The sequence below is a fragment of the Campylobacter taeniopygiae genome (genome assembly GCF_005406225.1).
Classification (GTDB): domain Bacteria; phylum Campylobacterota; class Campylobacteria; order Campylobacterales; family Campylobacteraceae; genus Campylobacter_D; species Campylobacter_D taeniopygiae.
In genome coordinates this window covers 57672-102484 of sequence record NZ_NXLY01000006.1, presented here as the reverse complement: position 1 = coordinate 102484, position 44813 = coordinate 57672, and the positions used below count along the sequence as shown (strand labels likewise).

General features: G+C 27.6%; 45 protein-coding genes (1 of these 45 only partly in view). 39 read left to right on the top strand and 6 right to left on the bottom strand.

Annotation, left to right across the window (positions count from 1 at the left end; genetic code table 11):
- A partial coding sequence (locus tag CQA75_RS09150; RefSeq protein WP_171000079.1) for a glycosyl transferase occupies positions 1–1377 on the bottom strand: 1377 nt, incomplete at its 3' end.
- Positions 1378–1470: 93 nt separating this feature from the next.
- Here CQA75_RS09150 and rimO point away from each other — a divergent pair.
- Both rimO and tilS read left to right on the top strand, forming a co-directional pair.
- Positions 1471–2790 carry a 30S ribosomal protein S12 methylthiotransferase RimO gene (rimO, locus tag CQA75_RS04285; RefSeq protein ID WP_137623817.1) on the top strand — a complete coding sequence of 440 codons (1320 nt, stop codon included), beginning with the start codon at positions 1471–1473 and terminating at the stop codon, positions 2788–2790.
- Positions 2780–3745, top strand: a complete 966-nt coding sequence (gene tilS / locus CQA75_RS04280; RefSeq protein ID WP_137623816.1) for a tRNA lysidine(34) synthetase TilS — start codon at positions 2780–2782, stop codon at positions 3743–3745. The genes rimO and tilS overlap by 11 nt, the downstream gene beginning before the upstream one ends.
- Here the strand turns inward: tilS and CQA75_RS04275 are convergent.
- From CQA75_RS04275 to ciaI, 3 genes are read right to left on the bottom strand one after another with little or no spacing between them, the layout of a single operon-like run.
- On the bottom strand, positions 3728–4435 hold the full coding sequence (locus CQA75_RS04275) for an EI24 domain-containing protein (protein ID WP_137623815.1): 708 nt from the start codon (positions 4433–4435) through the stop codon (positions 3728–3730). The two genes, tilS and CQA75_RS04275, sit on opposite strands and share 18 nt — an antisense overlap.
- On the bottom strand, positions 4423–5121 hold the full coding sequence (dut, locus tag CQA75_RS04270; RefSeq protein WP_137623814.1) for a dUTPase: 699 nt from the start codon (positions 5119–5121) through the stop codon (positions 4423–4425). The genes CQA75_RS04275 and dut overlap by 13 nt, the downstream gene beginning before the upstream one ends.
- Positions 5122–5132: 11 nt before the next feature.
- The gene (ciaI, locus tag CQA75_RS04265) at positions 5133–5690 is read right to left on the bottom strand and encodes an intracellular survival protein CiaI (protein ID WP_137623813.1); all 558 of its coding nucleotides are present in this window, start codon (positions 5688–5690) and stop codon (positions 5133–5135) included.
- Positions 5691–5766: 76 nt separating this feature from the next.
- On the opposite strand from ciaI, the gene CQA75_RS04260 reads away from it, so the two are divergent.
- From CQA75_RS04260 to CQA75_RS04095, 36 genes are all read left to right on the top strand, one after another.
- Positions 5767–6186 carry a hypothetical protein gene (locus CQA75_RS04260; RefSeq protein ID WP_137623820.1) on the top strand — a complete coding sequence of 140 codons (420 nt, stop codon included), beginning with the start codon at positions 5767–5769 and terminating at the stop codon, positions 6184–6186.
- Between the two features lie 53 nt (positions 6187–6239).
- Complete coding sequence (gene kpsM / locus CQA75_RS04255; RefSeq protein ID WP_137623812.1) at positions 6240–7022, top strand: capsule polysaccharide transporter KpsM; 783 nt, start codon at positions 6240–6242, stop codon at positions 7020–7022.
- On the top strand, positions 7019–7681 hold the full coding sequence (locus CQA75_RS04250) for an ABC transporter ATP-binding protein (protein WP_137623811.1): 663 nt from the start codon (positions 7019–7021) through the stop codon (positions 7679–7681). The genes kpsM and CQA75_RS04250 overlap by 4 nt, the downstream gene beginning before the upstream one ends.
- A complete protein-coding gene (locus CQA75_RS04245; RefSeq protein ID WP_137623810.1) occupies positions 7681–8799 on the top strand; it encodes a capsule biosynthesis protein in 1119 nt (372 codons plus the stop codon). Before CQA75_RS04250 ends, CQA75_RS04245 begins: the two co-directional genes overlap by 1 nt.
- On the top strand, positions 8800–10458 hold the full coding sequence (locus tag CQA75_RS04240) for a polysaccharide biosynthesis/export family protein (protein WP_137623809.1): 1659 nt from the start codon (positions 8800–8802) through the stop codon (positions 10456–10458).
- An 11-nt stretch (positions 10459–10469) separates the two neighbouring features.
- A complete protein-coding gene (locus tag CQA75_RS04235) occupies positions 10470–11417 on the top strand; it encodes a KpsF/GutQ family sugar-phosphate isomerase (RefSeq protein WP_137623808.1) in 948 nt (315 codons plus the stop codon).
- A 4-nt stretch (positions 11418–11421) separates the two neighbouring features.
- Entirely contained in the window at positions 11422–12498 is a 1077-nt protein-coding gene (locus tag CQA75_RS04230; RefSeq protein ID WP_137623807.1) for a glycosyltransferase, read from the top strand.
- Positions 12488–13519, top strand: a complete 1032-nt coding sequence (locus tag CQA75_RS04225) for a glycosyltransferase family 2 protein (protein ID WP_137623806.1) — start codon at positions 12488–12490, stop codon at positions 13517–13519. Before CQA75_RS04230 ends, CQA75_RS04225 begins: the two co-directional genes overlap by 11 nt.
- Positions 13495–14859 carry a glycosyltransferase family 2 protein gene (locus CQA75_RS04220; protein ID WP_137623805.1) on the top strand — a complete coding sequence of 455 codons (1365 nt, stop codon included), beginning with the start codon at positions 13495–13497 and terminating at the stop codon, positions 14857–14859. The genes CQA75_RS04225 and CQA75_RS04220 overlap by 25 nt, the downstream gene beginning before the upstream one ends.
- Positions 14856–15812 carry a UDP-glucuronic acid decarboxylase family protein gene (locus tag CQA75_RS04215; RefSeq protein ID WP_137623819.1) on the top strand — a complete coding sequence of 319 codons (957 nt, stop codon included), beginning with the start codon at positions 14856–14858 and terminating at the stop codon, positions 15810–15812. Before CQA75_RS04220 ends, CQA75_RS04215 begins: the two co-directional genes overlap by 4 nt.
- A gap of 3 nt (positions 15813–15815) precedes the next feature.
- A complete protein-coding gene (locus CQA75_RS04210) occupies positions 15816–17114 on the top strand; it encodes a UDP-glucose dehydrogenase family protein (RefSeq protein WP_137623804.1) in 1299 nt (432 codons plus the stop codon).
- Entirely contained in the window at positions 17111–18079 is a 969-nt protein-coding gene (gene galE, locus CQA75_RS04205; RefSeq protein WP_137623803.1) for a UDP-glucose 4-epimerase GalE, read from the top strand. Before CQA75_RS04210 ends, galE begins: the two co-directional genes overlap by 4 nt.
- Positions 18079–19203 (top strand): UDP-galactopyranose mutase, encoded by a 1125-nt coding sequence (glf, locus tag CQA75_RS04200; RefSeq protein ID WP_137623802.1) that lies wholly within the window; start codon positions 18079–18081, stop codon positions 19201–19203. The genes galE and glf overlap by 1 nt, the downstream gene beginning before the upstream one ends.
- A complete protein-coding gene (locus tag CQA75_RS04195) occupies positions 19200–21320 on the top strand; it encodes a glycosyltransferase family 2 protein (protein ID WP_137623801.1) in 2121 nt (706 codons plus the stop codon). The genes glf and CQA75_RS04195 overlap by 4 nt, the downstream gene beginning before the upstream one ends.
- Positions 21317–22522 (top strand): glycosyltransferase family 8 protein, encoded by a 1206-nt coding sequence (locus CQA75_RS04190; protein WP_137623800.1) that lies wholly within the window; start codon positions 21317–21319, stop codon positions 22520–22522. The genes CQA75_RS04195 and CQA75_RS04190 overlap by 4 nt, the downstream gene beginning before the upstream one ends.
- Entirely contained in the window at positions 22495–24234 is a 1740-nt protein-coding gene (locus CQA75_RS04185; protein ID WP_246023747.1) for a hypothetical protein, read from the top strand. The genes CQA75_RS04190 and CQA75_RS04185 overlap by 28 nt, the downstream gene beginning before the upstream one ends.
- Positions 24235–24278: 44 nt before the next feature.
- Complete coding sequence (neuB, locus tag CQA75_RS04180) at positions 24279–25310, top strand: N-acetylneuraminate synthase (RefSeq protein WP_137623799.1); 1032 nt, start codon at positions 24279–24281, stop codon at positions 25308–25310.
- On the top strand, positions 25307–26422 hold the full coding sequence (gene neuC, locus CQA75_RS04175; RefSeq protein ID WP_137623798.1) for a UDP-N-acetylglucosamine 2-epimerase: 1116 nt from the start codon (positions 25307–25309) through the stop codon (positions 26420–26422). Before neuB ends, neuC begins: the two co-directional genes overlap by 4 nt.
- Positions 26419–27087: an acylneuraminate cytidylyltransferase family protein gene (locus tag CQA75_RS04170; protein WP_137623797.1), complete on the top strand. Its 669-nt coding sequence runs from the start codon at positions 26419–26421 to the stop codon at positions 27085–27087. Before neuC ends, CQA75_RS04170 begins: the two co-directional genes overlap by 4 nt.
- Positions 27088–27108: 21 nt before the next feature.
- Entirely contained in the window at positions 27109–28116 is a 1008-nt protein-coding gene (locus CQA75_RS04165) for a hypothetical protein (RefSeq protein ID WP_137623796.1), read from the top strand.
- A gap of 18 nt (positions 28117–28134) precedes the next feature.
- Positions 28135–28425, top strand: coding sequence for a hypothetical protein (locus tag CQA75_RS04160; protein ID WP_137623795.1), 291 nt, complete (start codon positions 28135–28137; stop codon positions 28423–28425).
- Positions 28426–28428: 3 nt separating this feature from the next.
- Positions 28429–29151, top strand: coding sequence for an SDR family NAD(P)-dependent oxidoreductase (locus CQA75_RS04155; protein WP_137623794.1), 723 nt, complete (start codon positions 28429–28431; stop codon positions 29149–29151).
- Positions 29144–30469 carry an ANL family adenylate-forming protein gene (locus tag CQA75_RS04150; protein ID WP_137623793.1) on the top strand — a complete coding sequence of 442 codons (1326 nt, stop codon included), beginning with the start codon at positions 29144–29146 and terminating at the stop codon, positions 30467–30469. Before CQA75_RS04155 ends, CQA75_RS04150 begins: the two co-directional genes overlap by 8 nt.
- The gene (locus tag CQA75_RS04145) at positions 30466–31473 is read left to right on the top strand and encodes a 3-oxoacyl-[acyl-carrier-protein] synthase III C-terminal domain-containing protein (RefSeq protein ID WP_137623792.1); all 1008 of its coding nucleotides are present in this window, start codon (positions 30466–30468) and stop codon (positions 31471–31473) included. Before CQA75_RS04150 ends, CQA75_RS04145 begins: the two co-directional genes overlap by 4 nt.
- Positions 31474–31558: 85 nt before the next feature.
- Positions 31559–31726, top strand: a complete 168-nt coding sequence (locus tag CQA75_RS09145) for a hypothetical protein (RefSeq protein ID WP_171000078.1) — start codon at positions 31559–31561, stop codon at positions 31724–31726.
- Positions 31719–32480 carry an SDR family NAD(P)-dependent oxidoreductase gene (locus tag CQA75_RS04140; RefSeq protein ID WP_137623791.1) on the top strand — a complete coding sequence of 254 codons (762 nt, stop codon included), beginning with the start codon at positions 31719–31721 and terminating at the stop codon, positions 32478–32480. The genes CQA75_RS09145 and CQA75_RS04140 overlap by 8 nt, the downstream gene beginning before the upstream one ends.
- Positions 32477–32842: a hypothetical protein gene (locus CQA75_RS09390; RefSeq protein ID WP_246023745.1), complete on the top strand. Its 366-nt coding sequence runs from the start codon at positions 32477–32479 to the stop codon at positions 32840–32842. Before CQA75_RS04140 ends, CQA75_RS09390 begins: the two co-directional genes overlap by 4 nt.
- Positions 32836–33417 (top strand): polysaccharide deacetylase family protein, encoded by a 582-nt coding sequence (locus CQA75_RS09385; RefSeq protein WP_246023743.1) that lies wholly within the window; start codon positions 32836–32838, stop codon positions 33415–33417. Before CQA75_RS09390 ends, CQA75_RS09385 begins: the two co-directional genes overlap by 7 nt.
- 83 nt (positions 33418–33500) lie before the next feature.
- A complete protein-coding gene (locus CQA75_RS04130; RefSeq protein ID WP_137623790.1) occupies positions 33501–34559 on the top strand; it encodes a sulfate adenylyltransferase in 1059 nt (352 codons plus the stop codon).
- Position 34560: 1 nt separating this feature from the next.
- Entirely contained in the window at positions 34561–35523 is a 963-nt protein-coding gene (locus tag CQA75_RS04125; RefSeq protein WP_137623789.1) for a pyruvate kinase, read from the top strand.
- A 9-nt stretch (positions 35524–35532) separates the two neighbouring features.
- Positions 35533–36786, top strand: a complete 1254-nt coding sequence (locus CQA75_RS04120) for a cation:proton antiporter (protein ID WP_137623788.1) — start codon at positions 35533–35535, stop codon at positions 36784–36786.
- 77 nt (positions 36787–36863) lie between these two features.
- Positions 36864–38951: a capsular polysaccharide biosynthesis protein gene (locus CQA75_RS04115; RefSeq protein WP_137623787.1), complete on the top strand. Its 2088-nt coding sequence runs from the start codon at positions 36864–36866 to the stop codon at positions 38949–38951.
- Complete coding sequence (gene kpsS, locus CQA75_RS04110) at positions 38930–40132, top strand: capsule polysaccharide modification protein KpsS (protein WP_137623786.1); 1203 nt, start codon at positions 38930–38932, stop codon at positions 40130–40132. Before CQA75_RS04115 ends, kpsS begins: the two co-directional genes overlap by 22 nt.
- 61 nt (positions 40133–40193) lie before the next feature.
- A complete protein-coding gene (locus tag CQA75_RS04105) occupies positions 40194–41315 on the top strand; it encodes a DUF829 domain-containing protein (RefSeq protein ID WP_137623785.1) in 1122 nt (373 codons plus the stop codon).
- On the top strand, positions 41312–42694 hold the full coding sequence (locus tag CQA75_RS04100; protein ID WP_137623784.1) for a cytochrome P450: 1383 nt from the start codon (positions 41312–41314) through the stop codon (positions 42692–42694). Before CQA75_RS04105 ends, CQA75_RS04100 begins: the two co-directional genes overlap by 4 nt.
- On the top strand, positions 42675–43091 hold the full coding sequence (locus CQA75_RS04095; protein ID WP_137623783.1) for a hypothetical protein: 417 nt from the start codon (positions 42675–42677) through the stop codon (positions 43089–43091). Before CQA75_RS04100 ends, CQA75_RS04095 begins: the two co-directional genes overlap by 20 nt.
- On the opposite strand, the gene acpS is transcribed toward CQA75_RS04095, so the two are convergent.
- Positions 43088–43435 carry a holo-ACP synthase gene (gene acpS / locus CQA75_RS04090; protein WP_137623782.1) on the bottom strand — a complete coding sequence of 116 codons (348 nt, stop codon included), beginning with the start codon at positions 43433–43435 and terminating at the stop codon, positions 43088–43090. The genes CQA75_RS04095 and acpS overlap by 4 nt on opposite strands.
- Positions 43435–43971 (bottom strand): flagellar basal body-associated protein FliL, encoded by a 537-nt coding sequence (fliL, locus tag CQA75_RS04085; RefSeq protein WP_137623781.1) that lies wholly within the window; start codon positions 43969–43971, stop codon positions 43435–43437. The genes acpS and fliL overlap by 1 nt, the downstream gene beginning before the upstream one ends.
- Positions 43972–44084: 113 nt before the next feature.
- On the opposite strand from fliL, the gene CQA75_RS04080 reads away from it, so the two are divergent.
- Positions 44085–44813: the 5' portion of a phosphomannomutase/phosphoglucomutase gene (locus CQA75_RS04080; RefSeq protein WP_137623780.1), read on the top strand. 642 nt of this gene lie beyond the right edge of the window; the window shows 729 of its 1371 coding nt (coding positions 1–729); it begins with the start codon at positions 44085–44087; the stop codon falls past the right edge of the window.

Genomic DNA, 44813 nt, shown 5'->3' with positions numbered 1-44813 from the left:
AAAAGTTACTTTAGGATTAATAATATCCATTTTAATTCCTAAAGATTTAGCTAACTTTTTACTTTCTAGTTTTTTAATTATTAGGTCTTGTTCTAAATTTAAAATTTCTAAATTATATTTTTTATCTATTAAACCTTTCATTTGGATATTTTCATCGGTTAAATTAGATATTTGAGTATTTAAAGTATTGATTTGATTTTGCAAAGGCGTTAGTTTTATAGGATCTATTCTCTGATTATATTCTTCGATGATAGATTTATAATCTTCCACAGCAGGAATTAAATGTGTAAAATTATATTTTTTTGAAACATTTATTTTTTTGTCAGTAGAAGTTATTTTTTTATCTAGTTTTTCAAAATTAGCTAATAAAAAATAAGATAAACCGCAATGATGAATACTGTTAATATATGTATCTTTGTAAATCCACACACTTGGTTTTGTTAGAGCTTCGTTGTTTTGATTAAAAAAGATAAAACTATTTTCATCGATGATAAATTCTTTTTCTAAGGTATGAAAAAGATAATAGTGAGATTTAATACCTTTGACAATTTTTGTTGTTTTATTTTCTAAAGTAAAACTTGAAAAGCAATTGTAAGCTGACTCAAAGAAATTGCATGTGGCAATTCCTATAATGCAATAATTTTTAAATTCTGGTTTAAATTGAAGTTTTGTTTGATCATCAAGTTTATAAATAATTTCATTAAATAAAGAATTTTCTAATTTCTTACTTTCTAAGGGTGTATTTAGTTGAAATAATTCCGTAGGAGACTTTATGATAAAATTTGGTATTACATATTTTTGTTTTAATTGATTATTTTGAAAATGATTGATATTTTCTATAATATTTTTTCCTAAAATTCTCATTATAGTGGGTAATTGATGATACGGATCATTTGTTTTAAAGAATTCGTTGACATTTTTTTTATTATAATATTGTTGCATATCTATATAGTTAAAATTATAATGATAGATTTTATTTTTTATTATTTTGTTAATTATATCTAATTTATCTTCATTAGATTGTGTTGATAGGGGTTGGATTATAAAAATAATTTTTGAGTTTAAATTTGCTAAAATTTTACATAAAATTTCTAGATTTTTTTTCAATGTTTTTATAGAAAAATTATAAACTCCAAACATATCATATTCATTTGTATTGATACTTACTATAACCATGAAAGCTTTATTTATAATATTATTATTTTTATAGATTGAAAAAATTCTTTGGCTAGAATCAGAGGCCCCTAGAGAAAAATTATAAAATTTTAGTTTTACGTGATTATTCTGATTGATTTTTTCTATACCTTCTTCCAATCCTTTTTGCAAACCATTAATCATAGAGCATGTACTTCCGCCAAGCAAAACCACATTTTCCATAAGAAATTCCTTGAAGTTTTTTGTTATAATTTTAAAAAACTTATTTTATCAAAAAAAAAAAAAATGAAAATTCAAATTTAAAAAGTGAGAAATATGTCAAAACTTTATCTAATGTCTTTAGGTTGTAATAAAAATTTAGTCGATAGCGAGATCATGCTAGGACGTCTTAGTGCTTATGAATTGTGTGATGATCCAAGTATGGCAGATGTTTTGATTGTCAATACTTGTGGTTTTATAGAAAGTGCTAAAAAAGAAAGTATTAATGCGATTTTAAATTTGCATGAGCAAAGAAAAAAAGATTCACTTTTAGTGGTTACGGGCTGTTTGATGCAGCGTTATCAAGAAGAATTGATGAAAGAATTGCCCGAAGTTGATCTTTTTACCGGTGTGGCTGATTATGAAAGAATCGATGAAATGATACTTAAAAAAACGAATTTATTTTCTTCTTCGACGTATTTGCAAAATGAAAACACAAAAAGAGTAATCACGGGTTCTAACTTCCACGCTTTCATAAAAATAGCAGAAGGATGCAATCAAAAATGTTCATTTTGCGCTATACCAAGCTTTAAAGGCAAGTTAAAATCAAGAGAAATTTCAAGCATTGTTGCTGAAGTTAGGGATTTGGTGCAAAAAGGCTATAAGGATTTTTCATTTATCGCGCAAGATACGAGTTCTTATTTATTTGACAAAGGCGAAAAAGATGGACTTATACGCTTAATCGATGAGATAGAAAAAATAAAGGGTGTAAGAGCAGCTAGAATTTTATATCTTTATCCAACGAGTGCGAGTGAGGCTTTAATCAAACGCATTATAGCTTCTAAAATTTTTGTGAATTATTTTGATATGCCTTTGCAGCATATTAGCGATTCTATGCTTAAAATTATGAAGCGTGGGGCTGGGCAAAAAAAACTTAAAGAAATGCTCACTTTAATGAAAAATGCACCTGATAGTTTTTTGCGCACGGGTTTTATTGTGGGACATCCTGGAGAAAGTGATGCGGATTTTGAAGAGCTTTGTGATTTTGTCCAAAATTTTGGCTTTGATAGAGTGAGTGTTTTTGCTTATTCTAAAGAAGAAGATACGGCAGCTTTTGATATGGAGCAAATTCCTTTTAAAACAATCAATGCTCGTCTTAAAAAAATCGAAAAAATTATCGATAAGGTTTTAGAGAAAAGTTTTGAAAAAGAAGTGGGTAAAAAGCGTTTGGTGGTTTGTACTGGGGAAAGTAGTGAGGGAGCTTTTTTCATCGCAGGAAAAGATTTAAGATGGGATAGAGAAATTGATGGAGAAATTCTTATCAATGAAAGTGAGTGCGGTGATTTGGAAATGGGACAAATTTATGAGTGTGAGATCACTCAAAGCTTGGATAAAAAATTAATCGCTAAGGCTTTAAGAAAAATCGATGCAGATTAAGCATGAAATTTTAGAATTATTAAAAAAGGGTAAAAATTTACTCGCTTTTTCTTACGGGAGTGATTCAAGTGCGCTTTTTTATTTTTTAATACAAAATGATATTTCATTTGATCTAGCTTTGATTAATTATAAAACTAGGATAAATAGCGATAAAGAAGAAAATGAAGCTAAAAAACTTGCTTTAAAATTTCAAAAACAAATTTTTATAAAAACTGCCCCCAAATTTAAAGGCAATTTTGAAAAAGAAGCTAGGGATTTTCGCTATGATTTTTTTCATCAAATTTGCCTTGAAAATTCTTATAATCATCTTATTTTAGCTCATCATCTTAACGATCAATTTGAATGGTTTTTAATGCAGCTTTCTCGAGGAGCAGGTTTGGCAGAGATTTTAGGAATGAATGAAATTGAAAAGCATGAAAAATATTGCATTGTAAGGCCTTTGCTTTGCGTAAGCAAGAATGAAATTTTAAATTTTTTAAAAGAGAATAAAATTTTTTATTTTAATGATGAAAGCAATGACGATGTAAAATACTTTAGAAACTATATAAGAAAAGAATTTTCTAATTCTTTTGTTGAAAAATTTTCTAAAGGTTTGAAAAGAAGTTTTGATTATCTAAGTAAAGATCAGCAAAAAATTTATGATTTTGAAAAAATACAAAATTTTAAAGGGATTTTAGTTTGCCCCAAAGAAGAAAGCATGATCGCAAAAGCATTGAAAATTCAAAAGGTTGTTCCAAGTGCTAAACAAAGAGTGCAAATGCTAAAAAGCGATTGTGTTATCAGTGGAAAAATCGCTATAGCTTATAAGGATGATAAAGCTTTCGTTTTTAATTACGAGCTTTGTGAAAAACTTCCAAAAAATTTTAAAGAGGAGTGTAGAAAAGCTAAAATTCCAAGATTATTAAGAGCTTATCTTTATAATCATAATATTGAAATTTCAAGCTTTAAGTTTTAAAATTTTTTGATAGCTTAAATGGGTTAAGAAAATCACAAAAAATACTTGAAAAAAAAGTCCTAAAAATGGCACAGAAGAAAGGACATAAAAACATAAGGTGCTAAATTTAAACTCAAAAGGAGAAAATTTGGCATTAAAACTTTTAAAATTTTGCTGATCTAAAACCGAACTTGTTACATCTAAAATCAATAGTTTATGAAAAAGATAGTAAAAAACAAAATAATAAATAAAAAGATTGACAAAAGGCAAAAATAAAGCTAAGGTACAAAGTATAAAAAAGAAGCCAAATTTTATAAATATTTTAAAAATTTCAAAAAATACTCTAAGGGAGCCAACTTCTTCTTCAAGGCTATAATGATAATATTTTCTATTGATTTCTTTAACAATAAAAGGGGTTAGAAAAGAGGTGATAAAAAGAGCAAGAAAAACAGAAGCAAAAACAACAATAAAGCCTGAAAATAAAAAGCTTATCACAGTAAGCAATACTTGAACTACATGAAAAGCATAAAACCAAGCCCAAAAAGAATCCTCGCTAACGCTAAATAAAGAGTGAAAATAATTGGTTAAAAATGAAAAACCAAAGATCCCTAAAATACTCATAAATAAAAGACTACAAGCAAGAGGGATGAGGGAAAATTTTAAAAATTTAAGCGAAAAAAAATCTTGTAAAGAAAGTTTTAAAATTTGCATGGAGAGACTTTTTTGTATTCTTCTTCAAGATGATTATAAATTTTTTCATAATCGATTTCTGTTTTTAAAATTTCATTTAAAACTTCATTATCTTCTTTACCATTCCAATTTTTTATATAAGTGCCATTTTTATAACCATGATCTTGTCTAAAGGCGTTAAGGACATTTTTTCCTATGTAAATTTGATAAAGACTATTTAAATTAAGACCGCATTTGATTGCTAGAGTAAAATAAACAGATAATAACTCACCCAAATCAAAGTCAAAGCCACTGCATTTATGGATAATAAGCTCTATATCGTTTAAAATACCATAAATTTCACTTTGATTTTCGCTCGGTTTATTTTCTTCTTTGCAAAAATCTTGAAATACACTTACAGAAGCAATTTCTGTAGCAAAAAGGTGAAAATCTTGTTTTTTATTTTCAAGAAGCAAACTTAAAATAAAATGCCAAATATCTACGATTTCTATACGTACATTTTCCCAATTTGTCGGTTCTGAAATATTTTTCCAATGTTTCCAAGCAAAAGAATCGATGAGTTCAGCGCATTCCATATAAATACAACGTCTCCAACTGATCAATTTTCCTTCTTTAGTATAGCCTTCCTCCCAACCAATACCGTTGGTTTCATCATTTAATTTTTGCTGGAGTTTAAGCATATTTTCTACAATTTGCACATTTTGCATGATCAACCTTTTTAAGCGTAAAGATTTAAACCATCTTTTTCTTTATTTTCTTTATTGTTTTGTTCTTGTTGTTTTTCAAGCTGTTTTTTCATTTGCTCTAAAACTTCATCTAAGAGCTTTTTGCTATCTTCTAGCATGGATGCATTTGTATCTTTATTGTTGGTTTGATTTTGTTTTAATAAGCTATCTAGTCTATTAGTTAAATTGCTTGCGATAGCATTTTTATGATTTTCATCTTTTGGAGCTGGTAAAACATCGGCAATTTGCATTGCGGTTTGAATAAGTTCTTTAGGTTTTAATTCTCCTACTTTTGAATTAGCTAAGAAGTTATTTAACATAGGTTCTACATCTTTCATGGCATTTTTGATTTCATTCATATCATTTTGGGTTAATTTAGAACCTTCAAAAGTAAAGCTAAATCCATATTGATGCTTTAAGCTTAATTGTTTGCCGTCTTTATCATTATAATTTAAACTTTGATTATCATACATTGAAAGACTTAAATGCTTACCACTTTTAGTGGTATAGTCCATAGAAAAACTTTGATTTTTACTCGCATCAATTTGCATAACCAACTCCTTATTATTTTTTTGATTATTATATTATATCGGCTGATTTTAAATTTTGTTGAGTATAATTTTAATTATGGATGAAAAAATTTTAAATTTTATAAAAAATGAAAAACTTTTATCATGGTCTATAATCGATGATATAGGAGTTTATACCGCTAGTGCTTTTTATGCTTTTGATGAAAAAAATCTTGCTTTCATAATCGCTTCTCATGAAAATACAAAACATATTCAATTAGCTTTTAAAAATTCTAGCGTTGCTGTAAATATTGCCAAAGAAAATAAAATCGCTTTTTTAAAAGGGATTCAAGCCAAAGCTGAATTTAAAAGAGCAAGTAAAGAACAAGAGAAAATATATTTTTCTAAATTTTCTTTTGCTAGGCTTGATAAAAAAGCTAAAATTTATATCCTTGAAATCATTTGGGTTAAATTAACAGACAATACTTTAGGTCTTGCTAAAAAAATAGAATTTTCTAAAAAATCTTTCATTATTTAACAAAATGAGTTAATATTATAATTTTTAAGTAAAAATTGGTGGTATAAAATCAAATGTTAAATGTAATTTATGCACTTTTTTTTAGAGAGCTAAAAACCAGATTTGGCACTAATAGGCATTTGGGTTATCTTTGGGTTGTGGGTGAACCTATGAGTGTGGTTTTGGTTATTACTACAATTGTTACTCTAATTAGAGAATATCACCATCAGGTTATGCCTGAAGGGATTTCTATTTTTATGTTTGTTATTTCTGGAATTGTTCCGTATTTTATGTTTAGAAGTATAGTGAATCAGCTTATGAACGGTATAGGGGCAAATTTAGCTTTGTTTGCTTACAAGCCTGTTAAGCCTATACATGTTTTTATTGCGAGGGCTTTGCTTGAGTTTTGTATATATTTTGTGATTTTTATTGTTGTTTTATTTTTTGCAGGTTGGTTTTTTCATCTAGAAGTGATACCAAAAAATTTTTTGGACGTTTCTTTTTGTATATTTTTACTTTTTTGTTCAGGTTTTTCTTTAGGGATTTGTTTTGCTATTATTTGGCATTTTGTTGAGCCCTTAAGAACATTACTAGCTTATTATAGTATTATTTTTTATTGGACTTCAGGTGTTATTTTTCCAACTTGGCTTATGCCCAGATCTTTATTGAATTTATTTTCTTATAATCCTTTGCTTCATATTATGGAACTTTTAAGATATAATTTTTTTGAAAATTATCCTTTAAATGATGAATATAACTATTTTTATCCTATGTTTTGTATCGGTATAATACTTTTTATTGGTTTATTTTTTTATTATCATAATAGACAAGCTTTAACAGCGGTAAAAAAACAATGATAAAAATTCTAAATTTAACAAAATCTTACCCTTTATTTAGTGGTGGAAGGCATTATGTTTTTAAAGATTTTACCTTTGAATTTCCTGAAAATTGTAGCATAGGTTTAATGGGCAGAAATGGAGCTGGTAAATCAACCTTAATGAGGCTTTTAAGCGGATCTGAGCTTCCAGATAGCGGCAAGATAATCACCAATAAAAAACTATCTTGGCCTTTAGGTTTAAGTGGAGCCTTTCAAGGTTCGCTTACTGCAAGAGATAATGCTAAATTTGTAGCAAGAGTTTATGGCTATAGAGGAAAAAAATTACAAGAAAAAGTGCAATTTGTAGAAGATTTTGCTGAGCTTGGAAAATTTTTTGATGAGCCGATGAAAACTTATTCTTCTGGAATGAGTGCTAGAATTGCTTTTGGGCTTAGCATGGCTTTTGATTTTGATTATTACTTAATCGATGAAGCAGGTGCGGTGGGTGATCCTTCCTTTAGAGAAAAAAGTGTAAAACTTTATAAAGAAAGACTTAGCCAATCAAAAGTGATTATGGTTTCACATAACGTAGCTGAAATTAAAGAATGGTGTGATAAAATTATTTTTATGGAAAATGGAAAAGCGACTGTTTATGATGATGTTGATGAAGGAATAGCGGTTTATCAAGGAAGAGCTTAATGAAAGAAAAAAAAGCATTTATGGGAAAAATTAAAGATTTGAGTATTTTTGATTCTTTTAAAATTGTTTGGTTTTTGATGATTTTTGTAGTGATTTATTATGTATTTATCGCTGCACCTCGTTATGTAACCACTATGATTTTAGATGTTAGAGCTACAAGTGGAGCAAGCGCTCAAGCTAATGGCATTTTATCCTTGCTTTCTTCAAATTCTACTGCTAGTGAAGATATAAAATATCTTAAAGGCTATATTCATTCTTCTGATATGTTAAAAATTCTAGATCAAAAAATTCAGCTTAAAAAACTTTATAATGAACAACATTTGGATTTATTTTATAAATTATGGCAATCAAGTTCCAATGAGGCTTTTTTAAAATATTACCAAAGTCGTATTAAAATTCATACCGATAATGAAACTGGATTATTAAGCGTTGAAGTAGAGGGTTTTACTCCAGAATCTTCTTATTTGATCGCTAAAACTATTATGGAAGAAAGTGAAAAATTTGTTAATGAAATTTCTCATAAATCAGCAAGAGATCAAATGGCTTTTGCTGAAAGTGAAGTTTTAAAATTTAAAGACAAATTTCAAAAAGCGCAAAATGATTTAATCGCTTTTCAAAATAAATACGGAGTTTTTGATCCTTTAAAACAAGCTGAAAGCAAAGCAAAATTGATTTCAGAAATTGAGGCTAATTTAGCTCAAAAAGAAGCTAAGCTTTTAAGCTTACAAAGTTATATGAATGATGCAGCACCCGAGATTGTAACCTTAAAGGCTGAAATTGTAGCTTTAAAAAAACAATTATTAAAAGAAAAGTCTAAAATTTCAGCTAATAATCCTTCACAAAAATTAAATAATCTTGCTGCCAAATTTCAAGATTTGACCATAGAGGCAAATTTTACTCAAAAAGCTTATGAATCAGCTTTAAAGGCTTATGAAAGTGCAAGAATTGAGGCGGCAAGAAAGATTAAGCAACTTGTTGTAATCCAAAGTCCTACTAAGCCTCAAATTGCAAAATATCCTGAAAGAATTTATGATATCTTAACAGCCTTTATGGTTTTATCTTTATTATATGGCATTATTAAATTTGCTAAAATGATTATGGAGGAGCATAAGTATTAGATGAAAAAGATTGTTTTATTTTTATTTTCTTTTGTTTTTGCTTTTGGTTCAGTGGATGTTTCTCAAATCACTGCAGTTGAAAATGAAAATGCTAATTTCATATCAGATAAAAATATAAGCACAAGTAATTCCAAATTTCAACAAGAAAATACAGTAAAAACGGATGATGATACAATTCCTGTTTTTGGTGCACATCTTTTTAATGGGAATTTTAAAAATTATACTCAAAGAGTTTATAATCCTGATTATAAAATTGCAGTAGGCGATCAAATCAGTTTAAAAATTTGGGGTGCTGTTGAATTTGAGCGTGTACTTGTTGTGGATTCTCAAGGTAATATTTTTATCCCAAAAGTGGGTGCTGTTAATTTATTGGGTGTAAAAAATAGTGCTTTAGTGAGTGTGATTAAAGCTCATGTTAATAGGATTTATAAAAGCAATGTTTTTGTTTATGCCGATATGAACGCCTATCAAAATGTTTCTGTTTTTGTAACAGGAAGTGTAAATTCTCCAGGACTTTATCAAGGATTAAGTTCAGATTCTGTGATACAATATCTTGATAAAGCAGGTGGGATTAATTTAGAATATGGAAGTTTTAGAGATATTGAAATTTTAAGAAACAATCAAGTGATTAAAAATATAGATTTATATAATTTCTTGCTTAAGGGTCAAATGGATCTTTTTCCTTTTAGAAGCGGGGATGTTATTTTAGTGGGTAATGTGCAAAATTATGCCTTTGTAAGTGGGGATGTGCAAAGACCTTTTCGCTTTGAACTTTCAAATGATATTAAGACTTTAAGTGATTTGGCGCGTGTAGCAGGAGCAAAACCTATAGTAACCAATGCTGTAGTTAAAAGCTATGGAGAGGATCATAAACTCAATGTCAGCGCTTATAATAAAATGCAATTTTCTAAAGTTTTATTGCAAACCGGCGATGAGGTGCAATTTAATCCAGAATATATCTCTAAAAATATCACGATCACTGTAAGCGGTGAACATAGTGGGCTTAAAAATTTGGTGGTTAAAAAAGGAACAACTTTAGAGGATGTTTCAAGGCTTATTATGTTTAATGATCAATCCAATGTTAATGCTTTACAGGTTTTTAGAAAATCTGTTGCCAAAACTCAAAAAGAACTCATCAATGCTCAACTTAAAGAACTAGAAACCTTAGCCTTAACAAGCACTTCGGTTACCTCTCAAGGTGCTGCTATTAGAGCTGAACAGGCAAAATTGATTCTTGAATTTATCCAAAGGGCTAAGCAGGTTGAGCCTAAAGGACAAATCGTTATTGATAATCCAAAATCTTACAAATCCGTGATTTTAGAAGATGGGGATGTGATCAATGTTCCAAGTAAAAACAATCTTGTAATCGTTCAAGGTGAAGTCTCTTTGCCAGGTGCTTTTGTTTTTGACAAGGGTAAAGATTTGAAATATTATATCAATCTTGCTGGAGGTTATGGAGAAAGAGCTGATACTTCTAAGGTTTTAGTTATACGTAGCAATGGTAAGGCTGAAAAATTTAATGGAAATATTACAATGCATCCAGGGGATTCCATCTTAGTTTTACCTAAAGTTGAAAGCGAGAATTTGCAAATCTTTAGTATGCTAACTCAAATTCTTTATCAAATTGCCGTTGCAACAAATGTTGTCTTAAATCTCTAAAGGTTGTTTTTATGGAAGCGATTGAAATTGCAAAAGAAGTTTTTAAAATAGAAGCCGAGTCTATATTTGATTTGGCTTCTCATTTGAATGAAGATTTTAATCAAGCGATTAAATTCATTTTTCAAGCTAAGGGAAGATGTATAGTTAGCGGTATGGGAAAATCAGGCCATATAGGTGCTAAAATCGCAGCGACTTTAGCTAGTACGGGAACCCCTAGTTTTTTTATCCATCCTGGAGAAGCTTTGCATGGCGATCTTGGTATGATGACTCCAGAAGATGTTTTAATCGCTATTTCAAATTCAGGTGAAACCGAAGAGCTTTTAAAAATAATCCCTGTTATTAAAAGAAGAAAAATCACTCTTATAGCAATGACGGGTAATTTAAATTCCACTCTAGCAAGGCAAGCTGATGTTTGTTTGGATATTTCGGTTAAAAAAGAGGCTTGTCCTCTTAAACTTGCCCCTATGTCTTCAACAACGGCAACATTAGTAATGGGTGATGCTTTAGCGGCTGTTTTGATGAAAATGAAAAATTTTAAACCCGATGATTTTGCCCTTTTTCACCCAGGTGGAAGCTTGGGACGTAAGCTTTTGACAAAGGTAAAAGATCTTATGGTTTCAAAAAATCTTCCTATTGTACATCCAGATACTGAATTTAATGATCTTGTCAATGTGATGACAAGCGGAAAACTTGGACTTTGTGTTGTTATAGAAAATGAGAAGCTGGTTGGAATCATTACCGATGGGGATTTACGTCGAGCTTTAAAAATGAGTGATAAGCCAAGATTTGATTTTAAAGCAAAAGAGATTATGAGTGACAATCCAAAAGTTATCGATGCGGATGCTATGGCAAGTGAGGCTGAAGAATTGATGTTAAAACATAAGATTAAAGAAATTGTTGTAGGAAAAGAGGGTAAAGTAGTAGGAATCATCCAGCTTTATGCCATAGGAAATGTGTAATTTAATGTCCCCCATTTTATCTATAATCATCCCTTTTGGCTTAAGTAAGGAAAGAGCTTATATACAAGATAGAGTTATAAACAAAGCTACTCGCTTAAAGAGTGATGAAAAAATAGAATATATTTTTGTTGAGGGTTATTCTTCATTAGAAAATAATCTAAAGCAAATTATAGAAGAAAATGGTCATATTTATTTAAAAGATGAATCTCAAAAAGATTTTTTTTCTCAAGGAAAATGTAGAAATTTAGGTGCTTGTTTTGCAAATGCTCAAGTGATTATGTTTTTAGATGTTGATTGTTATGTTAGTCCCTTTTCTTTAGAAAAGATTTTAAATCTTATTAAGATTAAAAATATTGCACAATGCATTAATGAATTTTTAGTCTTACCTGTGGTGTATTTAACCAAAGAGGGAAGTGATAAAATTTATAAAGAAGAGGAAAAATTATGGGATGATATTGTTAAGCAAGATTTAATTAGCGGGAGAAGGAGCTTGGTTCATTTTTATTCCTTTGTTTCAAGTGCTACTATTGTTAATAAATATAACTTTTTAAATCTGGGCGGTTATAGTGAAGAATTTATAGGGCATAGTTACGAAGATTTTGATTTTTTAGCAAGATTAATTTTTTATTCAGCAACGTGTGAAAAAACTCCAAAAGCTCTTTGTTATGATGAAGGAAATTGGAATATAAGTAGTTTTAGAGGTTTTAGAGCATGGTTTTCTTTGTTTGGTTATGAGATGAGCTTTCATGGAATTTATATGTTTCATTTTTATCATGAAGAGCCAAATCAAAATAATTACATGTCAAATAGACACAAAAATCATAAAAAATTTTATACAAATTTAGCAAATTTAAAAAAAAGTCAAATAAAATCTTTTTATGATAATATACCTAATGACATTAAAATAAATTTTGATAAAAAAAATATACCTTTAACTTCTTTAGTTTATAGTCAGTACTTATATGAAATTCGAACTAAAAATAATTTTTTCAATTTTTTCAATTTTTTTCTGGTGAAATTTTCACACACCAAACTTTATAGAAAAATTAAAATTTTTTTAAAGAAAATAAATGAAACCTAAAATTAGTATTATTGTTCCAGTATATAATAATATCAAATATATTAAAGAGTGCATAGATTCAATTTTAAATCAAACTTTTTTAGAATTAGAGATAATATGTGTTGATGCTAATTCTAACGATGGAACTTTAGAATTTTTGAGAAATATTTCAAAAAAATACAATCATGTAAAGTTAATTATTTCGAAAAAAAAAAGCCTTGGATATCAGTTAAATTTAGGGATAGAACATGCACAAGGAGATTATTTTTGCATAGTTGAAAGTGATGATTATATTGCAAATAATATGTGTGAAAAATTATACACTTTGATAACGCAATATAAGGTAGATATCGTTAAAGCTGATATTTTAAGTTTTAAAAGATCTTTTTTTGGAAGGAAATATACTTATAAATATATCTCTAATGATAAAAATTTATATAATAAAATTTTAAATGAAAATGATCGTGATATTATTATTAAAAAAACATGGAATATGAATCAAAGTTCTATTTTTAATATAGACTTTGTTAGAAAAAATAACATTAAAGCTAATGAAACTTTTGGAGCATCTTATCAAGATTTTGGTTTGTGGTTTTGGTTGTGTTGTTTTTATAAAAAAATATATTTTCATAATGAAGCTTTTTATTATTATAGAGAAGATAATATAAATTCATCTTCAAATAATAAAGAAAAAGTTTATTGTGTTTGTGATGAATGTGATTTTATAGAGCAAAATATTATTAGTGATAACGATCAGCTTAGAAACATTTTTTATTATGCTAAATTTAAAATTTATATTTGGAATTTATATAGAATTGAAAAAAAATATAGATTAGATTTTTTAAAAAAAATGGCCAATGATTTTTTTCAGGTATCAAAAGAAAATTTATCTTTGTTTGGTCAAAATGATTTAAAAATTTTAAAACAAATTACTTATGATCCAAATTTATATTGTAAAAAAATAAATAGTGTTTTTGACAAATTTAAAAAAATCTTTTTAAGATATAAAAGGAAAATATGCAAAGCAAAACAGTTGGCGTAGTTATACCAATATATAATGTACAAGATTATTTGAAAGAATGTTTAGACAGCGTTATTAATCAAACTTATAAAAACTTACAAGTTGTTTTAGTCAATGATGGAAGTACTGATGAAAATTCATTAAACATTGCTAAAGAATATACCTTAAAAGATGAAAGATTTATTTTATTTGATAAAAAAAATGGCGGACATAGTAGCGCAAAAAATGTAGGCATAGAATATTTCAATAAAGAATATGAACTTAAAAATATCACTAATGATATTAAAGAAAATTTTTTAATAGAATTTGGCATAGAAGGAAATAATGAAATATATAAAGTCTATAAAAGTTCTAAATTCTTTAAAAATGAAAATGAACTTTTAAATTTTAAAACCCCTGATATAGATTATATTATCTTTTTAGATAGTGATGATTATTGGGAATTAAACTGTATAGAAGAATGTGTCCCTAGAATGGAAGGGGCTAATGTAGTTTGGTTTGATTTTCAACCAGAAATAGAGAGTAATTTTAAAAAACAATTTAAAACAGAAATGGAGGTTTTAGATTGTAAAAATGAAGAAATTATTTCTACAAAAGATTGGCTTGAAATTTGCGAGAAAAAAAAATATTTATTTTGGTTTGCATGGCAAGGAATGATCGAATTTAAATCACTTTTGCGATCTAAATTAAAATTTATCGATAAAATCATACATGAAGATCATCATTTTGGAATTTGTTTATTTTCATCCATTGAAAAAATTTATATATATCCTCAAAAAAAGTATCACTATAGAGTAAGAAAAAATAGTGTAAGCCATCAAAATAAATTTCATATAGATAAAACATCTTATTTATACGATTTATTTCAGGAATTTCGAGATGATATTTATGAATTTAAAAATTATCAATTAGCTATGAATTGGGCTTTTACTTTATCACATATGGTTGATTTTTTATCTTTAAACAACTATGAAAAGGTTGAAAAAGTGTTTTTAAGTCAGGTGTTAAGCAAGGCTTTAAGGGTATTATTTCTAACAAAAGATCCTTATAATTTGATTGAAATTTTAAAGATTTATAAAAATTATTTTTTAAAATATCAAATCAGCAAAGAAGAATTTATCAGAAATTCTTTAGAATATCAAATAGGCTATTTAATATTAAAAAATAATATTTTCAACGTAAATGAAGTTATAAAAAGATATAATTCGCAAGTTAAAAAAAATCAAAATTATATAAGAGAATTTTCTATTCAATTTCTAGAGAATAAACACGATTTTGATGTCCAAAAGATAAAAAAACATCTTTCTTATAGATTAGGGAAATTTTTATGCAAAATAGTACTTTTTTGGAGGAAAAAATGAAAACGATATTGGTAACTGGCGGAAGTGGTTTTGTCGGATCTAATTTATGCCAAAGACTCATTGAAAATGGTGATAAGGTTATATGTGTTGATAATAACTATACAGGAAGAATGAGTAATATAAAAAAATTATTAGAAAATCCAAATTTTACATTTATCAAACATGATATTTGTGACATTTTAGAAATTGGTGAAAAAATAGATCAAATTTACAATCTCGCCTGTCCAGCTTCTCCGCCAGCTTATCAAGGTAAATATGCCATAAAAACAACTAAAACTTGCGTACTTGGAATTTTAAATATGCTTGAGCTTGCAAAAAAACATAATTCAACTATTTTACAAGGTTCAACTTCTGAAGTATATGGCGATCCGATTATGCATCCCCAAAGCGAAAGTTATAGAGGAAATGTAAATCCTATAGGCATTAGAGCTTGCTATGATGAGGGAAAAAGGTGTGCAGAAAGTTTGATGTTTGATTATCATAGACATGAAAATGTTGACATAAAAGTGATTAGAATTTTTAACACCTATGGGCCAAATATGGATCCTAATGATGGTAGGGTTGTGAGTAATTTTATTTGTCAAGCTTTAAGTGGCAAAGATATCACTGTTTATGGGGATGGCACTCAAACAAGATCGTTTTGTTATATTGATGATCTTATCGATATTATGATAAAAGTTATGAATAGCGATAAAGAATTTACCGGTCCGATCAATACAGGAAACCCAGGTGAATTTACCATCAAAGAACTTGCTCAAAAAGTTATAGAAAAAATAGATTCAAAATCACAAATTATTTATAAAGATCTACCTTTAGATGATCCAACGCAAAGGCGTCCTGATATTACTCTAGCAAAAGATAAATTCCAATGGGAACCAAAAATAAAATTAGATGAGGGTTTGGATAAAACTATAGAATATTTTAAAACTTGCATTCATGAATTTAGGGGTTAATCGATGAATATATGTATTATTGGAACGGGTTATGTAGGACTTCCAAGTGGTGCTTGTTTTGCAGAGCTTGGAAATAATGTGATTTGTGTTGATATAGATGGGAAAAAAATCAATGAATTAAATAATGGAAAAATCACTCTTTATGAAGAAGGATTAGAAGAGATTTTTTTAAGAAATTTAGAAAACAAGAAATTAAAATTTACTACTTCTATTAAAGAGGGTTTGAAAAATGCTGATTTGATTCTTATTGCCGTTGGAACTCCTCCGCATCCATTAACAAAAGAAGCTGATTTAAAGTATATCTATGCTGCTGTAAGAGATATCGCAAAAAATTTAGATCATTATGCTGTAATAGCAACAAAATCAACAGTTCCAGTGGGTACAGGCGATGAGATAGAAAAAATTCTTTTGCAAGAAAATCCAAAAGCTCAATTTGATGTTATTTCTTTACCGGAATTTTTAAGAGAAGGTTTTGCGGTGTATGATTTTTTCAATCCTGATCGTATTGTAGTGGGATTAAATTCTCAAAAACCTAAAAAAGTTATAGAAGAATTATACGCCCCATTTAAAAATAAGAGTCAAATTTTATTTGTTAATAGAAGATCTTCTGAAACAATCAAATATGCTTCTAATGCTTTTTTAGCGATAAAAATTCATTATATCAATGAGATGGCAGATTTTTGTGAAAAAACAGGAGCTGATATCTTAGAGGTCGCAAAAGGTATGGGACTTGATAATAGAATAGGAAATAGATTTTTAAATCCAGGCCCAGGATACGGTGGTTCTTGTTTTCCTAAAGATACTCAAGCCATGGCTTTTATGGGTAAGAAAAATGATGTTAATTTGAGTTTAATTGATTCTGCGATTAAAGGCAATGAAGAAAGAAAAGACAAAATCGCTCAAAAAATCTTATCTTACATCGATGATTTAAAAAACGATCAAGTTGCCATTTTAGGACTTGCTTTTAAAGATGGTACAGATGATTGTAGGGAATCTCCAGCTGTAGAAATTGTTTCTAAACTTTTAAAAGAGGGTGTTAAAATTCATGCTTATGATCCAAAGGCTATGGAATTAGCTAAAAGTATTTTAAAAGATCAAATAAAATATGCAAAAGATGCTTATGAAGCTATAAAAGATAGTAGCTTGCTTGTTATTTTAACAGAATGGAAAGAATTTAGGGAACTTGACTTAAATCAAATTTCTAGCTTGATGAAACATAAAAAAATTTTAGATTTTAGAAATTTATTGGATAAAGAAAAAGCTTTAGAAGCGGGATTTGTGTATAGCGGAGTTGGAAGATGAAAAACCTTTTAATTGTCGGCGGAGCTGGTTATATAGGATCTTGCACTGTTAAGCATTGTTTAGATCATGGTTATAATTGTATTGTTATTGATAATTTAATTTATGGTCATAAAGAAGCGGTCGATCAAAGAGCTAAATTTATCCATGCTGATTTATTGGATTTGTATTCTTTAAAACAAGTTTTTAAAAATGAAAAAATAGATGCCGTAATTCATTTTGCAGCTTTTGCTTATGTGGGCGAAAGTGTTGTTGATCCTCAAAAATATTATAAAAATAATATTATTGGGACTTTAAATTTATTAAATGTTATGTTAGAGCATAATGTTAAAAATATAGTTTTTTCAAGCACTTGTGCAACCTATGGAGAGCCGCAATACACCCCTATAGATGAAAATCATCCACAAAATCCTATCAATGCTTATGGTAGAACTAAACTTATGGTGGAACAGATTTTTAAAGATTATGAAATAGCTTATGGTTTAAGACATATTTCTTTAAGATATTTTAATGCAGCTGGAGCTATGGAAGATATAGGGGAAAGTCATGATCCTGAAACTCATCTTATCCCACTTGTTTTAAAAGCTATTAAGGGCGAAATAGAGTGCATTAATGTTTTTGGAACGGATTATGATACAGAAGATGGGACATGCATAAGAGATTATATACATATAGAAGATCTTGCTAGTGCTCATCGTTTGGCTTTAGAAAATTTAAGTCAATATAGTGGTTGTATCAATTTAGGAACAGGGGTGGGGACTAGTGTAAAAGAGATTATACAAGCAGCTGAGGAGGTTAGTGGTAAAAAATGTCCCATAAAGTATGCCTCAAGAAGAGCAGGGGATCCTGCGAAATTATTTGCTGATAATAAAAAAGCAAAGGAAATTTTAGGCTGGGAAATAAAATATAAAGATATTAAAGATATTGTCAAAACAGCTTGGGAATGGGAAATAAATAGGAAATTTTAATGGAGAAAATAAAAAATTTAATCGTTGGCAGCGGCTTAAGTGGTGCAGTATTGGCAAGAAAGATAGCCGAGGAAAAAAAAGAAAAAGTTTTAATAATCGATAGAAGAAATCATATCGGTGGCAATGTGTATGATTATAAAGATCAAGAAACCAATATCACTATCCATAAATATGGTCCTCATGTTTTTCATACAAGCATAAAAGAAGTTTGGGATTTTTTAAGTCGCTTTACAAAGTGGCATTATTTTTTTTACAAAGTCAGAGCTTATATTGATGGAAAAGAGGTTAATATTCCTTTTAATTTGGACAGCTTATATAAGGTTTTTCCTAAAAAAATAGCTTTTAATTTAGAAGAAAAACTTTTAAAATGCTATGAATTTGATACAAAAACCACTATTTTAGAATTGCGAAATTCTAAAGATGAAGATTTAAAATTTCTAGCTGAATATATTTATAAAAAAGTTTTTTTAGGTTATACAAGTAAGCAATGGGGTGTTGATCCTGAACATATTGATGCGAGTGTGAGTGCTAGAGTGCCTATATACATTAGCAAAGATGATAGATATTTTCAAGATACTTATCAGGCTATACCTAAGGAAGGTTATACTAAGATGGTAGAGAATATTCTTAATCATCCTTTAATAGAGCTTAGGTTAAATGTAGATTTTAAAGAGGCAAAAAAAGAGCTGGACTATGAAAATCTTTTTTATACGGGCGCTATTGATGAATTTTTTGATTACAAATTTGGAAAGTTGCCTTATAGAAGCTTAGATATCAAATTTGAAAAATACGATAAAGAATATATGCAATCATGTGCGCAAATGAATTATCCTAATAATTTTGATTTTACAAGAAGCGTTGAGTATAAATATTATCTTGATGAGAAATCAGAAAAAACAATACTTTCTTATGAGTATCCTTGCGAATTTGAAGAAGGAAAAAATGAAAGATATTATCCTATACCTAATGAAGAAAATCAAAAACTATATGAAAGATATTTACAAGAGGTAAATGAATTTAAAAATATATATTTTTTAGGAAGATTAGGGGACTATAAATATTATGATATGGATAAAACTGTGGATAGAATTTTGAAATTTGCAAAAACAAAGGAAATTAAATGAAAAAAAAGCCTTTTGTTTCTATAATAGTGCCTATTTATAATGTAGAAAAATATTTAAGGCAATGTTTAGATAGCATAGTAAAACAAACTTTAGAAAATATTGAAATTATATTAATCAATGATGGTTCCACTGACAGTTGTGGAAAAATATGTGATGAATATGCTTTAAAAGATAAAAGAATTAAAGTTGTTCATAAAAAAAATGCTGGTCTAGGAGCAGCTTATAATACAGGATTGGATTTAGCTACTGGAGAATATATAGGATTTGTCGAAAGCGATGATTGGATTGAATCTGATATGTATGAAGAATTATACAAGAAGGCTAAAGAAAATCAAGTTGATGTTTGTCTTAGTGGCTTTTTTTATTATACTGATTCTTCTAATGTACCTTATCAACCTTTTTTAAATTTAAGAATTTTTAATACTATTTATTCAATTAAAGATTTTACAAAATTAATGACTTTTCATAGTTCTATTTGGTCTAGAATTTATAAAAGGGAAACATTGGGTCATATAAGATTCCCAGAATTTAATAATTCTGGATATTATTGTGATTTTCCTTACTGGGTAGAGATTGTTTGTTGTGCTAAAAGGATGGTAAATATTCCTTTTTGTTTTTATCATTATAGGATTGATAATCCAGATGCTTCCTCTACAAATAGCAGAACTGATTCAAAATTATTAACAGTTATTGATTCAAGCGAAGAGACTAAAAATATTTTGAAAAAATATGGCAAATATGATTTATTAAAAGAGGAGATGTATTATAATTGCATATTAACTTCATTTAGGTTTTTTGCAAATATAGATAAAGAATATAAAAAAGAATTTTTTCAAAGATTGAGAGATTTTATTGAAGATTTAAGAAATGATTGTAATTTTATTTTTAAGTATTTTACGGAGGATAATTTATTGAATTTATATAGAAGAGAGTTTATTTTTAGTCTTTTAAATAATGATTATAAAAAAGCTATTGAATTGAGTTTTTTTATTAAATATAATGCTGAGAATATTTTTAAAAGTCAACTTTCTTATCAAATAGGTTATATTTTAACTCATAAAGTAAGATCGCTTAAAAATATTATTCAACTTCCTTTTTTGATATTTAAAGCAAAAAAAGCATTTAAGGAAAGACAAAAAGAGCTAAAAAATATAAATTTACCAAGATTGGACCAATATCCAGATTATAATAAAGTGTTAAAAATGAAAAATCATTTAAGTTATAAAATTGGTAAAGCTATAGTTGATGCACATAAAAAATGGTATTTGGGTGGATACTTAATTTTACCTTTTAAAATTTTGAAGATTTATTTGAGGCATAATTATAATTTTCAATTTTTTCATTTTCAAAATAATATAAATAGCCAAGTTTTATCTAAGCTTGATAAATTAGAAGCTAAACTCAATAAAGTAGAAAGAGATGTTTTAAATTTAAAAACAAATATTCAAGCTTCGCAAATTCATTTAGATATATTTAAAAAATATAAAAATTTTTTTAAAGATAAAGATATTGTTATTGTGGGCACTGGCTCTTCTACAAAATTATATAAAAAACCAAAAAAAGCAATACATATTGGTTTAAATCGAAGTTATAAGCTTAATATAAAATTAGATTTTCTTTTTATAAATGATGCGGTGTATCCAGAAAATGATTTTGAATTAAGAAGATTTATTGAAAATAATCCAGACTGTAAAGTTTTTTTGGGTTTATTACCGGATAGATTTTTGTATAATCAAACTCATTTTAGGCATAATCCTGATTTGTTTTGTTATTCAAATGTTTTTCCTTATGTTTTGGAATATTTTTCGCAAGGTGTATGGGCTTATGATATTTCCCATGAGCCTTTTGGCGATTTTAATAGCGTGGTTTTTTCAGCTTTGCAATTTGCCTGCTACGCTAATCCTCAGAAAATATTTTTAGTTGGATGTGATTGCGTCGAAGGACATTTTTATAAAGATTATTACTCTGAAAAATTTAGTTTAAGTTATTTGGTGCCAGTTTGGAAAAAAATTAAATTATTATTAGATAAATTTTATCCACAAATTCAGATTGTATCTATAAATCCAGTAGGATTAAAAGGATTATTTGATGATATTTATGAGAAAGAGGAGCAATGAATAATAATCAACAAGAAATTCATATTTTTTTTACTATAAATGATTCTTATGCGGGATATTTATCAACTTGTATAATTTCAATTCTTGATAATTTAAATAGTAAATATTCGGTTTGTTTTTATATTATAGATGGTGGAATATCTGATTATAATAAAGATAAAATTACAAGTTTAAAGATAGATAGAGATTTTAGTATTCAATTTATTCAAATTGATCAAGAGTTATTTGGTCATCTACCTAGAAGCTCTCAAGCGCATATTACTAAAGAAACTAATTATAGGTTTTTAGTTTCTTCTTTAAATTTTAACCTAGAAAAGTGTATTTTTCTAGATGTTGATTTGATAGCAATTGGAGATATTTCAAAATTATGGGAAACTGATATTGATGATTTTTATATAGCAGCTGTGATTGATCAAGCTCCCTTAAAAGAGAATTCTTGGGTTAAAGATTTGCCTTTACCGGATAATTATTTGTATGTTAATACAGGAGTTACAATTATTAATTGTAAAAAATGGAGAGAAGATAATATTGAAAAAAAATTATTTGCAGTTTCTAAAAGGTATTCAAAAATTTTAAAATTTCCGGACCAAGATACTTTAAATATAGTTTTACATAAAAAAATTAAATATTTGTCACCTATCTATAATGTAATGCCTATTCAGAATTATTTCGATGAAGATCAAAAGAATGAAGCTTTTGCAAATCCCCAAATTATTCATTGGGCTGGTTTTAAGAAACCTTGGAAATATCCTAATGTAATGTATGCTGAAAAATTTTGGCATTATGCTTTTAAAACTGAATTTTATGAGGAAATTTTATTTAAGGGTGTACAGCAAAGCATCCCTTTTCCTAGAAAAATTGGAGCTGTTAAAAGAATAAAATCTCATTTATCTTTTAGAATTGGTGATGAAATTTTGAAAGTTAAAATTAATAAAATTAGAATCATAATTTTACCATTTATAATAATTTATTTGATTGTTAATTATAAAATTTCAAAGTATATTTATAATTTTTTATCAAATTTCAATCCAGATTTAAAACTTACTCCTTTAAATGAATATGCCGATTATAAAGAAAGTTTAAAGATAAAGGAATATTTAACTTATAGGATTGGAAATTTAATCTTAAGAAAGCCTTTTACATTTATATTTTATATTGCAAAGGAGTATAGAGAATGGAAAGAAAGAAAATTGCAATCTTAGTAGCATCTGATCAAAACTATGATTTTATGTTGGCAAATTTAATCATAGGTTTAAAAAGATGGAATGAAGATATTATTGCAAATATAATAGTAATGTATGATAATATCGATGATTCAACAAAAAATAAAATTCAATCAATTTGGCCGGATAAAATTATTTTTAGAAATTACAGCTATGAGCAATTTTCCAAAGACTTTGGAAAAGAAAATTTATATTTAACGGAGAATTTACCGCTTTTTAAAACTCATCTTATCTATACGAGATATTATCTTTTTGAATTATTGAATGAGTATGATTATGCGGTTTGGCTAGAGCCAGATCAATTAATTACTGGTTCTATAAAAAATACAATTTATTTAACTCAAGAATTATCCGGATGCTTTTGGTACACAAATCGAATTGAAGAATATGTTAACGAATATTATTCTAAGCCAATTGATCAAAATAAAATATTTATGTTGGCTGGTGGATTTATTGTAGCAAATCGAAAATTATTATCAAAAACATTCAATAATGATTTAACAAGAGAAAGTTTTCTATGTTTGAAAAATTATCTTACTATGCGGTGGAATAAAAAACAAAATTTAGAAAAATGGGATTTTGCTCCGGGAACTGACGAAATGGTTTTTGGCCTTTTAGCATATAAATATAATTTAATTTGTCAGGATATTAGTTCTTTGGTAAATACCCTTCCTGGAGTGAGTCAAAATAGCAATCATATTCATTTTGTTATTCATCATAAAGCTTGCAATCCTATTTTTAATTATGCTTTTCAAGAGTATTTAATTAATAATAAAATTTGGGTAGAAGAGTATAATGGGGTTGATAAGTTAAAACTAATGCAAACAAATATGCCGATCACTTCTAATTCTAAATTATATACAATGCTGTATAATTTAGAAAGTTTATCTTATATTTTTCCCGATATTTCTAAAATTTTTGCTAATCAGTTGAGTCAATATAAATTATATATTAATTCTTTGCATGATTTACCTTTTTTGGATATATATTCTCTATATTTTCAAAATAAATTCTTTTTTCGATTAGTTTTACCTGGATGTGTTAGAGAAAGCTTGTATATCCAAATTATTTTTAAAGATATTGAGTTACAAAAAAGTATTTTCAATCAATTAGTGCAAGTTTTAGAGTATTATAAAATTGTTCCTAAAGATCAATTATTAATTTCAATCAATGTTCAACCAATAAGATTTTTAATGCACTCTTTGCAAAATTATCGTCTTGCATGTGATTCTATAGCCATTCCTTTAAATTTAAGACCTTATGGAAATATTTATTCAGATGTAAATTTTTTGGTTAAGGAATTATTGAATGTTATTAGCAAAAGTTTTAATTTGGTTTCGTCTTTGTCAAATATGAAATTAGAATTTTCCAATTCAGCTAAGGCAAGAATTCAAAACCAACTTTCTTATAAACTAGGTCAAGCTATGATAGAAAATTCAAAAAGCATACTAGGTTATATAAGAATGCCTTATGTTTTATCTTATATAAAAGATAAACATAAACAAGAACAAAAAATTTATGAGGAAAAAATCAAAAAAGATCCTTCTTTAAAATTACCTCCTTTAGAATCTTATCCTGATTATGAGGAAGCTTTAAAATTTAAAGAACATTTATCTTATAAATTAGGAGAAGCTTTAATAAGAGCTAATAATAATTGGTACGGGGGGGGGGTATATCAAATTGTGGTTTGAGATAAGAAAACTTAAAAAAGAATTTAGAAATAAAAAGGAAAAATATGCAAATAAAAATCGATAATTTAATCATATCTCAAAATTCTCCTTTAATCATTCCTGAAATAGGCATCAATCACAATGGAAGTTTAGAGCTTGCAAAGCTTATGGTTGATGCAGCTAAAAGAGCAGGAGCTAAGATTATTAAACATCAAACGCATATCGTTGAAGATGAGATGAGCGAGGCTGCAAAAAAAGTTATCCCAGGAAATGCAAAAATCAGCATTTATGAGATTATGAAAAAATGTGCTCTTGATTATAAAGATGAATTAGCTTTAAAAGAATATACAGAAAAACTAGGTTTAACGTATCTTAGCACACCTTTTTCTCGTGCAGCTGCCAATCGCTTAGAAGATATGGGGGTGTATGCTTATAAAATAGGTTCTGGAGAATGCAATAATTATCCCTTGATTAAACACATAGCACAATTTAAAAAACCAATGATTGTAAGCACAGGAATGAATAGTATAGAAAGCATAAAACCTACGGTAAAGATTTTAAGAGATTTTGAAATTCCTTTTGTTTTACTTCATACAACCAATCTATATCCAACCCCGATGCATTTAGTAAGACTGCAAGCTATGCTAGAGCTTTACAAAGAATTTAATTGTCTTTATGGGCTAAGCGATCACACAACGAGTAATCTTGCCTGTTTAGGTGCTGTTGCTTTAGGGGCTAGTGTTTTAGAAAGACATTTTACAGATAAAATGGATAGAGAAGGTCCTGATATAGTATGTTCAATGGATGAAAAAGCCTTAAAAGAACTTATTATCCAAAGTGAGCAAATGGTTCTTTTGAGAGGAGATAACAATAAAAATGCTTTAAAAGAAGAGCAAGTAACTATTGATTTTGCTTTTGCAAGTATAGTAAGCATAAAAGAGATCAAAAAAGGACAAATGCTTAGTGAAGAAAATATCTGGGTTAAGCGTCCTGGTATCGGTGGAATTGCTGCGGCTGAATTTGAAAATATTTTAGGTAAAAAAGCAAAAAAAGACATCAAAATCGATACACAACTTACTTGGGATGATTTTGAATGAAAAAAATAGTCTTTGTAAGTGGCACAAGAGCTGATTTTTCTAAAATAAAATCTTTAATGCTTAAAATAGAAAATTCTAATGAATTCGAATTATTTATATTTGCTACCGGTATGCATATGAGCAAAAAATTTGGATTAACTGTTAAAGAAATAGAAAAATGTGGTTTTAAAAATATCCATAAATTTATAAATCATGATAAATATTATCAAATGGATAAAGCCTTATCTGCTACTATTGATGGTTTTTCAAAATTTATACATGAAATTGAACCTGATTTAATCGTTGTGCATGGAGATAGAATCGAACCTTTAGCCGCTGCTATTGTTGGAAGTTTAAATAATATCTTAGTAGCACATATAGAAGGTGGAGAATTATCAGGAACTATAGATGAGAGCTTAAGACACGCTATAAGCAAACTTGCACATATACATTTAGTCAATGATAAAACAGCAAAAAAAAGGCTTATGCAAATGGGAGAAGATGAAAATTCTATTTTTATTATAGGTTCTCCTGATTTAGAATTACTCAATGTTAATAATATTAGTATTGAAGAAGTAAAAAAATATTATGATATCGACTATGAAAACTATGCCATAGCTATTTTTCATCCAGTTACAACAGAATTTAACTCCATGAAAGAACAAAGTGAAGAATTTGTAAATGCTTTAATTAAAAGCAAAAAAAATTATATTGTTATTTATCCAAACAATGATTTAGGTTTTGAATCCATTATGCAATCTTATGAAAAATTAAAAGATTTAAAACGCTTTAAAATTTTTCCCTCATTAAGATTTGAATATTTTATTATTTTATTAAAACATGCTGATTTTATCATCGGAAATTCAAGCTGTATTTTAAAAGAAGCTTTATATCTTGGCATCAATGGAATTTTAGTTGGCTCAAGACAAGACGCAAGAACAAATATAAAAGATGTTTTAAAAACACAAGCAAACGAAAAAGAAATTTTAAAACTCATTGAAAAACCTTTCAACTCTAAAAATAAAAAACATGAGATCAAAGTTTTAAAAAGTTCGGAAGAATTTTTTAAACTTTTAAAAGATGAAAAATTCTTTAGAATTAATAAACAAAAGAAATTTATGGATATAATATGAATTTAGCAATCATTCCAGCTCGTGCCGGATCAAAAGGGATAAAAAACAAAAACTTAGCACTTTTAAACAATAAACCTTTACTTTATTACACAATACATGCTGCTAAAAATTCTCATTTTATAGATAAAATTGTTTTAAATAGCGATGGGGATGAAATTTTAGAATATGGAAAAACTCAAGATATTGATACCTTGAAAAGACCAAGTGAATTAGCACAAGATGATACAACTAGCGATAAGGTTATTTTACATACTCTAGAATTTTACAAACATTATGAAAATATTGTTTTTTTACAACCCACCTCTCCTTTTAGAACCTATAAACACATTGATGAGGCTTTTTTAAAATTTCAAGAAGAACGATCAAATGCACTCATTAGCGTTACAGAATATGATAATAAAATTTTAAAAGCTTTTATGGTGAACAAAAAAGGCCATTTGCAAGGTGTATATAATGATAAATACCCTTTTATGCCCAGACAAAAATTACCAAAAACTTATATGAGTAATGGTGCAATTTATATTATAAAAACTGATCTATTTTTAAAAAATCCGACTTTTTTACAAGAAAAAACAAATTATTACATCATGGATGAAAAATCAAGTTTGGATATAGACAATGCTAAAGATTTGGAAAAAGCAAATGAATTAATCAATTATAATTAAATTAATTTTTTGGAGAATTTAATGAATAGAGATTATGAGATAAGACTATGCAGAGAGGATGAATACGATAAACTGGTTTGTTTTATTAAGGAAAATTGGAATGAAAATCATATTTTTGTGAAATCGAAAACGATGTTAGATTTTCAGCATTTGGATAAAAAAAATAAAATTTATAATTTTGTAATCGCATATAATCGGCTTACTAAAGAATTTGATGCGATTCTAGGCTTCATACCTTTAAAACATTACGATAATAAGCTCGATAGCAAAGATTACTGGATAACGATGTGGAAAGCAAAACCTAGTTTAAAAAATGGAATAGGTCTAGGGTTGTTTAATTTTTTTCTAGTAAATCAAAATCCCGAAACATTTTCTGGTATAGGATTATCAAAAATAGCTACAAAAATATGGAAAGCGTTGGGATATTATTTATGTGAACTAAGACATTTTTATATACCAAATGATAAATTAAATTCCTTTAATATAGCTATTTTTTCACATTTAAACAGAAATAATTTTGTAGGCAAAAAAACTAATTATATTTTAAAAGCAATGGATCAAAATATGTTGATTAATTTTTGCAATTTTCAAAATCAAAATCCAAAAAAAAGCATCGATTTTATTGTCAATAGATATATAAAACATCCATTTTATGATTATAAATTATATGGTTTTTACGACGGTAGTTTTTGTGCTGGTATGTTTGTGTGTAGAGTGATAAAAATAGCTAATTCGCAATGTATTAGAATAGTTGATTGGTTGGGGGAATTTGTTCAAGATTCATATAATTTATTTCAGGAATTGTTAGAAGAAAATAAAGCAGAATATATTGATTTGCTGTGTTACATGAATAATTATGAAAAAATTATAAAAATGGGTTTTATATCTAAGGTTGATAATGATATAATCCCAAATTATTTTGAGCCATTTGAAAAGTCAAATATAACCTTAATGGCATTTACAAATAATTTAGATTATGTAATGTTTAAGGGCGATAGTGATCAAGACAGGCCAAATATATTGCTATAATTAAAAAAGGAGATAAAAATGCAAGAAAAAATTCAAAACATAGTAATAAATTCATTAAAAAATTTGGCAGATGAATTAGAAAATGATAATCTAAAAAAACCCAATTTAGAAACTCCTATTTATGGACAAAATGGAAATTTGGATTCTTTGGCGCTTGTTAGTTTCATTTCTGATTTAGAAGAAATTTTAAGCAATGAATTTGGGAAAGATTTGGTTTTGGCAAATGAAAAAGCTATGAGTTTTAGAAATTCTCCATTTAAAGATGTTTATACATTAAGTTTGTATATAGAAGACTTACTAAAAGGTTAAATTATGCAAAAAATTATTGTTATAACTGGAACCAGAAAAGGTATAGGTAAAGAACTTAGTGGGTATTATTTAGAAAAAAATCATATTGTTTGTGGGTGTTCAAGGGGTGAGTCTAGTATAAATCATTCAAATTATAGACATTTTGAATTAGATGTTAGTGATGAAATATCAGTTGTTAATATGATCAGAAATATCAAAAAAGAATTTAAAAAAATAGACATATTGATCAATAACGCAGGCATAGCCTCGATGAATCATCTATTAATAACACCAAGAAAAAGTGTAGAAAATATTTTTAACACTAACTTTTTTGGTAGTTTTTTATTTATAAGAGAAGTAGCTAAAATTATGAGTCAAACTTATAAAAAAGAAAATACTTCTATGCCTTATAGAATTATCAATTTTTCTACAGTAGCTACTCCTTTAAGATTGGAAGGCGAGGCTATATATGCAGCTTCAAAAGCCGCTATTTGTAGCCTTACTCAAATTTGCGCTAAAGAATTAAGTTCCTTTGGTATCACTTGCAATGCTATAGGCCCTACTCCAGTTCCAACAGATCTTATAAAAAATGTTCCTAAAAATAAAATCGATGATTTGTTAAACAAACAAGCTATAAAAAGATTTGGTGAAGTTAAAGATGTGATCAATGCTGTTGATTTTTTTATAGATGAAAAGAGTGATTTTATAACAGGGCAAATTCTTTACTTAGGTGGCGTTAATGGCTGAATTTAGTAATGATTTTTTAAATAAAATTTTTAACCATGATTTGGAAGATGTGGCTATAATTTGTGGCAATAAATATACGTATTATGATTTAAAAAATGAAGTTAATAAAAAAATATTAGAACTTAAGAACTATAACAATATTGTTGGTATTTTAGGGGATTTTAGTTTCGATAATATAAGTTTATTTTTAGCCTGTATAGAGTTAAAAAAAATTATAGTTCCCTTTGTTAATAAAGAAGAATTAAATGTTAAAATAAATGAAGTCGGCTTGGATGTTTTATTTGATAAGGGTAATTTTATTAAATATAAAGTTGAAAAAAATCATACTTTGTTAAAACTTTTATTAAAAGAAAATCAATCAGGTTTGGTTTTGTTTTCAAGTGGCAGTACGGGAAAACCTAAAGCCATAGTTCATAGTTTAGATCAATTATTAAATTGTATTAAATTTGTTAATAAAAACAATATTTTTATTCTTTTATTTTTATTTGATCATGTTGCGGGAATTGATGTTTTAGTAAAAGGCTTATCTTCTCATTCAACTTTAGTTATTCCAAAGAATAAAAATGCTGAAGAAATTTTATCATTAATATCAGAATTTAAAGTAAATATTATGCCAGTGTCTCCAACTATGTTGAAATTAATAATGTTTAGTGATTATAATCGATACGATTTAAGTTCATTGGAAGTAATTGCTTATGGTAGTGAAAAATTAGATAATGTTATTTTAAATAAATTAAAATTAATATTTCCGAAAGTTTATTTTAAACAAAATTTTGGAACCAGTGAAACTTTTAGTCTTGAGACTAGAAACCATAAAAATAAAGAAGAATATTTTAAAATTATTAATACTTGTTATAAAATTATCAACAATGAGCTTTTTATAAAGAGTAATACTCAAAGTTTAGGATATTTAAACGCTGACAATTCTGCTTTTGATAACGAGGGATATTTTGCAACTGGAGATTTAGTTGAAGTTATTCATGAAAATGGCGAAGAATATATAAAGATCATAGGCAGAAACAAAGAAATAATCAATGTTGGTGGAGAAAAAGTTTTACCTCAAGAAGTCGAAGGAATAATTTTGCAAATTCCTTTTATTCAAGATTGTTTAGTATATTCTCAAAAAAATCCTATTACCGGACAAGTGGTGTGTGCTAAGATAGTTCTAGAACAAGGAAAAACATTAAATTCTTTAGAACTCAAAAAAGAAATTAGATTATTTTGTAAAGATAAATTAGCAAATTATAAAATTCCCACCAAAATAGAGATTGTCGAAGAACTAGAATTTAGTGACAGATTTAAAAAGGTAAGAAAATGAAAGCAATTTTTAAGGATGTGAACATCTCAGCAATTTCAACTACTTTACCAAAAGATGTTAAATGTATAGATGAACAAATAGATGAATTTTACAATGGAAATCAAAAACAGTTAAATAGAATAAAAAAAAATATAGGAATAAATTTTAGACATATAAGTGATCAAGAGACTACAACTTTAAATTTATGTTATAGATCATCTCTTGATATTATAAATAATTTTTCAGATATTCACTTGGATGCATTAATATTTGTAACACAGACTCCAGATTTTTTACAACCGAATAATTCTCATTTGTTGCATGGTATGCTTAATTTGGATCAAGAATGTTTGTGTTTTGATATTAATCAAGGTTGTAGTGGTTATGTTTATGGTTTATATGTGGCATTTTCATTATTGTACAATGGAAATTGTAAAAATATATTATTATGTGTTGGAGATACCATAAGTAAGATAGTTAATCCTAAAGATTCAAATACCGCACCATTATTTGGCGATGCTGGATCGGCGACTTTGTTGCAAAAAAAGCAGACTAATGATAATGCGTATTTTATATTAAATTCTTTAGGAAGTGGTTGGAATAATATATGGCTACCAAATTCAGCATTTAAAAAAACCAAAGATTGTTCTTTTTTGAAAATGAATGGAGCGGAAGTTTTTAATTTTTCTATAGAAAAAGAGATGGATTCAATTTCTAATTTACTACAATTTTCAAATATGGAAATCGAAAATATAGACTATTTATTTTTTCATCAAGCTAATTTATATATAATTAATAATATTGCTAGAAAATTAAAATTACCTTTAGATAAAGTTCCAACAGCTAGCATAGAAAAATATGCTAATACTTCTAGTGCATCGATACCTCTTGCTATATGCGATCTATTTCAAGCAAAAATAAAAGAACATAAAAAAGTGATTTTAAGTGGTTTTGGTGTAGGTTTGAGTTGGGCAAGTTGTTGTTTAAGTTTAAATGACACATTGATTTTCAAAAATATAGAATAAGGAGAAATTATGACTAAAGAAAATTTTTTAATTGAATTACAAGACGCGTTGTAAACAGAAGAAGTATTGGAGGAAAAAACAAAGATTGAAGATATTGAAGAGTGGGATAGTTTTGGTTATATTGTCAACTATTGCTTTATTTGATACTTTATTTAATATAAAAATAACAGGAGATATGTTAAGAGAGTGTGAATATGTGGATGATATAATTTCTTTAGCTGGTGATATGTATAGAAGAATAAATTATGTTTAAAGATGATATTTTTTTAAATAAGCGCTATTTAATAACTGGGGCAAGCAGTGGAATTGGAGCTGATGCTGCTTTAAAACTCAATAGTTTAGGGGCTGAAGTTATTTGTATAGGAAGAAATCTTAATTCTTTAAAAGAATATAAAATATGGCTAAACATCCTAATAAATTTTTTATATATAGAAAAAGATTTAAGCGATTTTTATGATTTAGATGCGTGGGTTTTAAAACGCGTTGAGGAATATGGATATTTTAATGGTGCTGTTCTTTCTGCTGGAATTCAATATATATTACCACTAAGATCAAAATTTTTTCTTAATAAAGCTTTAGATATCTTTAATATTAATTATTTTGCAAATATGCAGATTTTGAAAGGTCTGCTTGATAATAAAGCAAAAACTCAATCAGCTGCTAGTTTTGTGTGGATTAGTTCGATTTCAAGCATCAAAGGGGAAAAAGGATTAATTTCATACGCTTCTAGTAAAGCAGCAATAAATGCGGCTGTAAAGTCGATTGCATTAGAGTTTGCTCCAAAATATAGAATTAATGCTATATCGCCAGGATTTGTAATGACGAATATGATTAAAGAATGGTCTTCTGTCTATGATGAAAATTTTTTAGAAAATATTGAAAAACAATATCCTTTGGGGATCGGGAGTACCGATTATATATCAAATTTAATATCTTTTTTACTTAGCGATTTGTCATCTTGGATAACTGGGCAAAATTTAATAATAGATGGAGGAGCCAGCATATGAAAGCGATTATGTATCACTATGTTCGAAATTCTAATAAAAAGCTACCATTTTTTAGATATCTTTCAATAGATAATTTTAGAAAACAACTTGATTATTTTGAAGAAAAATTTGGTTTTGTTAGATATGATGATTTTTTAAAATTGTGTTTCGATAGAAATTATATTAATAATTTGAAAAATAGGATATTATTAACATTTGATGACGGATTTAAAGATCATTATGAATTTGTATTACCTGAATTAGTTAAAAGAAATTTATTTGGCTTATTTTTTATACCAACGGGGATATATGGTAGAAAAAAAGCCTTGGATGTTCATAGAATTCATTATCTAACAGGTAGTTATGGGGGGGGGATTTGCTAGATTTTGCAAATAAGATAATAGAAGACGATATGATAGAAAAACAATTAATGAAAGAATTTAAAAATAAGACATACGTTAAGCAAGATAATGATGAAAATGTAGCAAAATTTAAGAAAATATTTAATTATTATATAAAATATGAATTTAGAGAAGAGATATTGGATAAAATAGTTAAAAATTTTCTCGATGATGGCGAAATCTTTAAAAATTTATATATGAGTGAAGAACAATTAAAACAAATGCATAGTGCACAAATGATAATCGGATCACACACTGTTGATCACTTTGTTCTTTCTAAATTAAGTGAAGAAGAACAAGGGTATCAAATACATAGTTCTTTTAAATTTTTAGAAAATTTACTTGGTAATTTACAAATAAAATGTTTCTGCTATCCTTACGGTGGTTTTCATACTTTTAATCAATTTACAGAAAAATTTTTGAGTGATTTTGGATGCGTGTTTTCGTTTAATGTAGAATCTAGAAATATTTCTTTGCATGATTTGCAAAATAGACCACAAGCTTTACCAAGATATGATTGTAATGAATTTAATTTTGGAAAGGCGAATTTAGGTTAATTTTTTGGAATAAATTTTTGATATAATAGATTTAAATTATAAAAATTTTAGTGAATATTTTATAATTAAATTAAAGAGAACAAATGATTAATTTAACAACAGAAAATTTTTTAGATTTAAAATATTTAGCAACAAAAGTTTTTAGTCCTATATCCGGATTTATGGTATATGATGAATATATAAAAGTCGTTGAAGAAATGCAACTGCTAGATAAAAGCATTTGGACTATACCTATAACTTTGGAAGTTGATAATATTAAAAATTATACAGTTAATAAAAATTATGATCTGTATTACAATAATTCTTTAGTCGGAAAAATTCATATAAGAGATAAATTTATAATCGATGATGAGCAAATTTATGAGATTTATCAAAGTAAAGATCATGAGCATCCTGGGATAAAAAAAGAGAAATTAAGATCATCTCATAGAGTTGGCGGAGAAATCGAGATAAAAGAAGAATTGATTAAAAATTCTTTATATAAAAATATAGTAAAGCATGAATTTGCTCTTATAAATCAAAAAGTGCAAACTATAGCAGGTTTTCAAACTAGAAATGCGATACATAAGGCACATGAGTATTTGCAAAGATTAGCCCTAGAAATTTGTGACGGTTTGTTTATAAATCCTTTGATTGGTTGGAAAAAGAAAGGCGATTTTACACAAGAAGCTGTGATGGGCTCTTATAATAAAATGTCTAATGAATTTTATCCCAAAAATAGAGTGTTTTTAAGAGGGCTAGAAACTAGAATGTATTATGCTGGACCCAGAGAAGCTGTTTTTCATGCATTATTAAGAAGAAATATGGGATGTACTCATTTTATAATAGGACGAGATCATGCTGGTGTAAAAGATTATTATGGAATTTATCAAGCTCAAGAATTGGCTAAGAAATTAGATAAAAAATATGATTTAGGGATAAAATTATTATTATTTAAAGAGCCTTATTATTGTATTAAGTGTAAGCAAATTGTTACGCAAAATACTTGCGATCATTATGATACCTTTAGAGTGGCAATTAGTGGAACTGAAATTAGAAATGCATTGCAAAATGGTATCATTCCAGATGAAAAATTTATGAGAAAAGAAATATCTGAGGTTTTAATTTCTCTTGGAAAAGATAATATATTTATAAGGGAGTAAAATGCAAAAATATATTTTAACAACTGGACCAAGCTTGGGGAATAAGATTAAATTAAATGAAATTCACCAAGATAATTTTATTTATAGGATTAATGGGGCTCATGGCACTATTGATGATATAAGAAAAACTATTATTAATTTAAAGAATCAGATTGATAGTGTTGAAATTTTAATTGATTTGCCAGGAAATAAAATAAGAACTGCTAATATAGATCAAAACGGAGTATTATTATGTAAAGATAAAACTTTTTCTCTTAATATTAATCAATTTAATTATAAAGATTTTTATAAACTTTTAAAACCAGAAATGAAAGTTTACGCAAATGATAGCGTGTTTTTATTTATCGTTAAAGAAATTAATGAAAATGAAATTATTTTTTTATCGAAAAGCGATGGAATATTGCTAAATAATAAAGGTATGCATGTTAGAGATTTACACAGCAATATACCTTTTTTATTTGAAAAAGACAAGCAATTGATTCAACTATGCAATGAATTTAATATAAATTATGTTGGGGCTTCATTTGTAAGAAAATCTCAAGATATCCAAGAAATAAAAAAAATTATTAATCCAAATACAAAAATTATTTCCAAAATAGAAACTTTAGAAGCAGTAAATAACTTAAATGATATTTTAAATGAAGTTAGTTTTATATTGATTGATAGAGGGGATTTGTCAACTGAAATTGGTATAGAAAAAATACCACGTTTTCAAAATTACATAATACAAATGGCAAATCATAAAGGTATAAAAGTCTTTTTAGCAACTCAAATTTTAAAAAATATGGAAGAAAAGCCTATTCCTACAATTGCAGAAATTGATGATCTGTATAATATATCAAAAAGCGGTGTTTTTGGCATACAACTTTCTGAAGAGACGGCTGTTGGATATTACATAGAAGAATGTGTTAAAATTTTAAATTTAATGCAAGATGAAATCAATAATGAAAAAATTGTTCTTTAAGGAGAATATATGAAATTTGAGTCATTAAGCCCTGAGAATATCAGTATTATATTTTTATCTTTAGGAATTTTATTATTTTCTTCTTTTATTTTTGGAAAATTATTTACTTTGTTTAAAGCTCCAAAAGTAATTGGTGAAATTTTTGGGGGTTTTATTTTAGGAGCGAGTGGTTTATATATTTTTGCTCCTGATTTGCTCATGAGTATTTTTAATGGGTTTAATGAGCAGGGAAAAATACTTAATATCTTTTATCAGTTGGGTTTAGTATTTTTAATGTTTATTGCAGGATTTAACACACAAATTAGCTTTGAAAAACAAAATATTAAAATTATTTCTACTTTATTTTTGGGTGGTACTTTTTTATCTGCTGGTGTAGGGTATTTCTTTATCGATTATTTTAAAGAATCTTTCATCGGAATAAAAGGAAATGATTTATCTTTTGATTTGGTATTTTTAATCGCAATTGCTGTAACTTCTATACCAGTAATATCAAAAATATTTTTTGATATAGGAATAATTAAAACAAGATTTGCAAGTATAGTTTTAACTACTTCAACAATACAAGATTTGTTTTTATGGATTTTGCTTAATATTACTATCAATGCTGTGACAAACCAAGATTTAACTTTGATGAGCAATCTTAAAACCGCTTTTCTTACCTTGTTTTTATTTATAGGTGTAAAAATAATTTCAAATTTATTTGCAAAAATTTCTTTTCGTATGAATACAATTGATTTTTTTACTTTAAGTTTTGTTGTATTATTTTTATCAATAGCATTTTTAAATATGATTCATATTAATCCTATGTATACTTCATTTCTCGTAGGTTTTTTAATAAAAAATATTTTAAACAACCATCAAGAATTAAGGGAAAAAGTTAATGGTCTTTCTGATATGGTTTTTTCATTTTTTATCCCTATCTATTTTGCTTTAATTGGTATTCAATTAAACGTTATCCATGAATTTTCTTTTAGCATGTTTATATTTTTCTTGATTCTAGTATGTTTATTGAAATTTTTGGGTTGCTATTTAGGATTAAATTTTGTTAAAATTTCTCATATTTCAAGAATTAATTTTGCAATTACTATGAATGCTAGGGGTGGCCCAGGGATAGTTTTAGCAAGTGTTGCTTATTATTATCAGATTATTAATGTAGGTTTTTTTACAACACTTATTTTAACAGTTTTAATTTCTTCAATGTTAGCAGGCTATTGGTTAAGGTATCAAAAAAACAAAAATGTTAATATCTTTTCCAAATTTTAGAAAAATTATTAGAATCTAATTTTTAAATATAAAAATTTTTATTATAATTCTTTAAAAATATTTTTAAAGAATTATTTATGAAGTATTATTCAATCTCAAAAAAATTAACAACCAACGTTCAAAATTTTCATTCTGTTTTATGGTTTAATATTTTTTCAAAATGTGAAAAGCAAGATATTTTTGTAGGCTGGGGACGAAAAAAATCCGGCTTAAAAGCGCAAGAATTAGCCCAAAAGTATAATACAAAATTTATGCTTTTAGAAGATGGTTTCATAAGATCTTTAAATTTGGGCGTTGAAAATGCCCCCAGTTTTAGCTTAGTTTGTGATGATATAGGGATTTATTATGATGCTACCAAGCCTTCAAAATTAGAAAATCTTTTAAACACTTATGAGCCAAATCAAGAAGAATTAGACAAAGCTAAAAAAGCTATAGAACTTATAAAAAAATATAAAATTAGCAAATACAATAACAATTTAGATATCCCAAATGATTATTTTTCAAAAGATGAAAACCGCGTTTTAATCATCACTCAAACCGCAAATGATGCATCTTTAAAATACGGCTTAGCGCAAAATTTTAATACCAATGAAATAATAAAAGGTGCTATAAAAGAAAATCCAAATTCTCAAATTTATATTAAAATTCATCCTGACGTATTAAACGGAAAAAAACAAAGCGATTTTGATATACATTCCTTGCCTAAAGAATGCAAGATTATAAGTGAGAACTTTAATCCTATGGCTTTATTAAAACATTTTAATAAAGTTTATACTAAAACCTCTGGGATGGGCTTTGAAGCTTTGATTATGGGTTGTGAGTGTGTTTGTTATGGTATGCCTTTTTATTCGGGTTGGGGTTTGACGCAAGATAAGCAAAAATGTTTAAGAAGGGTTAAAAAAAGAAGCCTTGAAGAAGTGTTTTATATCGCTTATATGCTTTATAGTCAGTATTTTAATCCTTATTTAAATCAAAAAAGTGATATTTTTGACACGATTAAAACCTTGGCAAAATATAAAAGTATAGAACAAGAAAATTCCAATAGATTGTTTATGTTAGGATTTACTCTTTGGAAAAGGTATTTTATGAAACCTTTTTTTAAGGCTAAGGATAATGAAATATTTTTTTTAAATTCCTTAAAAGCTTTAGATAAATATAAGCTAAAAAAAAGTGATAAATTTTTCATTTGGGGCAAGAGAGTCAATTTTAATGAGTTAAGAAATACTCTTGTAAAAAAAGCACAAGATGAAAATTTAACTAGCTTTATTCCAAAAATTTCTTTAGTAGAAGATGGTTTTATCCGTTCTATTTCTTTGGGTTCTGATCTTACGCGCCCTTATTCTTTAATTGTTGATGATCAAGGACTTTATATTGACCCAAATCAAGAGAGTCGCCTAGAAAATATCTTGCAAAATGAGGTTTTTGATGAGCAAATTTTATCAAGGGCAAAAAATATTATCCAAATTTTAAAAGAGAATAAATTTTCAAAATATAACGGTATCAAACATCAAGATATTAAGATTAACGCTAAAAAAGGACAAAAAATTATTCTCATCCCTGCGCAAGTTGAGGACGATGCTTCGATGATTTTAGGTGGTTTTGGGCTATCGACTTTGGATTTGATTAAAGAAGTAAGATTGAAAAATCAAGATGCTTATATTGTTTTTAAGCCCCATCCTGATGTTTTAAGTGGAAATCGCAAAGGCTTAAAGGATGAAAAAATCATTTTAAAATATTGCGATGAGATTATAAAAAATTGTAGCATTGATAGTGCGATAAAAATTTGTCATGAAGTGCATACGATCACTTCTACTTCAGGATTTGATGCACTTTTACGCTCTAAAAAAGTTTTTATTTATGGTATGCCTTTTTATGCGGGTTGGGGTTTAACGCAAGATAAACAAAAATGTTTAAGAAGAACGAGAAAATTGACTTTAGAAGAGCTTGTTGCTGGTGTTTTGGTGCAATATCCAAGATATATTCATCCAAAAACAAAAAACTTATGTGAAATTGAACTTTGTTTAGATATAATGTTAAAAATGCAAAAAGATTATTTTTCTAAACCTTTTCAAAAAATAATCATTGATTTTAGAATTTTTATATTAAGAAAAATAAGAAGAATTTACGAATTTGTAGCATTAAAATGGAATTTGATAAAAAAGTAAAAAAAGAATTTAGCGGAAAAAATGTCATTCTTTTACAAGGACCAGTGGGTAATTTTTTTTATCGTTTGGCAAAAAAACTAAAAAAATACAATGCTCAAATTTTAAAGATTAATTTTAATGGTGGGGATTTTTTATTTTATCCTAAAGCAAAAATTTACAAGGATAAGGAAGAAAATTTAACACAATTTTATGAAAAACTTTTTAAGCAACACAAGACTCAAGCTATTTTGATGTATAATGATTGCCGGTTAATCCATAAAAAGGCTATAGAGGTTGCTAAAAAGTTAAACATCGATGTTTGGATTTTTGAAGAAGGGTATCTAAGACCTTATTGTATTACTTTTGAAAAAAACGGCGTTAATGCAAATTCTTTGCTGCCTCGCAATAAAAATTTTTATCTTAATCAAAAAGCATGTAGTAAAAAATCTATAAAAGAAATCCCTGGTGGATTTAAATACATGGCCTTTTATGCTTTTTTATATTGGTTATTTTCTTTTCTTTTAGCTCCATTTTTTAATAATGCTCTTCACCATCGTACCTTATATCCTTTTGAGTTTTTATTTTGGTTTAGATCTTTATATAGAAAATATTTTTATAAATTTGCAGAAAAAAAACTAAACAATAAGATTTATGATCTTAAAAAGAAATATTTTTTAGCCATTTTGCAAGTTTATAATGATACACAAGTTAAATATCACTATAAAAAAAGCATAGAAGAATTTATAGAAGAAACCATACTTTCTTTTGCCAATCATGCTAGGGCTAAATCTTATCTAGTTTTTAAACATCATCCTATGGATAGAGGATATAAAAATTATTCTAAATTGATTCAAGAGCTTAGTGAAAAATATCATGTTGAAGGACGAATTTTATATGTCCATGATTCTCATTTGCCAAGACTTTTAAAAAATGCTTTAGGGTGCATTACTATAAATTCTACTGTTGGCTTAAGTGCTATTTTGGAAGGTTGTCCTACTAAGGTTTGCGGCAAGGCTTTTTATGATTTTGAGGATTTGACCTATCCAAAAAAACTTCATTTTTTCTGGAGAGAAGCTCACGCTTATAGACCAAATCCGGTTTTAGTTTGCCATTTTAAAAATTATCTTTTAAGAAGTAATCAATTTAATGCTAATTTTTATAAAAATTCATTTTTAAATCATAAAAGTAAAAATTTTAATTAACAAAGTTTTTAAAAAAAATTGTTATAATTTTGAAAAAAATAGTTTAAGAAATTGATTTTTTATGGATAGAGAAGTATTTTATATAGCAGGATATGATCCTAAAAGTTATAGATATTATTATGATTTGTTTAAAAAAAATTTAAAAAAATATTCCAATCAATTTGATATTCAAGCCAGTATAAGTAAAGTTGATCATCATAAAACTTTTCCTTTTTTTCAAGTCAATACTCAAAATGTAAAGCTTAAATATCATTTTTTAACTTGGAATGATATAGTAAAAAAAAATTGGTCAGAAAGTTATTTGGATGCTTTGAAAGATTGTTACAGTTTTTTTAGAATTTATACGATCACAGGTCTTTTTATCAAATTTGGTAAAGAATCAATTTATCAATTAATCACTGGATATTATCCATTTTTTTATGTACTTTTTTCTTTATTTTTTTCTTTATTTGCTGGTTTTGCAGCTTTTTTTCTTGCAAAAAATTATATACATTTTTCTTTTTCCATTATTTTAGGAATTTTACTTTCTTTTTTAATTTTTCGCTTTTTGTTTAAACTTGGTAAAAAATTAGCAGTATTTTGGATAGCTAGAATTTGTGCTTTTTGTGCAAATTGGCACTATAAAAAACAAGGCTTGATGGAAGAGAGAATCAAAATATTTTCCAATACAATCTTGCAAAATTTAAAGCAGAATGAAAATAATGAAAACTATGAATTAATTTTAATAGCTCATAGTGTTGGAACGATAGTTTGTATTGAGGTTTTAGATTTTATTTTAAAGCAAAATTTAGAACAAAAAATATTAAATAAGCTAAAGATTATTACTTTGGGCGAGTGCATTCCTTTGGTGAGTTATCAAAAAAAGTCCAATGATTTTAGAAAAAAATTAGAATTTGTTTCTCAATTTGATTTAAAATGGTATGATTACACTTCGGTTATTGATGGGGCGTGTTTTCCTCAAGTTGATTTTTTTCGTACAAGTGGTGTCGATGCGAAATTTACTCCGCATTTTTTAAGCGCTAAATTTCATACTTTGTATGAAAAAAATGAATATAAAAAAATCAAAAAAGATAAAAACAAAGCACATTTTTTATATCTTTATAGTCCAAGTATTAAGGGCAGTTACGATTTTTTTAATTTTGTTTTGTCATCTCAATTTTTAGAAAAGGAAATAAAAATATGAGCAGGTGTCCTTTCTACCCAAAACCTTATAAAAATAAGGCTTCAACTTTTTTAACCTTTTTGCTTAAGCGTAGATCTTGGCTTGATGGGCTTTATGAGCGTAGCTATAAAATGCAAACAGGCTATGTTAAAATGCCTAATTTTGATCTTTATGTGATCAATGATACCAAAGAAGTAAAAAGAATGATGGTTGATGAGGTTAAGGAATTTCCAAAAAGTGCCTTTTTGCATGAGCTTTTAAGTCCGCTTTTGGGAGAAAGTATTTTTACAACCAACGGAGAGGTTTGGAAAAAACAACGTGAGCTTTTAAGACCTAGTTTTGAAATGACACGCATCAATAAAGTTTTTAATCTCATGAGTGAAGCTGTAGCAGATATGATGGAGCGTTTTGGTAAATATCCGGATAATTCAGTGATTGAAGTGGATGAAGCTATGACTTTTGTTACAGCTGATGTTATTTTTCGCACTATCATGTCTTCTAAACTTGATGCGCAAAAAGGTAAAAAAATTCTTGATGCTTTTGTGATTTTTCAAGAACAAAGTGTGCATACGGCTATGCGCCGCATGTTTTATTTTCCAAAATGGCTTTCTTATATTCTAGGAGATCGCAAACGAGCGAAAGCAGGAGATACCATAAGACAAGTTTTAAGCGATATTATAAAGCCCCGCTATGAGGCTGTCAGTTCAGGAGAGTTGGGAAAATTTGAAGATATTTTAAGTTCTTTGCTTTTGGTGGTTGATGCAGAAACCAATCAGCGTTTTTCATTTGAGGAAATTTTAGATCAAGTGGCTATGCTTTTTTTAGCAGGTCATGAAACTACGGCTAGTTCTTTAACTTGGACGCTTTACTTACTTAGCCTTTATCCTGAGGAACAGCAAAAAGCCTATGAAGAAATTATTGAAATTTTAAAAGATGATACTATTGAGATTTCGCATTTGAAACAATTTAAATATTTGACTAATATTTTTAAAGAGTCATTAAGACTTTATCCTCCTGTGGGATTTTTTGCAAGAGAAGCCAATAAAGACACCATTGTAAGAGATAAAACCATTAAAAAAGGATCAGGAGTTGTAATAGCACCATGGCTTATACATCGCCATGAAAGTTTTTGGCAAAATCCTAATGACTTTAATCCTTCGCGTTTTGATGAAGAATATAAAAAAGATGCATATTTGCCTTTTGGTATGGGAGAGAGAATTTGCATAGGGCAAGGTTTTGCAATGCAAGAGGCTATTTTGATTTTAGCTAATATTTTAAAAACTTATAAATTAGAATTAGAAGAAGGTTTTATTCCTGATGTGGTAGGGCGCTTGACCATTAGATCGGCAAATGGGATGAGAATTAAATTTAGCAAAAGGGATGTTAAGGGTGAAAAATAGAAATCGAGCGATTTTTTTTCATTTTAAGCATAAAATTAAAGGGAGTTTAAGAGAGAAGTTAGCGGGAACTTTATTGCTTTGTGCTATTGTTCCTTTAGCGGTTTTAGGTTATATTTTTATTGTAATTGTGGGAATTTTTTTTAATACCGCACGCGCTAGACAAGGCGTAAGGGCGCTTGATCATTTTGTTAATGCAAGTTTGTTTAATGGTTATGCTTGGGAGAGTGTGTCTTCTCATGCGTGGAGAGAAAGAAACCATAAAAAGTGGGCTAGAATAGTCATTAAGATTACGGATTTTTTTCAAAAAGATCATTGCAAAAGGGCTAATAAAAGAGAGCAACCAGTTGTTGATTTTATACTTTCAAAGAATTTAGATAAACAAACTATAGGAAATTAAACTAAGACAACGATAGCAATGGCAAAACCACCATCGTGTGAAATGCTAAGAGATGTTTGCTTGACGCAAAAATGATCCATAATTTTTTTAGAATATTGAAGTTTGGGAGCATTTCTTTCATCTTTGTCAATTTCTATATCTAAAAATCCACAAAGACCGCAAATTCCAGTCCCTAAAGCCTTACTGGCCGCTTCTTTTGCTGCCCAAAGTCCTGCTAAATTTGCAGGACTTTTGATCAATAATTGCTCTTTGGGACTTAAAAATTTATCTAAAAAATTTTTTTCATGCCTTTGATAAATTTTTTCTATTCTGCTAATAGCAACAATATCGCAACCTACACGCATCAAGACACAACAAAATCTGTAAAATAAACGTTTTTAATAAAACCATCGGTTAAAATTTCATTGATTTTACCCACCAATTCATCTTTTAAACGTTCTTTTCCTTTTTGAGTGCTGATTTCTTCAAATGTTTTTGAAGTTAAGGTTCTAATGATAATATCACGAATAACTGGCACTTTTTTATCGAGTTCAGGCTTTAAAAGTTCGCTATTTTGTTCCAGCTCTATTGTGCATTTTACGTATCTTGAGCCGCTATCGCTTAAGAGATTTAGCGTGAAAGGATCAAGAGGATACATAGGACCTATATTAGCATAATCACTACCGCGTTGAGTTGGAACTGAATTTTTTGTTTTATTTGTTTTAACCTCTTCTTTAGGAGCTTCTTTGATCTTTGTTTCATCACTAGAGCTACTTGAAATAAGCCAAGCTATAACACCCATAATACTTAAAAGCAATACAAAAAGTAAAACAACTATGATAATAACAAGCATTCCGCCTTTTTTCTTTTTACCTTCTTCGTTTTCTAATTCTTCATCCATAAAAATTTCCTTATTTAGTGAAATTAATGTAAAATTGTATCAAAATTTTCTTTATCTTAATAGTTAAAATTTATTATATTGAAAAATTTTTTAATTATTTTAAGGATTTGCATATGCTTGATGTGATTTTTAGAGAATACGATATACGCGGACTTTATGGAAAGGAACTTCACGAAAAAAGCGTTAAGGCGATAGGTTATTGTTTGGGTCAGACTATGCTTAAAAGATCTTGTAAAAATGTAAGTGTGGGTTATGATGCAAGGTATAGTGCTAAAGAACTTTTTGGATATTTGGTTAGTGGATTAAATAAAGCCGGTATTAAAGTTTATAATATAGGACTTGTTCCAACTCCACTCGGGTACTTTAGTCTTTATGAGGGGTTGAAATTTGATGCAAATATCATGATCACAGCTTCACACAATCCAAAAGAATATAATGGCTTTAAAATTACCATAGGTAAGGAAAGTTTTTTTGGAACTGAATTAAAAGAATTTTCTAAAGAAGTCTATAAGCATTTAGATGATGAAATAGAAGATAATTTTGATACACAGTCATACGATATTTTAAGTCTTTATGTGGAATTTATGACTAAGCAATTTAGTTTTTTAAAAGATTTTCACTATAAATTTGCTATTGATTGTAGCAATGGAGCAGCTGGAGTTGTGATAGAGCCGCTAATAAAAGCTTTAAATTTAAAAGCCCATCTTATGTTTGCCAATCCTGATGGACAATTTCCAAACCATAATCCTGATCCAACAGAAGAGCGAAATTTAGAGGCTGTGAAAAATTTCTTAAGTCAAAATGAAGATTATGGACTTGCTTTTGCATTTGATGGCGATGCC

Coding starts and splice junctions, on each gene's coding strand:
- rimO (WP_137623817.1), top strand. CDS start 1,471: ATGTCAAAACTTTATCTAATGTCTTTAGGTTGTAATAAAAATTTAGTC.
- tilS (WP_137623816.1), top strand. CDS start 2,780: ATGCAGATTAAGCATGAAATTTTAGAATTATTAAAAAAGGGTAAAAAT.
- CQA75_RS04275 (WP_137623815.1), bottom strand. CDS start 4,435: ATGCAAATTTTAAAACTTTCTTTACAAGATTTTTTTTCGCTTAAATTT.
- dut (WP_137623814.1), bottom strand. CDS start 5,121: ATGCAAAATGTGCAAATTGTAGAAAATATGCTTAAACTCCAGCAAAAA.
- ciaI (WP_137623813.1), bottom strand. CDS start 5,690: ATGCAAATTGATGCGAGTAAAAATCAAAGTTTTTCTATGGACTATACC.
- CQA75_RS04260 (WP_137623820.1), top strand. CDS start 5,767: ATGGATGAAAAAATTTTAAATTTTATAAAAAATGAAAAACTTTTATCA.
- kpsM (WP_137623812.1), top strand. CDS start 6,240: ATGTTAAATGTAATTTATGCACTTTTTTTTAGAGAGCTAAAAACCAGA.
- CQA75_RS04250 (WP_137623811.1), top strand. CDS start 7,019: ATGATAAAAATTCTAAATTTAACAAAATCTTACCCTTTATTTAGTGGT.
- CQA75_RS04245 (WP_137623810.1), top strand. CDS start 7,681: ATGAAAGAAAAAAAAGCATTTATGGGAAAAATTAAAGATTTGAGTATT.
- CQA75_RS04240 (WP_137623809.1), top strand. CDS start 8,800: ATGAAAAAGATTGTTTTATTTTTATTTTCTTTTGTTTTTGCTTTTGGT.
- CQA75_RS04235 (WP_137623808.1), top strand. CDS start 10,470: ATGGAAGCGATTGAAATTGCAAAAGAAGTTTTTAAAATAGAAGCCGAG.
- CQA75_RS04230 (WP_137623807.1), top strand. CDS start 11,422: ATGTCCCCCATTTTATCTATAATCATCCCTTTTGGCTTAAGTAAGGAA.
- CQA75_RS04225 (WP_137623806.1), top strand. CDS start 12,488: ATGAAACCTAAAATTAGTATTATTGTTCCAGTATATAATAATATCAAA.
- CQA75_RS04220 (WP_137623805.1), top strand. CDS start 13,495: ATGCAAAGCAAAACAGTTGGCGTAGTTATACCAATATATAATGTACAA.
- CQA75_RS04215 (WP_137623819.1), top strand. CDS start 14,856: ATGAAAACGATATTGGTAACTGGCGGAAGTGGTTTTGTCGGATCTAAT.
- CQA75_RS04210 (WP_137623804.1), top strand. CDS start 15,816: ATGAATATATGTATTATTGGAACGGGTTATGTAGGACTTCCAAGTGGT.
- galE (WP_137623803.1), top strand. CDS start 17,111: ATGAAAAACCTTTTAATTGTCGGCGGAGCTGGTTATATAGGATCTTGC.
- glf (WP_137623802.1), top strand. CDS start 18,079: ATGGAGAAAATAAAAAATTTAATCGTTGGCAGCGGCTTAAGTGGTGCA.
- CQA75_RS04195 (WP_137623801.1), top strand. CDS start 19,200: ATGAAAAAAAAGCCTTTTGTTTCTATAATAGTGCCTATTTATAATGTA.
- CQA75_RS04190 (WP_137623800.1), top strand. CDS start 21,317: ATGAATAATAATCAACAAGAAATTCATATTTTTTTTACTATAAATGAT.
- CQA75_RS04185 (WP_246023747.1), top strand. CDS start 22,495: ATGGAAAGAAAGAAAATTGCAATCTTAGTAGCATCTGATCAAAACTAT.
- neuB (WP_137623799.1), top strand. CDS start 24,279: ATGCAAATAAAAATCGATAATTTAATCATATCTCAAAATTCTCCTTTA.
- neuC (WP_137623798.1), top strand. CDS start 25,307: ATGAAAAAAATAGTCTTTGTAAGTGGCACAAGAGCTGATTTTTCTAAA.
- CQA75_RS04170 (WP_137623797.1), top strand. CDS start 26,419: ATGAATTTAGCAATCATTCCAGCTCGTGCCGGATCAAAAGGGATAAAA.
- CQA75_RS04165 (WP_137623796.1), top strand. CDS start 27,109: ATGAATAGAGATTATGAGATAAGACTATGCAGAGAGGATGAATACGAT.
- CQA75_RS04160 (WP_137623795.1), top strand. CDS start 28,135: ATGCAAGAAAAAATTCAAAACATAGTAATAAATTCATTAAAAAATTTG.
- CQA75_RS04155 (WP_137623794.1), top strand. CDS start 28,429: ATGCAAAAAATTATTGTTATAACTGGAACCAGAAAAGGTATAGGTAAA.
- CQA75_RS04150 (WP_137623793.1), top strand. CDS start 29,144: ATGGCTGAATTTAGTAATGATTTTTTAAATAAAATTTTTAACCATGAT.
- CQA75_RS04145 (WP_137623792.1), top strand. CDS start 30,466: ATGAAAGCAATTTTTAAGGATGTGAACATCTCAGCAATTTCAACTACT.
- CQA75_RS04140 (WP_137623791.1), top strand. CDS start 31,719: ATGTTTAAAGATGATATTTTTTTAAATAAGCGCTATTTAATAACTGGG.
- CQA75_RS09390 (WP_246023745.1), top strand. CDS start 32,477: ATGAAAGCGATTATGTATCACTATGTTCGAAATTCTAATAAAAAGCTA.
- CQA75_RS04130 (WP_137623790.1), top strand. CDS start 33,501: ATGATTAATTTAACAACAGAAAATTTTTTAGATTTAAAATATTTAGCA.
- CQA75_RS04125 (WP_137623789.1), top strand. CDS start 34,561: ATGCAAAAATATATTTTAACAACTGGACCAAGCTTGGGGAATAAGATT.
- CQA75_RS04120 (WP_137623788.1), top strand. CDS start 35,533: ATGAAATTTGAGTCATTAAGCCCTGAGAATATCAGTATTATATTTTTA.
- CQA75_RS04115 (WP_137623787.1), top strand. CDS start 36,864: ATGAAGTATTATTCAATCTCAAAAAAATTAACAACCAACGTTCAAAAT.
- kpsS (WP_137623786.1), top strand. CDS start 38,930: ATGGAATTTGATAAAAAAGTAAAAAAAGAATTTAGCGGAAAAAATGTC.
- CQA75_RS04105 (WP_137623785.1), top strand. CDS start 40,194: ATGGATAGAGAAGTATTTTATATAGCAGGATATGATCCTAAAAGTTAT.
- CQA75_RS04100 (WP_137623784.1), top strand. CDS start 41,312: ATGAGCAGGTGTCCTTTCTACCCAAAACCTTATAAAAATAAGGCTTCA.
- CQA75_RS04095 (WP_137623783.1), top strand. CDS start 42,675: ATGTTAAGGGTGAAAAATAGAAATCGAGCGATTTTTTTTCATTTTAAG.
- acpS (WP_137623782.1), bottom strand. CDS start 43,435: ATGCGTGTAGGTTGCGATATTGTTGCTATTAGCAGAATAGAAAAAATT.
- fliL (WP_137623781.1), bottom strand. CDS start 43,971: ATGGATGAAGAATTAGAAAACGAAGAAGGTAAAAAGAAAAAAGGCGGA.